Genomic DNA, 43,247 nt, shown 5'->3' on the forward strand with positions numbered 1-43,247 from the left:
GGCGGCTCAGGCGAAATCAGCGACTCCACGGCGGCGTTTTCGGCCACCATGGCCGCCAGGGTTCGGGTCTGCAGCAGCTGGGCTGTGCGGGTGTTTTCCCCCGCCAGATTCAGGAGTGCGAGCACCACCAGGCTGAAGACCGCCAGGGCGACCAGCAGCTCGATCAGGGTGAAGCCCTGTTCAGCCGGCCGGGGCATCGAGCCGCACCTCTCCGGTCACATCGACAGAGACCGTCATCTGTTGATTAGCGCGCGACAGGATCACCTTGGCGGGCTCAGCCGATCCCGTGGGGTCAAACCGCACCGCATCCCGGCCTGGCGCAGCGCTCAGCTGGACCCGAACGCCCTCGGGCCAGACATGCCTTTCAAAAGGCCCAGCCTCTAGCGGCTCCCACCGCCCCCGCCGCAGCACTCTGAAGCCGTAGCCTTGGGCGTCCAGCGAGACCTCCACGGCCCGGTTGGTCAGCAGGGATTCCTCCCGGGCGCGGACGAACCGGCCAGCCAGCGCCTCAGCCTCCTGGCGCACTTCGCCGCGACCGTCCGGCGCGGTCATCACCACCGCCGCGCCCATCAGGCCCAGGATCACAAGCACCACCATCAGCTCCACCAGGGTGAAGCCGGCCTCAGCACGGCGGCGCGTCCTGGGGACGGCCTCAGTTCCAGTTGCCGATGTCCGCATCGTCGCCTTCGCCGCCCTTGGCCCCGTCGGCGCCGAAGGAATAGACATCAAACCGGCCCCGCTCGCCGGGATAGGCGTACTGATAGGGATTGCCCCAGGGATCTTCAGGCAGGCGGCGGATATAGCCGCCATCCCGATAGCGGTCGGCCCGGGGCGCGCCGGCCGGAAGCTGGGTCAGGGCCGCCAGGCCCTGATCGGTGGTCGGATAGGCCAGCATCTCCAGCCGGTAGGTGTCCAGGGCCTGCTCCAGGGTGGAGATGTCGGCCTTGGCCTTCTCGCGCATGGCGCGGTCCTGGCTCGGCAACACATTGATCATCACCACGGTGGCCAGCAGGCCGAGGATGACGACCACCACCATGAGCTCCACCAGGGTGAAGCCCGCTTCCGAGGCTGGCCGGGAACGCAGCTTGCGTCGGGTCATGAGGGCTCCTTCGAACACGACAATCCCTAGCCCATGGCCAGGGTGTTGATCTGCAGAATGGGCAGCAGGATGGACAGGACGATCACCGCCACCAGACCGCCCATGAGGATGATGATCGCCGGCTCCAGCAGGCTGAGCGCCACGGCGGTGAAGGTCGCGAACTCGCGCTCCATATACTCCGCCGCCCGACCGAGCATCAGCTCGACCCGACCGCTGTTCTCGCCGCTGGCGGTCATATAGACGAGCAGCGGCGGAAAGACCGCCACCTTGCGCATGGCGACGGACAATGCGCCGCCTTCGCGGATCATCTCGGCCATGTCCACCGTCGCCTGGCGCAGGACGTGGTTGTGGATGGTCGGCGCGGTGATCTGCAGCCCCTCCAGGATCGGCAGGCCGCTGGCGATCATGGTGGAAAGGGTTCGGGCCAGGCGCGCCGCATGCAGGTCGCGGATCAGGCGGCCCAGGATCGGCAGGCGCAGCATGAGCGCGTCGGCCTTCATTCGGATGTCTGGCCGCCGAAGCGCACGCGCCGCCACGAAGCCGGCGACCACCAGGACCAGCAGCATGACCAGGCCATAGCTGCGGATCGCCTCGGAGGTTCCGATCACCAGCCGGGTCAGCAGAGGCAGGGTCTGGCCCATGGACTCAAACTGGTCGACCACCTTGGGCACCACGAAGGTCATCAGGGCCAGGACCACCAGCAGAGCGGTGGCGGCCAGGACGGCGGGATAGACCAGGGCCGCGGTCACCTTGCTCTGGGCCTGCTGGTCGCGCTCCAGCAGATCGGCCAGGCGCTCCAGGATCGACGGCAGGGCGCCGGAGCCTTCGCCGGCGGCGACCATGGCCCGGTAGAGGGGTGGAAAGGCCCGGCCCTGGCGCGCCATGGCGTCCGACAGGCGGTAACCCTCCAGCACGCCCCCATGGACCCCCATCAGGGCGTTGCGCACGGCAGGCTTCTCGGCCTGGACGGCGATGGTGCGCAGGGCTTCTTCGAGGGGCGCGACGGCCACCAGGGTGGCGAGCTGGCGCGTGACCAGCGCCAGCGAGCGCGCGTCCAGACGTCCGCCGAACAGGCCTGCCGAACCGGCCTTGGCCTTGCCCGGAGACAGGCGGATGCCGGCCAGACGACGACGCTCCAGCACCTCCCGGGCCGCGGCCTCGTCGGCTGCGGTCAGGTGGCCGGTGCGGGTGCGGCCGGCCAGATCCAGGGCGACATAGTCAAAGCTGGCCATGACCGCCTTCCTGGCGGGTGACCCGCAGGGCTTCCTCCACTGTAGTCAGGCCTTCGAGCACACAGGCCCGCGCCTGCGCTGACAGGCTGCCGCCGCCAGAGGCGACCCCGGCCGCAGCGATGGCCGCCTCATCGGCGTTGTCGCCGATCAGCCGGCGCACATGGTCGTCGATCCACAGGGCCTCATAGATGCCGACCCGGCCCGCATAGCCGGTCTGACCGCAATCGGGACAGCCCTGGGCGCGATAGAGGACCTGGCCCTCGGCCACGCCGGCCTGTCGGGCGGTGACGGCATCGGCCGGCTCGGCCCGCCTGCAGCTGGGGCACAGGCGGCGCAGCAGACGCTGGGCCAGGATCAGCCGCACCGTCGAGGCCAGCAGGAAGGGCTCGACCCCCATGTCGCGCAGGCGGGTGACCGCGCCGGCCGCATCATTGGTGTGGACGGTAGAGAGCACCAGGTGGCCGGTGAGGCTGGCCTGCACGGCGATCTGGGCGGTCTCCACATCGCGGATCTCGCCGACCATGACCACGTCCGGGTCCTGGCGCAGGATCGCCCGCAGGCCGGCGGCGAAGGTCATGCCGACCTTGGCGTTGACCTGGGTCTGGCCGACGCCCGGCACGGCGTACTCCACCGGATCCTCGATGGTCAGGATGTTGCGGCTGGCGTCATTGAGCAGGCTCAGGCCCGCATAGAGGGTGGTGGTCTTGCCCGAGCCGGTCGGGCCGGTGACCAGGATCACGCCGTTCGGTTCAGCCAGGGCCCGCTGAAAGGCGGCCAACACGGCGGGGCCCATGCCCAGTTCTGGCAGCGGAATGCCCGCCTGCTCCTGGTCGAGGATCCGCATCACCACCCGCTCGCCGGCCCGGGACGGCAAGGTGGAGACCCGCACGTCCAGACTGCGGCCGCCGAGCGCCAGGGAGATCCGGCCATCCTGCGGCACACGCCGCTCGGCGATATCCAGCCGGGCCATGACCTTGATGCGGCTGACGATCAGCGGGCTCAGCCGCGGCGACAGGCTGAGCACCTCGCGCAGGACGCCATCAATGCGCAGACGGATGACCAGGTTGGTCTCGAAGGATTCGATGTGGACGTCCGAAGCGCCCCGTCGGATGGCCTCGGCGATGACCCCGTTGATCAGGCGGATGATCGGGGCGTCGTCCTGGCTGTCCAGGAGGTCGGCGGCGGCGGGAATGTCGTCGGCCAGGCTGTCCAGCCCGCCAGGCATGTCCAGGTCATCAGCGCCGCCAGCCGGCAGGCCGTCGTCGGCATAGGTCTCCGACAGCCGCCGCTCGAACTCCGCCCGCGGCAGGGACTGGACGCTGAGCGCGCGGCCAAGCGTCCTCCGGGCCTCCACCAGGGCCAGAGGATCGGCGCCTTCGCGCAGGCCCACATGGGCGACCTCGTCGACGGCGAGCAGCACCACGCCATGTCGCTTGGCGAAGCCGTAGGGTAGCAGGGGATGGGCGGCGCGCTCCATCTTTAGCCCACCGGCGGCGGGGGCGGAGGGGGCGGCGGGGCGGTGATCGGCGCGGCCTGCATGTAGTCGCGCACTATGGCGTCGAGACTGCTCAGCCCATCGGCGCTGCGGGCGGCCTCCAGGTCGCGGATATAGCCGTAGCGGGGCGCGGTGAGGGCCTGGGCGTCGGCGGCGCTGCCGATGATGGTCGGGCGGATGAAGACCATCAGATTGCGCTGCACGTTCTGGCTCGAGGTGGCCTTGAACAGATTGCCGAGGCCCGGAATGTCCCCGAGGAACGGCGTGCGCTCCACCGTGGTCCGCTCATTGCGATCGAGCAGGCCGCCCAGGACGACGATGGCGCCGTCGTCCACCGCCACAGTGGTCTCGATGGCCCGCTTGTCCAGGATCAGCTCGCCGGAGCTTTCGCTGAGCGGGCCTGAGATGGAGGACACCTCCTGGCGCAGGAAGAGGGTGATGGCTCCGCCGGCGTTGATCTGCGGTTTCACGTCCAGCTGTATGCCGACGTTCTGGCGCTGGATGGTGCGGAAGGGATTGCTGTTGGAGTCGCCCAGCACCTCGCCGGTGGTGATGGGGATCTCCTGGCCCACCAGGATGCTGGCCTCCTGGTTGTCCAGGGTCATGACCGACGGGGTCGAGAGCAGGTTCGAGGCCGTGTCGTTCTTCACCGCATTGATGATGAAGCCGAACAGGGCGTCGCCGCTCTGGCCGTAGCCGCCGGTGAGGATGCCCCGGGCGCCCAGGACGGAGTCCAGGGCGGTCTGGCGCAGGGCGGCCAGGGCGGAGGAATCCTCTGGCAGGTTCCGCTCCCCGGCCGCAGCCGCGGCGAGGCCCAGGATGTTGGGAGCGGCGTTGGAATAGTTGGTGGCCGAGAAGGGGATGCTGGAGCCATTAATCCCGGCCAGGGCGAACTGCACGCCAAGCTGCTGGGCGGCGTTGTCCGACAGCTCCACCACCACGGCCTCCACCAGGACCTGCCGGCGGCGGGTGTCGAGCTGACGGATCACCTCGCCCAGGACCCGCTGGGTGTCGGGATCTGCGGCGATGACGATGGCGTTGGCGCCGGGATAGCGGGCGATATTGGCGCGTCGCCCCGCCCCGCCGGCCGTGGCGGTCTGGCCGTTTCCGGAGGTCGAGGCGGCTGCGGTGGCGGCGTCTCCCTCAGATGTGGCGGGCGACTGGCCCACCAGCTGCTGCAGGACCGGGAGCAGTTGCTCGGCGCTGGCGTGCTGGAGGTTGATCACCCGGACATCGCCGCTGGTCTCGGCCCGGCCGTCGAGGTCAGCGATCAGGGCCAGCATGGCGCGGACCGCGTCAGGCTCACCGCGCAGGACCAGAGAATTGCTGCTCTCCACCACCACAAGGGAGACCAGCGCATTGCGAGCGCCGGGCTCGGCGCCGGGAGAATTGAGCACCTGGTTGACGACGCCCGCGATCTCGCGGGCCGAGCTGGAGCGCAGGGTGACCGTCTCGGTCAGGGTGCGGTCCTGGTCCACCTGGGCCAGAAGACTGCGGATGCGAGCGAGATTGTCCGCATAGTCAGCGACCACGATCAGATTGCCCCGGGGACTGGGCATGACCACCCCCTGGCGCCCGATAAGCGGCTTGAGGGTCTCTGCGGCCGAGGCCGCGTCGATGTTCCGGAGGCGGAAGACCTGGGTGGAGAAGCCGTAGCCGCCTGAACCGCTGAGGCTCGAGGGCTGGGCCGCTGCGCCCTCCTCCGGGGTGATCCGATAGACTCCGGACCCGGCTGGCACCGCCACTAGGCCATTGGCCCGTAGGGTGGACAGCATCACCTCGAACAGTTCGGTCCGCGACAGGGGCTCGCGGCTGCTGATGCTCACCTTGCCCTGCACGCGGGGGTCGATGATGAAGGTCTGGCCCGTGGCCTGGGCCACGTCCTGGATGAAGACCCGGATGTCGGCGTCCTGCAGGTTCAGCACCTGGGACTGGGCGTGGGCGGCCGGCGCCGGCGCGAGGCCGGCCCCCAGGCTGAGCATCAGGCAGAGGGCGATGAGTCTCTTCACGGGGCAGACATCCGCAGTCGGGTGGTCAGGGTCTGGCCGCCGCGCTCATAGGTGAGCTCGACTTGGGTGGCGGCCGAAAGGATCTGTGGCAGCTCGCTCATCCGCTCGCGGCTGAGCTCCGAGCCATCCAGCGTCAGGAGCACGTCTCCCGGCTGCAGGCCCGCGCGGGCCAGGGCCGCGGCGCCGTCGGCGCCCCGGGGCATGACCGTGTAGCCGGCCGGGCGGCCGTCCCGCAGTCGCGGGGTCAGGGCCAGCGCCGCCATCAGCTGGGCGCCGGTAAGGTCAGACGTCGTTTTGGCCCCGCCCATCGCCGCTGCGGCCTGTGGGGCGGCGAAGACGCCAGCGGATGACGGGGCCGGGAAGCCCAGGCGACGTCGCGCCGCGCCCTGGCGGATGACCACATGGTCCTGGGAGACCTCCACCAGGGTGACCCCGCCTGGCCCCTGCTCGCCGATGACATAGAGGGTCTGGGCGCCGCCGGGGGGTCCCAGGATGGCCGAGGCCGAGGCCCCGCCACTGCGGATGCCATAGAGCTGCAAGTCGGCGCCCTGGTCGCCGGCCACGGTCACGTCGGGTCCGGCCAGACGAAAGAAGGGGTCGAAGCGGGCGAGGATTTCAGTCTGCGCCGTCGGGCCTCGCCCAGCGGCTGGAGGCGCGCCCACCGGGCCTGCGGCTGGCGCCGCCACGATCCAGACCAGGCGCGCGGCCTGCCAGGCCAGCAGGGCCACCAGGGCGATCTCGCCGGCCCCCAGCAGGGTGCGGGGGTTCAGGGAGACGCCGTGGCGAACGGCGGCAAGATTCACGAGGAAGTCTCCGAAGTCCCAGGGCGCTGCGGGGTGGGCATGGCGGCCGCATCCCCGTCGGGGGTCTTCATGTAAACTTTCGATGACAGGTCCGTGACAGCGCCCGGATTTGATGACGCTTTATGTGACAGGCCCGAAGGTCAGGCGGGGACGGCGCTGCCGCCATCCCCGCCCGTCTGTCAGAAGCTGGCCGAGAGGCTGACCGAATAGCTGCGGCCCAGCTCGTAGTTGTTAAGGATGATCTTGTCGCCGCCCTGGGTCTGGAATTCGTCGAACTCCTCGCCCAGCAGGTTGCGCGCTTCAAAGCCCAGGGTGAACTGAGGACCCCAGAGCTGGAACTTCTGGCGGACCGTCAGGTCGAGCTGCACGCCCGGCTCCTGCAGGAAGTCCGCCGCGCCAGACCCGCCGCGGGCGGTGGTCCGCTCGCTGGCATAGTTGGCCAGAAGGGTCGCCTGGGTGGCCCCATCGAGGCTCTCGAACCCGAACTGCAGGTTGGCGATGTGCTCGGAGGTGCCCTGCAGGCGGCTGCCATCGATGACGAAGTTGGCGGCCGGCGCCGGCTGGCCAAGACCGGTCAGCGGGAAGACCTGGTCGCCGCCGCTCACCTTCACCTGGGCCTGGGTCCAGGTGTAGTTGGCGCCGATCAGCCAGCGCTGATTGTCGACGAAGGCCATGCCCAGCTGGGGCTCGAAGGTCTTCTTGAACTCGGCCTCGAGCCCGTAGAGCACGGCGCGGGGGGCGTTCAGGAAGGTCTGCTGCAGGCCGCCGCCGGTCTCGTTGACCACCGACTCGATCGGCTTGTCGATGTCCTTGTAGAAGGCGCCGAGCGTGGCGAACTGGCCGCGGTCGAAGTAGCGCTCATAGCGCAAATCCACGTTCAGCAGCTCGCTGTCCACCAGGTACGGATTGCCGATGAAGGTGCGGTCGGATTCCGGGTCGAGGTAGATCTGCGGGGCCTGCTCGCGGAACTGCGGGCGGGCGATGGTCTTGGACACGCCGAAGCGCAGCTGCTGGTCGTCGGCGAAATTCCAGGTGACCGTGCCGGCGGGCAGCACATAGTCGTTCTTCAGCTCCACCGCCGCCGGATCGTTGGCCGAGAAAAGATCCAGGGCCTGTACGGTCTGGTCAGCCTCCTCGTAGCGAACCCCGAGGCTGGCGCGGACCGCCGGCAGGATTTCACCTTCGCCCTGCAGATAGAAGGCGTTGGAGGTGAGCGCCGCCTCATAGGCCGCCGCGCCTTCCGACCCAGTCACTTCCCGCAGGAAGAGGCCATCGGTGCGGATGTTGAAGTTCGAATAGAGATAGTCGACCCGCTGACGCTGGAAGGCCAGGGACGGCGTCTGGTCCATGGTGAAGCGGAAGACGCGACCGTCGGAATACCGCTCGTTCTCATAGAAGGCGTAGCCGGCCGAGACCGTGAAGTCGACGATCAGCGGGTTGTCCCAGCGATAGCGAACGTCAACGCCGGCGCCGTAGGTGGTGTCCTCCAGGCTGCTGAACCGCAGGAAGTTCGCGTCAGACTGGGGGTTATGATAGAATTCGCCATCGGCGAGGCGGCGATAGCGGGTTTGCGTCTCATAAGGCGCTTCCCGGGTCGTGTTGGCGTAGGACCCGCGCCAGTCGATCTCCAGATCCCCGAACTCGTGGGCCCCGGTGAGCTGGGTGTTGAACAGTTCGCGCTCGTACCAGGCGGTGTAGTCGTCGCGGATGAAGTTGCTCGACAGCGTGCTTTCGCCTTCGACCGAGCGGGCTTCCTTGGTGACGTTGCGGACGTAGAAGTTGGTCCACTGGAACTTGTGGGCGTCCAGGTCCAGCGCGACGCTGGCCAGACCGTGCCACTCCACGTCCATCTCGGTGGAGTTGGAGATCAGGTCCTCGGTGACCGCCAGGCCGCCCAGGCTGACCACACCGGCCTGCTGGACAGCGCGCTTGGTTTCCCAGCCGCGATCATAGCCGCCGACGAAGACGACGCCGAGCGAACCCCAGTCCTGGTTCCAGCGGGCGCCGGCCGAAATGCCGCCGCTGCCATTGATCGGAATGTCATTGGTGGACTGCAGCAGACGCACATTGGCGTTCTGGAAGCTGCGGCCCATCTGCACCAGGGTCTCGGCGTCGAAGTTCGACTGGTCGATGCGCTTGCCCGTGGCGATGCCCTGGCGGATCAGGCCGGGCAGGTCGCGGGTGTTGTCGTCGAAGCCGGTCAGGTCGTAGTCGCCGCCGTAATAGGTCAGGCCCTGCTTCAGCGAGGTCTCGTCATTGGCGCTGAGGCCGAAGCTCAGGGACACGAACGGTTCGTCAGGCACGCCCACGGTGCGCAGGTCGATCACGCCGCCGCCGAACTCGCCGGGATAGTTCACCGAATAGGACTTCTGGACGTTGACGCTGGACAGGATTCCGCTTGGGAACAGGTCCAGCGGCACGACCCGCTGCAGGGGCTCGGGGCTCGGCAGGGGCGAGCCGTTCAGAAGGGCTGAGGAGTAACGTTCCCCAAGACCGCGGACATAGACGAAGCGACCGCTGACCACGCTGAGGCCGGTCAGGCGGGTCAGGGCCTCGGCGGCCGTGCCGTCGCCCTGGCGGACCAGGTCCTCGGCGGTGACGATGGAGGCCACCTCGGCGGTCTCGCGCATCACTTCGGGGATATATCGACCCCGGACGACCAGTTCCTGAACCTCCGGCCCATCAGCGGCCTGAGCGAAGACCACCGCCGGCGCCATCAGGGCCGTGGTGCAGAGAAGGAGGCCCGAGAGCGGGCGGAGCAGGGAGTTCATTGAGGTTCGCCTCGATTGTCGACGGACGCGGAGAAATCGGGGCGGCCCTGTTCAGGACCACCCCGCCTTGGCTCGGATCAGCAGCTGCTTCCGCTGGCCAGACCGCAGGTCCAGCCCTGCCACCAGGTGTCGGCCGCATTGCGGACGGCGCCGATGTAGTTGGTGGTGTCGAAGAAGGCGTAGATCGTCTTGGGATCGGTCGCCGGATGCGCCGTTTCGTTGGCCCCGTTGACGAAGGTGCTGGTCAGCGTCGAGGTGAAGTTGGCGTTGTTGTTCACACCAGCGTTGAACAGGGCCTGGGCGGCCGCGCCGTCCACGTCGCTGTCATTGCGGAAGGCGATGGCGCAGGCGAAGACCACCGAGTCCCAGCGCGGCGCGGCGGCCACGGTTGAGGCGGTGTCCACATCCAGACAGGCCGTAGCCGCATTAGTGGAGCGATGGATGCCGTTGATGAAGCGACCACCAGTGCCGGTGTTCAGGATCTGGATGTCGCCAGCGCCCGAACGGGGCGTGCCGATGGCGGTGTAGTTGGCGATCTTCGGCTGCGAGTTCAGGGAGGCCTGAACGCCCACCGAGCTCATCTCGAACACCCGGTCGCCACCATTGGCCCGCTGAACCGCGATCAGATACTGGATGCCGCCGCGCCAGCCCTCATCGGTGTCGATGCTGTCGTCGTCAGCGCCGGTGATGACGATGTGCTTGGCGTTGACCGTGCCGCCGAAGAACTCGATGCCGTCGTCGGAACTGTTGTGGACCTGAACATACTCGATGGTCGTGCCGGAGCCGACCCCATTGAGGGTGATGCCGTTCAGCTCACGGTTCGGCTGGATTTCAAAGCCGGGATAGCGGACCTGCACGTAGCGCAAACGCCCCGAATTGTCGTTGGGGCTGTTGCCGCCATAGAGCGCGACGCCGCCTTCAAAGGTGGCCACGCAGTTGACGTTCGGCGGGGTGGTGCCGGCCGGGCAGGACGCGATGGGCGCGCGGCCCGAGATCACCAGGCCGCCCCACTGACCGATGGAGTCGGCGCCGGTGGTGCCTTCGATGTTCTGGCGGCTGGTGAAGATGATCGGATTGGTCGAGGTGCCCTCGGCGAAGATCTGCGAGCCCCGCTGGACGTTGATGTAGTCCAGGCCGGCCGAACCGAAGATCCGGACGCCCGGCTCGATGGTCAGGATGCCCTGCTGGGCGCCGGCGATCGGCGCGTTCGGATCGGCGCCGCGGTCGTCGCCCACATCGGTGCGGCCGCTGATCGAATAGATGGTGCCGGCGCGGGCCGGAACGACGACATTGCCGACGATCTTCGAGGGCAGCTGGCAGTTGCGCAGGGTGCCGTTCAGGATCACGCCCACATTGGTGAAGCCGGTGGGGCAGTCCGCCGCCGCCGTGCCGGTCCCAGGCGTGGTCGGCGTGGTCGGGGTCGTCGGCGTGGTGGGGGTGGTCGGCGGGAAGGCGCCAACGCCGGGCGAGGCCACATTGTCCGCGCCGCCGCCGCAGGCGGCCAGGGCCATGGCGCTGATCGAGGTGATCAGCAGGTTTCTCAGGGTGGTGGTGCCGGTCATCTTGCTCTCCGCCGTCGCGTTGAATTGCGCAGCCGCCGGCTGTCCCCAAATCCCACCGTGAGATCTGAACGCCCGCTTGCCCGACCGCCCTTCTAGGTAGGCTGCGTGACAGCTCCCCAACGGAAACATGACAGTTCTGTGCAGGCGCGGGGGTGTGGCCCGGGGGAGACTCCCGGAGTCTACCCTTTGTCTTTGCAGGACAATCTACTGGCGAAGAGCCGGGGGTCTGCCGACCCATGTTCGCTGTCGGAACCGAAATTTCCCGCGCCAGGCCGCAATTTGTCGGCCGCGAGGGCCGGGGCTCAGTCCTCGTTGGGAATGTTGATCAAGGCGCCGCAGGCCTTGCAGTGGACCGCATCCGGCTCGTGCCGCATCAGGCCGCAGACCTGGCAGGTGAAGCGCACCTTGTAGGGCCGGAACAGGGCCTGGGCGAACCGCACGAACAGGGTGATCCCGGAGATCATGATGACGATGGAGACCAGCCGGCCGGTGATGCCAGGCAGGATAATATCGCCGTAGCCGGTGGTCGTGAGCGAGGTCACCGTGAAGTACAGCGCATCCACGTAGCCGCTGACCCCGCCCTCTTCGCCCACATACATGGTGTAGACGAAGCCGGTGGCCACGAAGACGAAGGTGACCAGGGTGGCCGCCGCCCGGATCACGTCTTCCCAGCGGGTGTCGTCGAACCGGTGGCCCACCGTCTCCCAGAAGAAGTCGCTGTGAAACAGGGTCCAGATGCGCAGCACGCGCAGGAAGGCCAGGTTGATGAAGATGGTGGGAAACAGCAGGGTCAGCAGGACGAACAGGTCGATCATCACGATCGGCCGTCGGATCCAGGACTTCAGACTCCGCCAGGCGAGCGCCCGGGCGGTCATGTCGGCGGCGAGGATCGCCGCCACGGTCAGGTCCAGAGGCAGAAAGGCCCGGGTGTCCCTCAGGAAGGGCGCGGCGATGAAGAAGGCGATCAGCGCCAGATCCACGCCGATCACCGCCAGACGGAACCTCACCGCGCCCGGCGACTCCCCGTGATACAGCGCCCGCAGTTGCGCGCGCAGGCGCCACAGGGCCCGCTGTCGCGGCGACGGCTTTGAGTCCACGGGGGTCAAGGCTTCGACGAACCTGGGCCGGGGGTGATCATCTGAGGTGCTCCGCCGCAACCATCACAGGTCCGTGAGACAGACCCCATCAAGGTCCGCCCCGTGTTAGCTCTAACCGACCCACCGGGCTGGGGTGAACCCAAAACCCTCTGACGCCTTTCTGCAAGGGCGGGTTCAGCGCGGCCGTCGCGGCGACCGCAGCGCCAGATCAATGCCCCGGCGAGATCAACATACAGGGAGGCCCCGGTTTGGAGGTCAGCACAGCAAGCGAACAGGTCATCCTCGGGTTCCAGGACAGCTGGAACGCCCTTTTGCGCCTGGGTCCTGCGGCCCTGGCCCTGAATGTCGCCCTCTCGGCCCTGGTCCTGGGCGCCGCGTTCGGCGTGGGTCTCCTGGTTCGGCGGCTGTTGAAGCGCGGCGTGCGCGCTGTCCCTGGCCCCGCCGACGCGGAGAAGACCATTCGCACCCGCCGGGTGACTCAGGTCACTTGGGCGGTCTTCGAGACTGGCCTGGTGCTAGCCGCCTTCTTCGCCCTGGCCTCCATCTGGGGTTTTGACCTGCTGGGCTGGCTGACCGCAGGCCTTGGTCAGCGGGTGGTGCAGAGTGTGGTGCGCATCGCCGTCCTGGCGGTCATCACCTTTGCGGCGGCCGAACTAGCCACCCTGCTGGTCAATCGCGTGCTGGCCAAGATGGCCCATCACAAGTCTGGCGGTATCCGCCGCGAGGCCCAGCTCAACACCATCGGCCCGCTGCTGCACGGGGTGGCGCGCGGCGTGGTCATCATCATGGGCGCCATGATGATCCTGGCCGAGATCGGCCTGGAGATCGGCCCGCTGCTGGCCGGCGCCGGGGTGATCGGTCTGGCCATCGGCTTTGGCGCCCAGACCCTGGTGAAGGACTTTCTCACCGGCATCTTCCTGATTTCCGAAGACATCGTCGCGGTGGGGGATGTGGTGGAGATCGCCGGGTCCAGCGGCGTCGTCGAGCAGATGACCATCCGCACCCTGCGCCTGCGCGCCCTGGACGGCACCCTGCACGTCCTGCCCTATGGCGAGGCGCAGATCATCCACAACATGACCAAGGTGTTCTCCTATCATGTGGTGGAGCTCGGCGTGTCCTACGAGTCCGACATCGACAAGGCGTTTGAGGTGATGGCCGAGGTGGTCGAGGAGATGCGCGCCGACCCCGACCTCGGCCCGAAGATTCTCGAACCCCTGGAGGTCATGGACGTGAGCGCCCTGGCCGACAGCGGCGTCGTGCTGCGCGGCCGGATCAAGACGCCGCCTGGCGCCCAGTGGGGCGTGGGCCGGGCCTTCAATCGCCGGATCAAGCAGGCCTGGGACGCCGCGGGCGTCGAGATTCCCTATCCGCACATGCACCTGGTGATGCCGCAGCCGACCCAGGCCCCGCCGGCTGGCGGAAGCGCCTGATGGCACGCCTCATCGTCATCTCCAACCGGGTCAGCCCGCCGAGCGACGCGGGCGGCGGCACCCAGGGGGGCCTGGCCATGGCGCTCGCCGCAGCCCTGCGGGAGCACTCCGGCGTCTGGTTCGGCTGGAGCGGTCAGACCACCGAGACCTATACGGGTCAGGTGGGCGTCCAGCGGGCCGGCGGCGTGACCGTCGCGACCATGGATCTCGAGGACCAGGACGTTCAGGAATATTACAACGGCTACGCCAACAAGACCCTTTGGCCGCTCTTCCACCACCGGGTCGATCTGACCGCCTATGAGCGGTCGTTCGGCGAGGGCTATGCCCGGGTGAACGCCCGCTTCGCCGAGACGGTCCTTCCCCTGATCGAGGAGGACGACTTCGTCTGGGTCCACGACTACCACCTGATTCCGCTGGCCCAGGAGCTGCGCAGGCGCGGCGTGAAGAACCGCATCGGCTTCTTCCTGCACATCCCCTGGCCGGCCCGCCACCTGATCACCACCCTGCCGCGGCACCCCCAGCTGGTGGAGGCCCTGTTCGACTATGATCTTGTGGGCTTCCAGACCCAGGACTCCCTGGAGGCCTTCAAGGACTATGTGGTCCACGAGGCCGGCGGGTCCCTGGGCGAAGGCCGGCGGCTCAGCGCCTTTGGCCGGACCGCCGAGTTCGACGCCTTTCCCATCGGCATGGACGTCACCGAGTTCACCGCCGCCCTGGATGGAGAGACGGCCAAGGCCGAATACGCCCGCATGCAGACCAGCATGCTCGACCGCCAGATGATCATCGGCGTCGACCGGCTCGACTACTCTAAGGGGCTGGAGGAGCGCTTTCTGGCCTATGAGCAGTTCCTGCACGACAATCCCGACCTGCACGAAAAGGTCTTCCTGCTGCAGATCGCCACCCCAAGCCGGGAGGACGTCGAGGCCTATCAGGAGATCCGCGGCCGGCTCGACGGGGTTTCGGGCCGGATCAACGGCGCCTTCTCCACCGTCGACTGGGTGCCGATCCGCTATGTGAATAGGGGCTATCGCCGAGACCAGCTGGCAGGGATCTACCGCGCCGCCAAGCTCGGTCTGGTCACCCCCTTGCGGGACGGCATGAATCTGGTGGCCAAGGAATATGTGGCGTCCCAGGACCCGGAGGATCCCGGCGTGCTGATCCTCTCGCGGTTCGCCGGCGCCGCCGAACAGATGGGCGAGGCGCTCATCGTCAATCCCTTCAGTCGCGAGGATGTCTCCGACGCCATTCTGCGGGGCCTGGCCATGCCCCTGGCCGAGCGCCGTCGCCGGTGGGACCGGCTCATGGCCGACCTGCGAACCTCTGACGTCTCAGCCTGGCGGGACGACTTCGTCAGCGCCCTGATGTCGGATTGAGCTGGCGAGGCGGTCCGAGAGTATTTTCCGAAGTGTGACGCGGTTATCGGATCAAAAGGGCTCTAGAACGGGAACATCCGGGGGATCACCCAGACGGCGACGATCGCCGAGATGATGTTGAGGGGCAGGCCGACCCGGACGAAGTCCATATAGGTGTAGCCCCCGACCTGATGGACGATCGTGTTGGTCTGATAGCCGACCGGGGTGGCGAAGGACGCGCTGGCGGCCATCATCACCGCGACGACGAAGGGCCGGGCATCGACCCCAAGGTTTTCGGCCAGGCCGATCGCCAGCGGGGTAATCAGCACCGCCACCGCGGCGTTGGACATGATCTCGGTCAGGATCGAGGTGGCCACATAGATGATGGCCAGCGCCGCAACGGGACCCAGCGGCTGGGTCCAGGCGGCCACCGTGTTCGTCGCCTGAAAGGCCAGACCGGTCTTGCCCAGGGCCTCGCCCACCACCAACATGCCGCCGATCATCAGCAACACCTGCGGCCGCAGGCCGGAATAGGCCTCTTCCGGCTTCATGACCTGAAAGGCCAACAACGCCATGGCGCCGACAAAGGCGACCACGGCGATGGGCAATCCGCCAGCCGCCGCGCCCAGGACAAAGGCGAAGACGGTGACGCTGACCAGGGCCGGGACGAGCCGCAGGGGCGGCGGAGCCTCCGGCAGAATGCCCGAATGGTCCAAGCCGTCGTCATCGGCGGGCAGCAGCCGGGGGGCGACAAACGCCAGGTAGAGCGCCCCAACCACAGCGATCGCCAGGCCGACGCCAGTGATCTCGAACAGGCTGAACGGAGCCAGGTGCTGTCGCTGGGCCATGTCGTCCACCAGCAGATTGGTGGAGGTCCCGATCAGAGTGCAGGCGCCCCCCATGATCGAGGCATAGGACAGAGGAATCAGCAGCCGCTTGGGGGAAATGCCCAGGCGCCGGGCCGAATCCTGAATGATCGGCGCGGCAAGAATCACCAGGGGTGTGTTGTTCAGAAAGGCCGACAGCGAGCCGCACAGGGTGATGATCACGGGCGCCGAGGCTGCGCCCATACGATCAGTCATCCGCGCCGCAGAGCGAATGATGACGCCCATGCCGCCGGTCACGTCCAGGGCCCGGGCGATGATGAAGAGCGAGGCCAGCGCCACCAGGGCCGGGCTGGCCAGGCCGCGGCCCAGGTCCTGCAGGCTGATGACATCCAGAGCCAGCAGGGTCGCAGCCGCGACCATGGCCGCGACATCGGCCCTCACCCGGTCGCTGAGCAGGGCGACGACGACCGCGGCCAGGACAGCCAGGGTGGCGAGTTGTTCGAAGCTCAAACAGGACCCTTCCCAGGCGTACGGGTCGGTGAAGCGCCTGCAGGCGGCGCAGTCGACCGCCGCTGATCCTAGAGGCGCCCCACCCTTGGCGGAAGTCCTGGCGCTATTTCGGCTTCACGGCGGCCTGAACCTCGATCTCCACCATCATGCCCGGCGCCACCAGGGCCGAGACTTGCGAGGTGATCCGGGCGGGCTTGTTGGGCTGCTCGGCATTGGCGAAGTACATGCGATAGCCCTCCATCATCCCGGCGAAGTCCATCTTGCCGTCCAGGGCCGGATCGCCCACCAGCAAGACCCGCATCATCACCACATCCCCAAGGCCTGCGCCCTGGGATTCCAGGATGGCCTTGATGCGCTCGATGACGCCGATGGTCTGGGTCTTGGTGTCGCCGAACTCCCGGGGGGTCCCTTCCGGGGCGCCGGCATTGGTCACCGGCGGGGTGATGCCGCTCACATAGATGATGTCATAGCCGGCCGGCACGACCACGGCGCTGGCGATGGGCGAGGTCTCGGGCCCCACGCGGGTGATCTCCGCAGCGGCGGGCGCGGCGGCGAGGGACGCCAGGAGGGTGGCCAGGGCGAGGGCGCGCATGGGCGTTTCCTTGTTCTTGAGAAGCTTGAAGAGGTAGGGCGCGGGTTCGACTAGGAGGCCGCGACACGCGGCTGCGCAAGAGCCGTGGCCTGGACCTGGGCGGCCAGGGCCTTGATCGTGCGGTGCGCCGACAGCACCGCCCCCTCCTGCCAGCCCGGCATCTGGCTCAGATGAGCGCCGGTGAAGTGGAAGGGTCCGTCAGGCTGGTTCAGAAGCCGGTAGGCGGGCATGTCCATGTGACCTTCCTGGGCGCTGTCGCCCTGCCAGTTGGGCCAGGGGCCGTGGCTGAAGGGGATCTTGCTCCAGTTGACCACCACAGGCTTGGTGAGTTCGCCCTCATGTCCCGGATGGACTCGACCCACTGCGGCGCGGGCTGCGGCGATCTGGGCCTCCAGCGGCAGGGCCGCAAAGCCCTCGGCGCGGGGGCCGGAGCCGTAGCAGGCCAGCAACATGCCGCGTTCGGTGTGCAGGCCGTTGCTGGGATACCAGATCAGGGAGGTGTCCCCGCCGACCCAGGAAATGCCTCCATAGATCTGCGATTTCTCCCAGAAACGGGGGGATTCGAAGCCGATCTTGTTGGAAAACGCATTGGGCACGCTGCCCACGGCGGTCTTTACCGCCGGGGAGAAGTCGTTCTCGATCCCCGTCAGGATGGCAAGCGGGATGGTGATGATCGCGTGGTCAGCCAAGACTGTGCGCCGGGCGCCGCCCTGGTCATAGGCCACCTGAACCCCCTCACCGGCCCGGGCGATGGCGGTCACCTTGGCGTTGCGGATCACCGGGCTTTTGATGGCGCGCTCGAAGCCGGCGACGATCTGGTCCATGCCGCCCGTCGGCTGGAACATGGTCGCCTGCATGTTGATGTTGTCTTCGAACACCGTGGCGCGGATCTGCGGATTGGCCAGCAGGTCCCGCAGCGGCACCGGAGGCCGACGCTGGCTGAACTGGTCGGCGGCGCCTGGCGCCTGGGCGAAACCCGACCGCTCGGTGCCCTGGAAGCTCAAATCCTCCGACAGATCCCCGTAGGCCCGCAGGAAGGGCAGCAGCTTCTCCTTGTCCTCAAGGGTCAGCTCCCCGTCCAGAGCGCCCTTGTTGATCGCCTTGGCCAGCAGTTCCGACACATGGCCGCGGGTGTCGTTGATCCCCTGGCGCATCTGGATCGGCTTGCCCCCGTGGGCGCCCTCCCCCCAGATCAGCGCGCTGCGGCTGACATTGATCTCAACCTCCAGGGGCACGCCCAGGCGGCGGCAATAGCCGAGCAGCCCCTCGTGGTGGCTGGGGATGCGGGCCGGCCCGGCATTGAGATAGACGTCTTTCTCGAAGGTCACGGTCTGATCGGCCTCGCCGACCATCTCCACCTTGTCGCCCCCGCGCAGGGTCCAGTTGCGGCCGCCCAGCCGATCGCGCCCCTCCAGAACCGTGACGTCGAACCCGGCGCGCTCCAGCTCATAGGCGCAGACCAGGCCCGCGATCCCGGCGCCCAGGATCACCACCTTGCGTCCCCGGCCAAGCTGCGGCGACAGGGTGGGCGGGATCGCTGCGACGGCGGCGTTCAGGCCGAGCGCCGTCATGGCGCTATAGGCCGCGCCCAGCCCTCCGACCGCCCCCAGACGATGCAGAAAGAGACGCCGACTGACACCCATGAGACTCAAGACCCCCAGCAACCTGCTGGGCCTAGAGCGGCGACCGGGCGCCCCGCTGACAAGGCGCAAGCGTGGCCAGCCCTGCAACGCCCTGAGGAGCGCGCGGATTACAGGCGACGATCACGCGCCTGCGCCCGGATTTTCCGCAGCGCTAGAGATTCAGGAGCGCCGGGTCGCCCCCCTGGGCGGCGATGTTGACGCTCACCGCCCGCTCCACGGCGTAGCGTAACAGGGCGTTGGGACCGCCCGCCTTTGGACCCGTCCCCGACAACCCCTCGCCGCCGAAGGGCTGGACCCCCACGACGGCCCCGGTCATGCCGCGGTTCACATAGGCGTTGCCGGCCGGGACCAGCTCGCGCACCCGCCGGGCGAACCCGTCCAGCCGCGAATGCACGCCGAGCGTCAGCCCATAGCCCAGGCAGGCCAGCTCCCTGGCCATGGCCTCCAGTTCGCCGGCCTCATACCGGACCACATGCAGGATTGGGCCGAAGACCTCCTTCTGCAGGAAACCCGGCCTGGGGATCTCCGCCAGGACCGGCCCGAAGAAGCTCCCGCCCGCCGGCGTCGGCAGCCGGTGCAGGAGCTTCGCCTCCCGACCCAGCCGCTCGACATGGGCCTCCAGGGCCGCGCGCGCCTCGGCATCGATAACGGGCCCCACATCAGTGGCGGGTTCGGCCGGATCGCCGAGCGCCAGGGCGTCCATGGCCCCGACCAGCCCCTCGATCAGGCCATCCGCCGTCTCGGCCGGCAGGAACAGTATCCGCAGGGCCGAGCACCGCTGGCCCGCCGAACCGAAGGCCGAGAGGATCACATCGTCGATCACCTGCTCGCGCAGGGCTGTGGTGTCGACAAACATGCCGTTCAGGCCCCCCGTCTCGGCGATGAAGGGGATGATCGGACCCGGCCGCTCGGCGAGCGCCCGGTTGATCGCCCGGGCGGTGTCGGTCCCCCCGGTGAAAGCGACGCCGTCGCACTGGGGATGGGCGACCAGGGCCGCCCCCACCTCGCCGCCTGGTCCCGGCAGCAGGGCGAGCAACTCCGGCGGCAGGCCGGCGGCGTAGAACAGCGCCACCGCCTCGGCGGCGATCAGCGGACTCTGCTCGGCGGGCTTGGCCAGCACCGCATTGCCAGCCGCGAGCGCCGCGCAGACCTGGCCGGTGAAAATGGCCAAGGGGAAGTTCCAGGGGCTGATGGCCACGAAGACGCCGCGGCCCTGCAGGGCGAGGCTGTTCGCCTCACCCACGGGGCCGGTCAGCACCTCGGGCGCGCCAAACTGGCTCTGCGCCAGATGGGCGTAGTAGCGGCAGAAGTCGGCCGCCTCGCGCACCTCGGCGATCCCATCGGCCAAAGTCTTGCCCGCCTCGACCGCACAAAGGGCGATCAGCCTGTCGCGGTTGGCCTCGAGCGCCTCAGCCATGGCCCGCAGCACCTTGGCCCGCCCCGCCCCGCCCAGGGCGTCCCAGGCCGGCTGGGCCGTCCGGGCGGCGGCGAAGGCTGCGTCGATGTCGGACGAGGTGGCCGAGATCACATGTCCGGCCAGTCGGCCAGGGTCGGCCGGACTGTGGAGGGGTTGCGGCGCGCCCGCGGTCCTCAGCCGCCCGGCGATGACCGGCCCGGCAGCGACCGGCTCCAGTCCGCGGGCGGCGGCGGTCAGGCCCGCGGCGGTCTGGGCGATGCTGAGGTCGGGGCCTTGGGAATTGACCCTCGCCGCGCCATAGATCTTGGCCGGCGGCGGAATCTTCGGATGCCGGCCCGGTCCGGCCTGCGCGACCTGGGCCAGGGGATCGGCCACCACCTGCTCCACCGGCACACGCTCATCGAGCAGGGCGTGGACGAAGGAGGTGTTGGCCCCGTTCTCCAGCAGCCGGCGCACTAGATAGGGCAACAGGTCCTCATGCCCGCCCACCGGCGCATAGGCCCGCAGGCGCAGGGGCGCCTCGGCCTGAGCCGCAGCATAAAGCGCCTCGCCCATGCCGTGCAGTCGCTGAAATTCGATGGCCACGCCAGCCTCGGCCGCCATCTGCCGCACGGCGGCCAGGGAATGGGCGTTGTGGGTGGCGAACTGGGCGTAGAGATGTGGCGCGGCCGCGATCAGGGCCTTGGCGCAGACCAGATAGGACAGGTCCGTGGCCGGCTTGGTGGAATAGACCGGATAGTCCGGCCGCCCGTTCACCTGGGCGCGCTTGATCTCGGTGTCCCAGTAGGCGCCCTTGACCAGCCGGACCATCAGTCGCCGGCCACTGGCCTGGGCCAGCGCCGCAAGGGCGGTGATCACCTGAGGACTGCGCTTCTGATAGGCCTGCACAGCCAGGCCCAGGCCCCGCCAGTCTCCGAGCTCCGGCTCGCGGGCCAGCCGGTCAAGCAGCTTGAGCGACAGAACCAGACGGTCGGCCTCCTCGGCGTCCAGGGTCAGATTCACATCATAGCCCGCCGCCAGGACCGCCAGGCGCTTCAGTCGCGGATAGAGCTCGTCCCAGACCCGCGCAGCCTGCGTCGCCTCATAACGGGGCGACAGAGCCGAGAGCTTCACCGAAACCCCGTGCCCGTCCTCCGGGCCGCGCCCCCCATGGGCCTGGCCGACCACGGCGATGGCCTGGGCGTAGGCGGCCTCATAGCGGGCGGCGTCGGCGCTCGTGCGGGCGCCCTCCCCCAGCATGTCGAACGAACAGAGATAGCCCTCGGCCTTCGCCCGCTTCAGGGCCGCGTCGATGTCGCGCCCCAGGACGAACTGCTCGCCCATGATGCGCACCGCCTGGGCGACCGCCGCCCGGATCACCGGCTCGCCCAGCCGTCCGGTCAGGCGCCGCAGGAAGCCGCCCAGGTCCCGCTGCGCCTCCTCGTCCACCTCCACCAGCCGCCCGGTGAGCATCAGGCCCCAGGTCGAGGCGTTCACGAACAGACTGTCGGACTTGCCGAGGTGCGCGGCCCAGTCGGCGCTGCTGATGCGCTCGGCGATCAATCGGTCGCGGCTCTCGTCGTCGGGGGTGCGCAGCAGGGCCTCGGCCAGGCACATCAGGGCGAGGCCTTCCCGGGTGCCCAGGCTGAATTCCTGCAGGAAGCTCTCCACCACCCCCTGCCGGTCGGCCCGTCCCCGGGCGCCCCGCACCAGGGCCTCGGCCCGCGCCCGTATCGCCGTTTGGGCGTCGGCACCGAACGGCGGCCGGGCCAGCAGGGCGGCCACCGCCTCGGTCTCGTCCTGATACTTGGCGGCGTCCAACAGGTCCCAGTCCATCGCAACCTCCCAAGGGCTTCAGTTCGATGTAGCGGTCGAGACGCCGAATGTGTTTCGTATGTCAGACCCTATCACCGAATAATTCACAGAATGACCCGCGAAACGACGAAGCTTGACGAGACAGATCTGCGCCTGCTGCGCCTGTTGCAGGCCGATGGGCGGATCACCAACCAGGCCCTGGCCGCCCGCTGCAATCTGTCGCCGGCCGCCTGCCATGAGCGCGTGCGACGGCTGAGGGCGACCGGCGTCATCCAGGGCTATGCCGCCCTGCTGGACCCCCAGGCCATCGACCGGGGTCTGCTGATCTTTGTGGAGGTTCAGCTGGATCGCACCACCGGCGACCTGTTCGCCGAGTTCGCCGCCGCGGCCCTGGCCACTCCCGAGATCCTGGAGTGCCACATGGTGGCTGGCGGCTTCGACTATCTGATCAAGGCGCGGCTGGCCGACATGGCCGCCTATCGCGCCTTCCTGGGGGAGATCCTGGTGCAGATGCCTGGCGTGCGGGAGACGCGGACCTACGCCGTGCTTGAGGAGGTCAAGAACACGGTGCGACTGCCGCTTTGAGCAGCCCTAATTCGAGGACTGGATGGCGTGGCGTTCGCGGACCTTGCGCAGCCCATCAAGCACCGGCTCGGCCACGGCGTCGGCGCCGGCCGGCAGATTGCGCAGCAGCCGCAGAGCCTGGATGTGAACCTGCACCCCGTCACGGTCCCAGCGGCCGGTGGTCGAGAGCCGGTCCAGCAGATCGCACAGGCTGTGGGCGGCGTTCTCCAGGGCGTCGAGACCGCAGAGACTGGGCAGGCCGATCAGCCTGACCGCCAGGCCGTAGTGCTCGGCCACCAGATCACCGTCGAAGCGGTCTCCGTAGCGGGCGAAGACCTTGTCCATCGCCGCCAGCCCTTCGTCGAGCTGGACCCAGCCGGCCTCCTGCAGACTCTCCAGATTGGTCTCGGCCCGCTCGACCGCCTCGGCGACCGTGGTCCCCCCAGGCTTTCGCAGCATGGTGGCCAGGGCGTACTTGGGGCGATGGATACGAACCGAGCTCACAGGGACACCTTTCGAGTGGAAAACAGACCATCGACCTGGTCCTGGCTCAGATTAGGCTCCTGGGCGTCGCCGACCTCGGGGGGGAGGTCGTCGCGACGCCGGGGCACGCCATTGGGCGGTCCCTCGTTCTTGTGCCGTCGGTCTGGTCCGACATAGGCGTCGCATTCGATGAAGGGCCGGCTCTCCCGGGCGATCCACAGAATGCGCTCCAGCATGACCACCGGGGTCAGGGGCTTCTTGACGATGTAATGGGCGCCGCAATCGCGGGCCTTCTGCACCATCGACACCGGCGTATGGGCCGCGGTCACCACCACCGGCACGAAGGCGTTGGGCTCGCCGCCATCGGTTCGTAGCCAGGAGACAAACTCATAGCCCTCGCCGGCCGGCGAGAGCGCGTCGGCGATGATCAGATCGATGGTGTTGCGCTTCACCACGTCCTTGGCCTCTTCCACCGTCAGGCAGCGATGCAGGGACTTGGCGCCCAGGCCGGTCACGATCTGGACCAGGATGTCCATGCCCATGCCGTTGCCGTCCAGCATGAGGATGGTGGCCTTCTCCAGATTGAAGCGGCCCCGGGATGTGGGTTCGAGTGCCATGCGGCGCTCCAGTGGGGAAACCGGTCGGCTACGACTGTGGCCGCTAGGCGGGACCGACGCTCCGCCCCAAGCTTCAGCAAAGACTGGCAGCCCTTAAGAAAGACTTGCGCCTTGAAATACCCATTCCGGGTAAAGGCCTTTGAAGTCATGTGTCAGGCCGACGCGCGCTAGAATGTCGCACCTGACCGCTTTCCCAGGAATAGAAGGCCCTGCGCCGCCCGACGTGGCTGTGACGGACAAGGAAGTAACGCTTTCTTCAACGGTAAAGCCTGATCACCGACCAGAGTTAATGGACGTGCTCCGGGTAGCGGCCCGCAAACGTCTCTCCGAGGCCGGCGTCTCTGGCCGAAACCTCTCGCCCTGCCGCTGGCGGCGCGACCGAAGACTGGGATGGCTGACGTGTCGTTCAACGACTGGAAAATTTCACGCAAACTGGCGGCGGGCTTCGCCCTGATGGTGCTGGTGATCATGGCGACCGGCGCCATCACCTTCTACAATCTGGGGCAGCTTACCGTGGCTCGTGGGGAATTGACCCAAAGCAAGGTCGCCCTGGACAGCATCGGCCGCGCCGAGTTTTTCCTCGCCCGTCAGGAAAACAGCTTCCGCGGCTTCCTGATCTCCCTCGACCCCTACTATTTGGAGCGGGCCAAATCTCACCAGACCAACTTCAAGAAGGTGATGGCGGAGGTCCGCGTCCTGGTGGAGAGCCATCCTGAGTCGGTCACGCAAATCGACGCCGCCGTGAAGGCCGCCGATGACTGGTACGCCCAGGTGGTCGACGCCGGGGCCGCCCTGGCCATGAATCCTCTCACCTATTCCGACGCCGCCGCCATGGTCGGGCAGTCGGGACTGGCCGACGATCTGATGGACAAAGTCGAAGGCCCGATGGCGGCGGTGCTCGAAGCTGAAACGGCAGACGTCGCCGCCGCAACAGAGCGGCTCGCCACCATCAACAGCAACACCACCACGATGATCGCCGTGGCCCTGGCGATCGCCGCCGCGGTCGCGGGCCTTCTGGGCTGGGTGCTCACCAAGATGATCGCCACGCCGATCAACAACATGACCTCAGCCATGCGCCGCCTGGCCGAGGGTGACTCGTCGGTCGAAGTTCCGGCCCGCGGCCGCAAGGACGAGGTCGGCGAAATGGCCGAGGCCGTCCAGGTTTTCAAGGACGCCGCCATCGAAAAGGCCCGCCTGGAAAGCCAGACCGACGAACAGCGCCGTCAGACCGAGGCCGAGCGCGCCCGCAACGAGGCCGAACGCGCCGCCATCGCCCAGGAGCAGGCCAAGGTCGTGGCCGGCCTGGCCTCTGGCCTGGATCACCTCGCCCGCGGCGACCTGACCTTCCGCATCTCCGAGCCCTTCCCGGGCGACTATGTGAAGCTGCGCGACGACTTCAATGCGGCCATCAGCCAGTTGCAGGAAGCCATGTCGATCGTGGCCACCAACGTCCGGGCCATGCGCTCGGGCGCCGGCGAAATCAGCCAGGCGGCCGACGACCTGTCGCGCCGCACCGAACAGCAGGCCGCCAGCCTGGAAGAAACCGCCGCGGCGCTGGATGAGATCACCGCCACGGTGCGCAAGTCCGCCGAAGGGGCCAAGCAGGCTTCGGCCGTGGTCGCCACCTCCCGCGGAGACGCCGAGAAGACCGGCCATGTGGTCGGCGACGCCGTCCAGGCCATGAGCGAGATCGAGAAGTCGTCCGAACAGATCACCCAGATCATCGGCGTCATCGACTAGATCGCCTTCCAGACCAATCTGCTGGCCCTCACCGCCGGCTTTGAGGCCGCCCGAGCCGGGGACGCCGGCCGCGGCTTCGCCGTCGTCGCCTCTGAAGTTCGCGCGCTCGCCCAGCGTTCGGCCGACGCCGCCAAGGAGATCAAGTCTCTGATCAGCGCCTCCTCGCAGCAGGTGGCGCAAGGGGTCGGCCTGGTCGGCGAGACCGGCAAGGCCCTGGAGCGGATTGTCTCCCAGGTGGCCGAGATCGACGGCCTGGTGTCTGAGATCGCCGCCAGCGCCCAGGAACAGGCCACTGGCCTGCATCAGGTCAACACCGCGGTTAACGAGATGGACCGCGTCACCCAGCAGAACGCGGCCATGGTCGAAGAGACCACCGCGGCCAGCCACTCGCTCGCCACCGAGGCCGAAAGCCTGTCGCAGAGCGTCGGACGCTTCAACATCGGCGCAGGCGAGGCCCCGGCCACGTCCAGCCGCAGCGCGCCGGCCCGCGCGAGCCGTGGCGAGAGCTTCGCCAACCGGCACGTGCCGCAGATGAAGACCTCCTCCCGCGATGGGGGTGCGGCCCGCCGTCCCGAGCCCGTCGCCGAGAGCGAAGGTTGGGAAGAGTTTTAAGGATTTCGCTCTTAACTAAACCAACAAGTCTGGGGGGGAGCGCCGGATGACGGACGCAGACGCCAATATCGCTGAGGTCAGCCTTTGTCAGGTGCTCGACCTGCAGGCCGCCGAGCCCTTGCGGGCGGAGCTCCTGGCCCTGAGGGGCCGGCCACTGCAGATCGACGCCTCTCAGGTCAGCCGGCTGGGCGGACTCTGCCTGCAGGTTCTCCTGTCGGCGCGGATCAGCTGGGCGGAGGACGGGCTGCCATTGCGCATCGAGCAGGCCTCCGAAGGTTTTCTTGAACAACTGGCCGCCTTCGGCGCGCCGCAGATCAACTTTGAACCCGAGGGGGCACACCTGTGAACAAAACCGTTCTGACCATCGACGACTCCCGCACCATGCGTGAGATGCTGAATATGGCCCTGGTCCAGGCCGGCTACCGGGTCATCCAGGCCGTCGACGGCGTGGAGGGCCTGGAGGTCCTGCGCGCTGAAGGCGCCGACGTGGTCATCACCGACATCAACATGCCCCGCATGGATGGTTTCGGCGTGATCGAAGGCGTGCGCGCCGATCCGGCCCACCGGGCGACCCCAATCCTCGTCCTCACCACCGAGAGCGACGCGACCAAGAAGGAACGCGCCCGCGCCGCCGGCGCCACCGGCTGGATCGTGAAGCCCTTCAACCCGACCAAGCTGGTGGACGCTATCCGCCGCGTCGCCGCCTGAGGGCGACGAAGGCCTGCGACCTAAGCTGACCTGAGTCCGGAGCACCCCGTGGATCCATTCGAGAGTATCAAGGCGACCTTCTTCCAGGAGTGCGAGGAGCTGCTGACCGACATGGAGTCGGGGCTTCTGGCCATGGAGCAGGGCGACGACGATTCCGAGACCATCAACGCGGTCTTCCGCGCGGTGCACTCCGTCAAGGGCGGCGCCGGGGCCTTCGGTCTCGAAGAGCTGATCCGCTTCGCCCACGTCTTTGAGACGGTCCTGGACGAGATGCGCTCGGGCAAGCTGCACCTCACCGACGAGGTCGCCAAGGTTCTGCTGCGGGCCTCTGACGTGCTGGCCGACCATGTGGCCGCCGCCCGCAGCGGCGGACAGGTGGATGAGGGTCGCACCGTCGGCATGATCGCCGACCTGCAGGGCCTGATCGACCAGGACCGCGCCGCTGAGCTCGGCCTGAACGAGGACGGCGACTCCGGCGCCGTCGAAGAGGATTTCGGGTTCGTGCCCGTGGTCCTCAGCCTTGATGAACCGGCCGCTGACGCTCCCGAGGTCGACGTCGCCGCCCTGATGGCTGCGGCCGCCCCACCGCCGGAGGCCCCTGCCGCCGCGCCCGCCTGGCGCGTGACCTTCCGGCCCAAGGCCGAGATGTACGCCAAGGCAAACGAGGCGGCCCTGGTCCTGCGCGAACTGGCGCGGCTGGGAGATGTCGAGGTCGCGCTGGACGCCGGCGCCGTGCCGCCGCTGGATCAGCTGTCGGCTGAACAGGCCTATCTGACCTGGACCGTTCGCCTGTCGGGCGACAAGAGCGAAGCCGAGGTCCGCGAGGTCTTCGAATTCGTCGAGGACGACTGTGATCTGGAGGTGACCCGCGAAGGCGAAGCCGCCACCGAGGCCTCCGAGCCAGACATCGCCGCCGATGACGACGCCTCGGCCAGCGCCGTCGAGGCCGCGGCCGGCGCGCCGCTTGATCTTGACGCCCTGCTCGCCAGGGTCGCCGCCCCCACCGAGGAGCCTGCCCCTGCGGCTGCTCCGGCGCCCGCGCCCGTGGCGGCCGCGCCGCCTGCGGCGCCGGCCCAGGACCCGGCCAGCCTGGATGTGGCCGGCCTGATCGCCCTGGCCGAAAAGGCCTCGCAGGATCACGCCCAGACCCAGGCCGCGCCGCCCAAGGCCGATCCGAAGGCTGACCAGAAGGCCGAGGCCCGCGCCGCCGCCGGGCCCGCCACCGCCGCGACCCCGACGATCCGGGTCGATCTCGACCGGGTCGACCGGCTGATCAACGCCGTGGGCGAGCTGGTCATCCAGCAGGCCATGCTGTCCCAGCGGGTCTTCGAAAGCGGTCTGGCCCGGTCCTCGGACGTAGCGCTCGGTCTTGAGGACCTGGAGCTGCTGACCCGGGAGATCCAGGACAGCGTCATGGCCATCCGCGCCCAGCCGGTGAAGTCGGTGTTCCAGCGCATGCCGCGTCTGGTCCGCGAAGTCGCCGACATGGTGGGCAAGAAGGTCCGTCTGGTCATGGACGGCGAGAACACCGAGGTCGACAAGACGGTCATCGAGCGGCTGTCCGACCCGATCACCCACATGCTGCGCAACGCCATCGACCACGGGCTGGAGACGCCCGAGGAGCGTGAGGCCGGCGGCAAGGGCGCCGAGGGAACCGTGCGCCTGGCCGCCCTGCACCGGGGCGGGCGCATCGTCATCGAGGTCCAGGACGACGGCCGCGGGATCAACCGCCCCCGGGTCCGCGGCATCGCCATGGCCAAGGGCCTGATCGCCGAGGACGCCGTCCTGTCGGACGACGAGATCGACAACCTGATCTTCCTGCCCGGCTTCTCCACCGCCGACGTGGTCTCCGACATCTCCGGCCGCGGCGTGGGCATGGACGTGGTCAAGCGGTCCATCCAGGCGCTGGGCGGACGGATCTCCATCACCTCGGAGCCCGGCAAGGGCTCGAAATTCTCCATGAGCCTGCCGCTGACCCTGGCCGTCCTGGACGGCATGGTGGTCTCGGCCGCCGACCAGACCCTGGTGGCGCCGCTCTCCAACATCGTCGAAAGCCTGACCCCGCGGGCTGAAGACGTTCACCTGATCGGCGGGCGCGACGCGGTGATCTGCATCCGCGACACCTTCGTGCCCCTGATCGATGTCGGCGTGGCCCTGGGCTTCCGGGACACGCCCCTGCCGCCGGCCTCGGGCGTGGCCGTGCTGGTGGAAAGCGAAGGGGGCGGTAAGGCCGCCCTGCTGGTCGAGGCCATCCAGGGCCAGCGCCAGGTAGTCATCAAGAGCCTGGAAGCCAACTACCAGCACATCCACGGGGTCGCCGCGGCGACCATCCTGGGCGACGGCCGGGTGGCGCTGATCCTGGATGTCGACGCCCTGGTGACGACCTCGCGCCGAAAGGCGCCCCGTATCGAGAAGCGAATGGCGGTTTGACCATGACTGACACCGTGACCCAAGGCGTCGCCCAGCGGCGCGAACTGATCGCGTTCCGCATCGGCGACCAGGAGTTCTGCGTCGACATCATGTCGGTGCGAGAGATCCGTGGCTGGGCGCCGGCCACCCCGCTGCCACGCACCCCCTCCTTCGTGAAGGGCGTCATCAACCTGCGCGGCGCGGTCCTGCCGATCATCGACCTGGGCGCACGGCTTGGCCTGAACACCTCCGAGCCCACCGCCCGTCACGTCATCATGGTCGTCCACATCGGCGAGCGGACCATCGGCCTGCTGGTCGATGCGGTGTCCGACATCATCAATATGAGCGACGACCTGGTCCAGCCGACCCCGGACGTGGCCAGCGACCAGGTGAAGACCTTCGTCAAGGGCCTGTTCGCCCTCGACGGCCGCATGGTCAGCCTGATCGCCCTGGACCGCGTCCTGCCTGAGACAGAAGCCGAGGCGGCATGACGCAGACCCCGGACTCCCGGCGCGGCGCGAAAAACGAAGGTCTGGTCGACGGCGAATTCCTGCTGACGGCCGAGGACTTCCGCAAGATCGCCCAGATCCTGCACTCCTATGCCGGCATCGCCCTGAACGAGGGCAAGGCTGCGCTCGTCTATTCGCGCCTGGCCAAGCGTCTGCGCACGCTCGGCCTGCGCAACTTCCGGGAATATTGCGCCCTGGTGGAGGACGTCGACGCCCTGGACGAGCGCCAGGCCATGATGGCCGCGCTCACCACCAATGTGACGCGCTTCTTTCGTGAGCCGCACCATTTCGACCACCTGCGCGACCAGGTGATGCCCGAGCTCGCCGCCCGCGCCAGGGCTGGCGGTCGGGTGCGCATGTGGTCGGCCGCCTGCTCCAACGGCCAGGAGCCCTACTCCATGGCCATCACCCTGCTGTCGGTTCTGCCTGAGGCCGCCAAGCTGGACGTGAAGATCCTGGCCACCGACATCGACCCCAACATGGTCGCCGAGGGCAAGGCCGGCTGCTACCGCGAGGACTCCGTCTCGCCGGTCCCGCTGGAGCTGCGCCGGCGCTGGTTCGAGAAGGTGCAGGCCGCCGATGGCCGCATCTGGTCGGTCTCGCCCGAGCTGCGGGACCTGGTGTCGTTCCGTGAGCTGAACCTCATCGGCGACTGGCCCATGCGCGGCCGGTTCGACGTGATCTTCTGCCGCAATGTGGTGATCTATTTCGACGAGCCCACCCAGGAGCGCATCTGGAGCCGCTTCGTCCCGGCCATGAATCCGGGGGGCACCCTCTATATCGGCCATTCTGAGCGGGTTAGCGGCCCGGCTGTCTCCACCCTCGAGACCGCCGGCCTGACCACCTATCGCTTGAGGACCAAGCCATGACCGTCCGCGTACTCATCGTCGACGACTCGGCGACCATGCGCAGCCTCATCGCCGCCACCCTGCGGCAGGACCCCGAGATCGAGGTCCTCGGCTTCGCCAACGATCCCCTGGAGGCCCGGGACGCGATCAAGCGCCTGAACCCCGACGTCATCACCCTGGACGTCGAGATGCCGCATATGAGCGGCCTCGACTTCCTCGAGAAGATCATGCGCCTGCGGCCCATGCCCGTGGTCATGGTCTCCACCCTGACCCAGGCCGGGGCCGACGCCACCCTGTCGGCCATGGAGCTCGGCGCCGTCGATTGCGTCGGCAAGCCCGGCGCCGGCAATACGGCCTCGGAGGCCTTCGCCGACCTCGCCGAAAAGGTGAAGGCCGCCGCCCGCGCCCGGGTTCGCCCCTTCTCCGGCCCGGTGGTCCGCGCCGAGGAGAACCGCACCTATCGGGCCGAGGACATCATCGTGGCCATCGGCTCCTCCACGGGCGGGGTCGAGGCGCTGATGACCATCCTTTCGGCCTTCCCGGCCACCTGCCCGCCGACCGTCATCACCCAGCACATGCCCGCGACTTTCACCAAGAGCTTCGCCGAGCGCCTCGACCGTGTGTCCGGCGCCAAGGTGGCCGAGGCCTGGGACGGGGCGCGCCTGGCGCCCGGTCACGTCTATCTGGCTCCCGGCGGCGCCGCCCATCTGGAGGTCACCGGAACCACCCATCCCACCTGCCGCCTGCGGGTCGATGAGCCGGTCAACGGCCACCGACCCTCCGTGGACGTTCTGTTCGAGTCGGTCGCCCGGCTGAACCGTCCGTCCCTCGGCGTGATCCTGACCGGCATGGGCCGCGATGGCGCACAGGGTCTGCTGACCATGCGCAAGGCCGGCGCCCACACCCTGGGGCAGGATGAGGCCAGTTGCGTGGTCTATGGGATGCCCCGCGCCGCCCACGAAATCGGGGCGGTGGAAAAACAGTCGCCGCTTGCTCGCATGAGCGCGGCAATCCTTGGTCTATGCGCGGCGACCGAGCCGCAAAGGAGCGCCTGATGCCCGCCCCCGGAGCCATCAAGACCTTGATCGCTGACGATCAGCAGTCCATGCGCTCGCTGATCCGCACCAGCCTGAACGCCCTGGGTATCAACCAGACCCGGGAAGCCGCCGACGGGGAGGACGCCCTGCGCGCCCTGCTGGCCCAGCCCGCCAATCTGGTGATCACCGACTTCAACATGCCCAAGCTGGACGGGCTGGGACTGCTGCGCGCCATCCGCGCCCACGGCCCCATCTCCAAGACCGCCGTCATCATGCTGACTGGCCGCGCCGACCGCGAGCTGGTGCAGCGGGCGGTGCAGTTCGGGGTCAACAATTATCTGGTCAAACCCTTCACGACCCAGACGCTGAAGGAAAAGATCGAAGCCGTTTTCGGGCCGCTTGAATGATCGTTGAAAACATCTCCCAGCGTGCCGGCAAGCGGGTCCATGTGGTCCAGGGCGAGCACTATGTCACCGGCGATCCGGAGATCACCCTGACCACCATCCTGGGAAGCTGCGTGGCCGTGTGCCTGTGGGATCCCGAGCGCGGCGTCGGGGGGATGAATCACTTCCTGCTGCCGGAGGGCAAGGCCGAGGGCGCCAATGAAGGCCGCCGCTACGGCGCCTTCGCCATGGAGCTCTTGATCAACGAACTGCTGCGTCTGGGCGCCCGTCGCGAGCGCCTGCAGGCCAAGCTGTTCGGTGGGGCCCGGATGTTCAGCGGCCTGTCGGATGTGGGCGCCTCGAACATCGCCTTCGCCGAACGCTTCATGCGCGACGAAGGCATTCCGGTCATGGGCACCAGCCTCGGGGGCTTCGGCGCCCGTCGCATTCAGTTCTGGCCGACCACCGGTCGGGCCCAGCAGAAGACCGTGACCGACACCCAGGAGCTGACCACCCTCAAGGAGGTCCCGAAGCCGGCCCCGGTGGTCGTCGACGACGGCGCCGTGGAGCTGTTCTGATGCGGCCCGGCCAGGTCGCCGTCCTTGCGCCGCCGCTCCTGGCCGCCCTGGCCGCGGAAATGGACCATGCCGGCGACCTGTGCGCCCGGCTGGAGGAGCTGGTGACTCGGCTCGCTGCGGCCGTGGAGGGCGAACCTCGGGAGCTGGCGCTGAGCGAGGCCCAGACTCTGGATGTCCTGACTCAGCACCTGTCCGCCGTGGCGATCTTCATGCGCGGCATGTCTGAGCAGTTGACCACCGCCCGCAACGTCGATCCCGACGCGGTGCTGGCCCTGGTGCCGCTCAGTGACGTCGCGGGCCGGCTCCGCAGCGTGCTCTACAACGCCAGCCAGATTCCGCCGGCGCCAGATGGCGCGTCCGGCGATCTTGATCTGTTCTGAGGCGGTGCGGTGAGCCTTCACCCAGATGTCCGGCTCAACCTGGCGCGCTCCAACGTCCTGCTGATCGACGACAACGAGCAGGCGCTGGAGGTGCTGGCCTCCATCTTCCGGGGCTTTGGCGTCCACCGGCAGGTGAAGTGTGGCTCGGCCGCCGACGCCCAGGCCGTGCTGCGAAGCCGTGAGATCGATCTGATCGTCTGCGACACCGTCATGCCCGACATGGATGGCTACGCCTTCGTGCGCTGGCTGCGCCGGGAAGGTCCCGAGGAGGCGCGGTTTGCGCCGGTGATCATGCTGACCGGCCACGCCGCCCGCTCGACCATCGAAAGCAGCCGCGATTGCGGCGCCAACTTTATCGTCTCCAAGCCCTTCACCCCGGAAGTCCTGCTGCAGCGGATCTACTGGGTGGCCAAGGACGAACGCTCCATGGTCCGCAGCGATTCCTATGTGGGTCCTGACCGCCGCTTCCGGAACGTCGGGCCCCCGCTCGGCGTCAAGGGCCGGCGTAAGGACGATCTGTCGGCCCACGTCGGGATAGCCAAGGATCCGAACATGGACCAGGACGAGATCGATAACCTGCTGAAGCCGCAAAGGGCCGCCCTATGAGCGACGCCGAAATCTTCAAGGTTCGCAACCGTCTGGCCAATCATGTGAGCGAACCCGGCGGCATGACGGCTGGCATGGCCGGAACCCGCGCGGCCCGGGAGCTGGCGGCCCAGCAGGGCAAGTCCTATGAGGCGATCGGCGAGGCCCTGGAGACCCTGGAATGGCTCTGCCAGGACAAGGCCGCGCCGATGGATTCGGTCTATGACCTGTCCACCACCGTGCTCGATATCGCCGGCCTGTTCGATGACAAGCAGCTGTGCCGCGCCGCCTATAGCCTTTGCGAACTGGCCGATAAGCTCCGCACCCGGGGCGCTGCGGACTGGGCGCCGATCAAGATCCATGTGAACGGCATGCGGCTGATCTGGAACACCGCAGAGGCGGACCGCGAGGGTCTGAACGCCATGGTCGAAGGCCTCTGGAGCTTGACCGAACATCTGAGCATCGGTGACGGCGAGGCCGAAGCGCCGGCTGCCTGAGCGCGAGTTGTCGCCGGAAGCCCTCAGGCCCCCGGCGACAAACCTGCGGCCGATCAGGCCTCGTTGGTGAAGATCACCGTACCCGAGGCGGCGAACATGCCGCCCACCCCGTGACAGACGCTGATCTTGGCGCCGTCCACCTGGGCCGGCGCAATGCCGCGCATCTGACGCACGCTCTCCTGCAGGGCGTACATGCCGTACATCCCTGAGTGCATGTAGGAGAGCCCGCCGCCATTGGTGTTCAGCGGCAGCTTGCCGCCGATGGCGGTGTTGCGGCCATTGATGAAGTCCTTGGCCTCGCCCGGCTTGCAGAAGCCGAGGTCTTCCAGGCCATAGAGCGGCAGGTGGGCGAAGGCGTCGTAGATCATCAGGTGATCGACGTCGGCATGGCTGATGCCGGCCTCGTCAAAGGCCTTCTTGCCCGAGACGCGGAAGGCCTTGGAGGTGGTGAAGTCCTCCATCTGGCTGACCAGCGGGGTTTCCACGCTCTCGCCCGTGCCCAGCACATAGACCGGCTTCTGAGGGAAGTCCTTGGCCCGCTCGGCGCTGGTCAGGATCAGCGCCCCGCCGCCGTCGGTGACGAGGCAGCACATCAGCTTGCGGAACGGCCAGGCGATCATGTCGGAGTTGAGGACATCATCGATGGTGATCGGGTCGCGATAGGAGGCGCGCGGATTCTTCGCCGCCCATTCCCGCTGGATCACCGCCACATTGGCCAGGTCTTCCTCGGTCACCCCATAGGTCTTCATGTAGCGAAGCACCGGAATGGTGAACATGGTCGGCGGGGCCGTGACCCCATAGGGCATCTCGAACTGACCCATCAGGCTGGACGGCGCCCGGCCAAAGCCCCCGGCGCCGACCCGCGAACGGCCCGATTCGCCATGCGTGATCAGGACGGTGGTGCACAGGCCGGCATTGATGGCCGCGGCCGCATGGCGGACATGCAGCATGAAGGAGCAGCCGCCGACGCTGGTGCCGTCGGCATAGGTCGGCGTGATCCCGAGGTACTGGGCGAGCTCCACCGGCGAGATGCCGGCGCAGGCCACGCCGTCGATGTCGGTGGGCTTGAGGCCGGCGTCGGCCATGGCGTTGAGCGCCGCGTCAGCGTGCAGGCCGATCACGGACACGTCCGGAATCTTGCCCATCTTGGTGGTCTCGGCCGCGCCGACGACCGCAACGGATTTCTGCATCATGGTCGCCTTACCCCTTGGCCGGCTGGAAGAACGGCAGCGTGATGGTGTCGCTCATCTTCTCGAAGACGACCTCGAGGGGCATGTCGAGCACCAGGGCTTCCGGAGTCTGGGGGCAGCCGACGATGTTGGTCATCATCCGCGGGCCTTCCTCGAGCTGCACCACGGCGATGGCGTAGGGCTCGGTCCCCATGTCCGGGCGGGGACGATGGTTGATTACGTAGGAATAGAGGGTGGCGCGGCCGCTGGCCTTGAAGACCTCGACATTGCGCGAGCCGGTCTTGGGTGCGAACGGGCGCGGCGGGAAATAGGCTTCACCGGTCTCCTTGCAACGCTGGAGCAGAAGCTCCCCGTTGCGGGTCCCGTCCCAGAAATGCTGGGTCTCCGGAGTCGGCTCCGGCAAAATGCGAGGCGGCATAAGTCTCCATCCCTCAAACAATGTTTTCAAAAATCCCGGCCTCTTCCGGCCGAGCGGGCGCCAGAAAAGACGAGAGCGGCGCGCTTGTCGACCGGCTTAGAGTCTTGAGCTCGTTTCGTCCGACAACCGGCTCCCCTTATCGGAACGCACCCTAGACCGGAGAGCCCGAGAGTCGTCGCCGGTCGCTGGCCGCCACCAGGGCGCGCCAGACCTGGGACTCCAGGGCTTTGGCGGCCGGATCGTCCCGCCGCTCCAGCTCTGCATGCAGGGCGATCAGGGCCACCTTCAGCTCGCCATTGGCGCTCTGCAGGGCGCTGAGCCTCAGGCTCTCGTCGCGGCCCTGGGCCAGGGCCTCCAGCCAGCGACGGCGGGACTCCTCGCCCCAGACCTTCGCCCCGGCCGCCAGCAGGGCGCGGAGGTCGGTGTTTTCCTGGACCAGGATCTCGGCCGCCCCGTCCCACATTTCCGCGGCGAGACCGAGCAGCAGGGCTGAGAGGCCGAGTTCGCCGGCCCGGTCGGCGGCCGGGACGTTGGGCGCGGCGTTGCGGGCCACGCGGCCGGCCAGATCGGCCAGCACCTGGGAGACGGCGGGGGTCATAGATGTCCCATCACTTTCAGGGCGGCGCGGTCCTGGGCGTCGATCAGGGCCCAGGCCGGATAGACCAGGATCGGGTCGCGGTTGGCGCCGTCCAGCCAGGTCCTGGCGCTGGAGACCCAGATGGCCTGGCCCTTCACACAGGCGAACAGCTCCCACCATTTCAGCGCGTCCGGCGCGGCTGTGAGGCCGCTGGCGGCCTCCCAGGCGGCGACCGCCTCGTCCCGGGGGAGAAGACCGCCGGGCTTGCCCTGGCCGAAATACCAGACCGGATTGAAGCTCCAGCCCAGGTCCTCCAGCGGGTCGCCCAGATGGCACATCTCCCAGTCGAGGACGCCGTGAATGCCGCCCTGGGTGTCGTAGAGAAAGTTGCCCGTGCGGTAGTCGCCATGCACCACTGCCACCTTCTGGGCCGGCGGCGGCGGATTGGCCCGCAGCCATCGGATGGCCGCCCGGATCACCGGCAGCGGTTCGGTCTCGTCGGCGTCCAGCACCCCTTCCCAATGGTCGAGTTCGCGGAGCCAGACATCCTCGGCCCGGGTGGCCGGCAGTACAGCGACGAGCCCCAGCGCCGTGGGGTCGGCCCGGGCGATCTGGCCCAGGATCGTCCACTTGCGCCGCCCCAGAGCCGGCAGGCTTTCCTGATAGGGCGCCGTCCACAGGGGGCCGGTCCCGGCCTGGAAGCCGGCGATCTCGGCGGCCACGAAGAAGGGACTGCCCAGCGCCTCCTCCCCCTCCTCCAGCCAGAGCATCTCCGGCACCGGCACCTCGCCGCCGTGGAAGGCCCGATAGGCCTCGAACTCCACCCGCCGCTCGGTGTCGATCAGGCTGTCGGCCGGATCTCGGCGCAGGATCAGGCCCCGGCGGCGGGCCTCCCCGCCCTCGGTCCAGACCAGGGTGAAGCGATAGGTCTGGCGCGAGGCGCCGCCGGTGATGCGGGCGATCTCGGTGACCGCCACGTCCTGCGCCTGCGGCATCCTCGCCGCGGCATAGGCGCCCAGGCGCTGGACGAGCTCAGCCTCCTCCATGCTCAGCTCATCTTGAAGCGGATGGGCAGGGTCTTGGGCCCGTTGACGAACACCGCCTGGGACATCTGCGGTTCGCCGGCCAGCTCGAGGGATTCCAGGCGCGGGATCAGCTCCTCCCAGAGGATGCGCATCTCCATCTTGGCCAGGTGCTGGCCCAGGCACAGGTGGGCGCCATAGCCAAAGGCCAGGTGCTTGTTAGGCTTGCGGTCGACCCGGAAGGCCTGGGGATCGTCGAACACCGCCTCGTCGCGGTTGCCCGAGGCGTAGCAGAGCATCAGCCAGTCCTGGGCCGCCAGGGCCCGGCCGCCGATCTCGGTCGGCCCGGCCACGGTGCGCATGAAGGTCTTCACCGGAGTGGTCCAGCGGATGGATTCATCCACCAGGCCCGCGATCAGCGACGGATCGGCCTTCAGCTTGGCCAGCTCGGCGGGGTTCTCGGCCAGGCCCCAGATGGCCCCGCCGGTGGAGGACGAGGTGGTGTCGTGGCCCGCCGTGGCGACGATGATGTAGTAGCTCATCGCCTCGAACTCGGAGATCGGCTGGCCGTCGATCATGCTGTTGGCGATGACGCTGGACAGGTCATCGGTGGGATTGGCCCGCCGGTCGGCCGACAGCTTGCGGAAATATTCGAAGAAGTCGGTGATGACCCCAGGGGTCAGCTTGGCGCCGGGATCGACCTCCTCCTTGCGGGCCAGTTCCGGATCGGCGGCGCCGAATAGCTCCTGGGTCAGCATTAGCATCCGCGGCTCATCTTCCCGCGGCACGCCCATGATCTCCATCACCACCCGCAGGGGATAGTGCAGGGCCACTTCGCGGACGAAGTCGCTTTGGCCCCCGGTGGCGCCCCTCTGGTCCACCGCGGCCTTGGCCACCCCGCGGATACGGTCCTCCATGGACCGCAGGTTCTGCGGCATGAACCAGGCCTGGGTGAGCGCCCGGTACTTGTGGTGATCGGGCTCGTCCATGTGGATCAGGGTCCGCAGCAGGTGGGGGCTGCCGCCGGTCATCTCCCGGATCTTGGCGTCGGTCTCCTGATTGACGATGGTCGGCGACTTGGCGCCGTTCAGGAAGAGCGCATTCTGCCGGCTGATCTCCAGGATGTCGGCGTGGCGCGTGGCCACCCAGAAGGGCTCATAGCCGGCCGGTTCGGCCCGCCCGAAGGCGTTGTTGGCCCGCAGCCAGGCATAGGTTTCGTGGATGCGCCCGTCGGCATAGGCCTTGGGGTCCACCAGAGTCTGCGCATGTTCATCGGGTATGCGCACATTTGATTCAGTCATGATCGCCCTTGCGGACGGCCTTACGTTGCGGAATGCTTACCCAAGGGCAGCAATTTCGTTCCGTAACGTTAGGACGCCGACGCCTCCCTTGCCTTGTTCTACTTGAACAATTGATACTGCCAGCACAGGCGACGTCGCAATACCGACAATCAAACCGCTGTAGAAATTGCGTCCGGAGGAACCGCCCATGCTGACCAAGGCCGACGACTTTCCCATCCACCAGACGCCGGAGCCGGTGGCCCATGCGGGGACCGACCGGAACTTCTACGACCGCTATTTTTTCAACGGCTACAGCCCTGACGGGGCGACCTATTTCGCCGTGGCCTTCGGGGTCTATCCGCACCTGAACATCGCCGACGCCCATTTCAGCGTCATCCGCGACGGGGTGCAGCACTGTGTGCACGCCTCGAAGGTCCTGCATTCCGAACGGCTGGATCTTCAGGTCGGGCCCATCGCCATCACCGTGGTGGAGCCGCTGCAGACCCTGAAGGTGACGGTGAGGGACGGCGAAGGCCTGGCCGCCGAGATCACCTTCAGCGGTCGCGCCTTCCCCATCGAGGAGCCGCGCTTCACCCGCCGCATCGGCCCGCGGGCCTTCATGGACTATACCCGCCTGACCCAGAACGTCCGCTGCACCGGCTGGATCGAGGTGGACGGCGATCGTCAGGACCTGCCGGCGGGAACCGTGGGCTCCCGCGACCGCTCCTGGGGCATCCGCCCGGTGGGGGCGCCCGATCCCCAGCCGCCGGTCCCAATGACCATGAGCGGCTTCTTCTGGCAGTGGACCCCGTTGAACTTCGCCGACCGCAGCGTCTTCTTCCACGTCAACGCCGATCCGGACGGGAGCGCCTGGAACACCCGGGCGGTGATCCTGCCCGACGGGGCGCCGCAAGGCGGCGGGTTTCACACCGCCGCGGCGCGCATGACGGGGGTGGAGCTGGCCCCTGGCACGCGGCACGCCCAGGGCGGGGTGCTGGAAATCCCCTCTGAAGGGGGTCTCATAAGGGTCAATTTCGAGCCATTTCTGACCTTTTTGATGCGCGGAATCGGCTATTCCGGCGCCTGGCGACACGGCGCCTACAAGGGTGAGCTGGTGGTCGAGCGCGAGGACATCGACCTGGCCGCCGCCAACATGGGCGCGCCGGAGCATGTCCATATCCAGGCCCTGTCCCGGGTGACCCTGACCACGCCCGGTGAGGCGCCCCAGACCGGGATGGGGGTCTTCGAACAGCTGATCGCCGGCCCCTATCAGCCCTACGGCCTGAGCTGAGGGTCTTGCCAAGCGGGCCGGCGCCTGATCGGGTCAGGGTCCATCAATGACGGAGGCGACCATGCGGCGGTTTCTGGCACAGATGTTCGGCGCGTCGCAGGCGCCGGCGGCGCCCGCAACAGCCCCGCCCCAGCGCGAAGCCGTCGGTTATGCCGAGCGGACCTGGACCTCCGGCGACGGCCTGAGCCTGTGGGCCAGGGACTATGGCGGCGCGGATGGGCCGGCGCGGCTGCCGGTGATCTGCATCCACGGCCTGACCCGTAACTCCCGGGATTTCGAGGATGTGGCGCCGGCCATCGCGGCCACAGGCCGCCGGGTCCTGGCCCTGGACGTGCGGGGCCGCGGCCGCTCGGCCTATGACCCCAACCCCACCAACTACAACCCGGCCGTCTATGCAGGCGACGTGGCGAGCCTGATGGGCGAGGCCGGGATCGCCCGGGCGATCTTCCTGGGCACGTCCATGGGCGGGTTGATCACCATGACGCTCTCAACCCTGCGGCCGGACCTGATCGCCGGCGCCATCCTGAACGACATCGGTCCGGAGATCGCCACCGAAGGGCTGACCCGGATCGGCAGCTATGTGGGCTCAGGCGCCCCCGCGGCCAGCTGGGCCGAGGCCGTCGAGCGGACCCGGGCGATCAACGGCTCGGCCCAGCCGCACCTGACCGACGCCGACTGGGACCGGTTCGCGAGGCGCACCTGGCGGGAGGCTGAGCCCGGCAAGCTGGTGCTCGACTACGATCCGGCCATCGCCCAGGCCTTCGCCGCCGCCCCGGCCGGCACGCCGAGCCCCGACCTCTGGCCGCTGTACATGGCGCTGGCCATCAACCGGCCCATGCTGCTGGTGCGCGGCGGCGCCTCGGACCTGCTGGCCGAGGGCACGGCCGCCCGGATGCAGGCCCTGGCCCCGCAGCTTCGCCGGGTGGATATCGACGGCGTCGGCCATGCGCCGACCCTGGAGGAGCCCGCCGCCCGCCAGGCGATCGCCGACTTCCTGGCCGACGCGCCCTGAGCGAAGGCCAGCAGCGCCGCGGCGATGCGGCTTGCCTTTGGGGGCCTGGCCTTGGCACTATCGTCAGATTGACCTTCGGCGGGCTCTCGGGGACCCGTCTCCTGTTTTTTGAGAGATTGAGACTTTGACGATTTTGGCTCAGGCGGCGAACGCCTCGCCGTCGACGGATTCCTTCGCCTCGGTCGACGCCCTCGTTCAGGGGCTGGCCGGCGTCGGCTATATCGCCTCGCGCCGCATCGCGACGGCGCTCTACATGTCGGTCCACCTGCAGAAGCCGATCCTGGTGGAAGGGGTAGCCGGCGTCGGCAAGACAGAACTGGCGCTGTCGACCGCCACCCTGCTCGGCCTGCCGCTGATCCGCATGCAGTGCTATGAGGGTCTGGACGAGTCCAAGGCCCTGTACGAGTGGAAGTACGGCAAGCAGCTCCTCTACACCCAGATCCTCAAGGACCGCATGGGCGCCGAACTGGCGGATGCGGCCGGCATGGACGAGGCCATGGAGCGCCTGCACGGCATGGGTGACATGTTCTTCTCCGAGCCCTTCCTGGAGCCCCGGCCCCTGATGAAGGCCCTGCGGGAAGACGATGGCTGCGTCCTCTTGATCGACGAGATCGACAAGTCCGACGAGGCCTTCGAGGCCTTCCTGCTGGAGGTGCTGTCGGCCTATCAGGCCTCGGTGCCTGAGCTCGGCGTCATCAAGGCCAAGACCCCGCCCATCGTCTTTCTGACCTCCAACAATGTGCGCGACCTGGGCGACGCTTTGAAGCGGCGCTGCCTGCACCTGCACATCCCCCTGCCCGAGGCCAGCCTGGAGCGCCGCATCGTCGCCAGCCGGGTGCCGAATATCGAAGAACGCCTGACCCACCAGCTGGTCGGCTTCGTCCAGGCCCTGCGGGGGATGGACCTGCGCAAGTCGCCCTCGATCTCCGAGACCGTCGACTGGGCCCGGGCGCTGATCCTGATGCACGCCGACAGCCTGGACGCGGCCATGGTGCGCGACACCCTGAACGTGATCCTGAAGTACGAGCAGGACATTCAGATGGTCGAGCCGCAGGTGAGCGAACTGCTGCGGACGGCCCAGACGACTCCGTAGGCGCCGCGCCATGCAGCACCAGATGGAGGACTTCATCCGCGCCCTTCGGGCCGCCGATGTGAAGGTCTCGCCGGCTGAGTCCATCGACGCCCACGAGGCCGTGGCCCGCATCGGCTACGCCGATCGCGAGCTGCTGAAGGACGCGCTGTGCGCGACGCTCGCCAAGAGCGAGGACGAGGTGGCCCGGTTTGACCGAGCCTTCGACAACTTCTTCGCCCGCGATCCCTTCGACTTCGCCACACCGCCCCCGCCGCCGGAAGGCGGCGAAGCCGCCCCGCCCGAGGCGAGGCTGGAGGACGTGTCCGAAGAGGCCGCCGGCTCTGAGCTGGCCCAGATCATCCTGGCCGGCGATTCCACGGCGCTCAGCCAGGCCATGGAGCGCGCGGCCCAGGCCGCCCAGGTCTCTGAAATCAGGCTCTCCACCCAGAAGAGCCGGCTGACGCGGCGCCTGCTGGACGAGATGGGGGTGGCCGAGATCGAGAAGATCATCAGCCAGGCTCGCCGCCTTGAGGGTGAGGGCGGGGCCGCCCTGGCCGACCGGCTGGAGGCCGGCCGCAAGGTCGTGGCCGCCGAGGCCCAGCGCTATGTCCAGCGCCAGCATGACCTCTATGCGTCCGAGAGCGGCCGCCAGCTGCGCGAGGAGCTGTTGGCCCGCAAGGCGCTGAACGCCGAGGGCGGCATCGATCCGGTGGATTTGCAGGTGATGCAGGCGCTGGTGCGCAAGATGGCCAAGCGCCTGGCCGACCGTTACTCGCGGCGTCGCAACCGGGCCCGCAAGGGTCACCTGGACGTGCGCCGGACCCTGCGCCAGTCGATGGCCTATGGCGGGGTGCCGTTCAACGTGGTCTGGAAGACCGAGCGGGTCGACAAGCCCAAGATCATCGCCATCTGCGACGTCTCGAAGTCGGTGGCCGCGGCCGCCCAGTTCCTGCTGACCTTCCTCTATAGCTTGAATGAGGTGGTCGACCGGATGGATGCCTACGCCTTTTCCGGCCGCATGATCCCGGTGAACCAGATCCTGGACGAGCACGGGGTGGACAAGGCGATCCTGGAGGTTTTGAAACTCATCGGCTTCCAGCAGACCGACTATGGCCGCGCCCTGCAGGACTTCGCCGAGAACCACCTCGACAAGCTCGACCGCCACACCACGGTGATCTTCCTAGGCGACGCCCGGTCCAACTATGCCGATCCGCGCCTGGACATCATGCGCACCATCCACGAGCGGTCCCGCTCGGTGATCTGGCTGAACCCGGAGCCGGAGAGCTACTGGAACCAGGGCGACAGCGTCATGAACCGCTACCTGCCCTTCTGCCACCTGGCCAAGACCTGCAACACGCTGGACCAGCTCGAACGCATCATCGAAGACGTCCTGCGCCAGTACGTCCCGCACTGAGGGGGGCGGTCAGGTGCGGCGTGGCCAGCGGTGGGCGATGTAGATCCGGCTGTCGGTGAAGCCGCCGCGCAGATAGGCGTCGGCCACGGCGATCTCCTCGCGCGCCCGAATGATCGCCCCGCCGATCCGGTCAGCGGACGGCGGGGGATAGCTGGTCGCTTCGCCCAAGCGCTTCCAGCTGAACCTCTGCCAGAACGAACGCTTGACCCGAGGCGGCCCGACACCGCCCGACAGGCCAGACGCCTCACCGTCGTTGACTTCCCGGCTCAGGAAACGGACGTTGTTGTAGGTCTCTACGCCGCTGCTGTAATCAAACCAGATCGACTGATTACGGCCATGGAGTTCGCGGGTGATGACCATGGCGTCGGCCATCACCGGCTGGGGCGGG

At 68.1% G+C, this 43,247-nt stretch carries 42 protein-coding genes; 20 read left to right on the forward strand and 22 right to left on the reverse strand.

Going from position 1 to position 43,247, the window contains the following annotated elements; translation table 11 throughout:
* The 10 genes from gspI to Q8N19_RS06140 form a co-directional block, all read right to left on the reverse strand.
* Positions 1–197, reverse strand: a 197-nt coding sequence (gene gspI, locus Q8N19_RS06095) for a type II secretion system minor pseudopilin GspI (RefSeq protein WP_305588698.1), incomplete at its 3' end; no start/stop codon positions are given.
* The gene (locus tag Q8N19_RS06100) at positions 181–678 is read right to left on the reverse strand and encodes a GspH/FimT family pseudopilin (RefSeq protein ID WP_305588699.1); all 498 of its coding nucleotides are present in this window, start codon (positions 676–678) and stop codon (positions 181–183) included. The genes Q8N19_RS06100 and gspI, both read right to left, overlap by 17 nt.
* A complete protein-coding gene (gene gspG / locus Q8N19_RS06105) occupies positions 653–1,099 on the reverse strand; it encodes a type II secretion system major pseudopilin GspG (RefSeq protein ID WP_305588700.1) in 447 nt (148 codons plus the stop codon). The genes Q8N19_RS06100 and gspG overlap by 26 nt, the downstream gene beginning before the upstream one ends.
* 26 nt (positions 1,100–1,125) lie before the next feature.
* Entirely contained in the window at positions 1,126–2,331 is a 1,206-nt protein-coding gene (gene gspF, locus Q8N19_RS06110) for a type II secretion system inner membrane protein GspF (RefSeq protein ID WP_305588701.1), read from the reverse strand.
* Complete coding sequence (gspE, locus tag Q8N19_RS06115) at positions 2,318–3,808, reverse strand: type II secretion system ATPase GspE (RefSeq protein WP_305588702.1); 1,491 nt, start codon at positions 3,806–3,808, stop codon at positions 2,318–2,320. Before gspE ends, gspF begins: the two co-directional genes overlap by 14 nt.
* A gap of 2 nt (positions 3,809–3,810) precedes the next feature.
* Positions 3,811–5,835, reverse strand: coding sequence for a type II secretion system secretin GspD (gene gspD / locus Q8N19_RS06120; protein WP_305588703.1), 2,025 nt, complete (start codon positions 5,833–5,835; stop codon positions 3,811–3,813).
* Positions 5,832–6,638 (reverse strand): type II secretion system protein N, encoded by an 807-nt coding sequence (locus Q8N19_RS06125; protein ID WP_305588704.1) that lies wholly within the window; start codon positions 6,636–6,638, stop codon positions 5,832–5,834. The genes gspD and Q8N19_RS06125 overlap by 4 nt, the downstream gene beginning before the upstream one ends.
* A 179-nt stretch (positions 6,639–6,817) precedes the next feature.
* Entirely contained in the window at positions 6,818–9,409 is a 2,592-nt protein-coding gene (locus tag Q8N19_RS06130) for a TonB-dependent receptor domain-containing protein (protein WP_305588705.1), read from the reverse strand.
* Between the two features lie 77 nt (positions 9,410–9,486).
* A complete protein-coding gene (locus Q8N19_RS06135) occupies positions 9,487–10,971 on the reverse strand; it encodes a hypothetical protein (RefSeq protein ID WP_305588706.1) in 1,485 nt (494 codons plus the stop codon).
* Positions 10,972–11,273: 302 nt separating this feature from the next.
* Positions 11,274–12,068 carry an ion channel gene (locus Q8N19_RS06140; RefSeq protein WP_305588707.1) on the reverse strand — a complete coding sequence of 265 codons (795 nt, stop codon included), beginning with the start codon at positions 12,066–12,068 and terminating at the stop codon, positions 11,274–11,276.
* 248 nt (positions 12,069–12,316) lie between these two features.
* Between Q8N19_RS06140 and Q8N19_RS06145 the strand changes: the two genes are divergently transcribed.
* Both Q8N19_RS06145 and otsA read left to right on the forward strand, forming a co-directional pair.
* On the forward strand, positions 12,317–13,498 hold the full coding sequence (locus tag Q8N19_RS06145) for a mechanosensitive ion channel family protein (protein WP_305588708.1): 1,182 nt from the start codon (positions 12,317–12,319) through the stop codon (positions 13,496–13,498).
* A complete protein-coding gene (otsA, locus tag Q8N19_RS06150) occupies positions 13,498–14,871 on the forward strand; it encodes an alpha,alpha-trehalose-phosphate synthase (UDP-forming) (RefSeq protein WP_305588709.1) in 1,374 nt (457 codons plus the stop codon). Before Q8N19_RS06145 ends, otsA begins: the two co-directional genes overlap by 1 nt.
* A gap of 62 nt (positions 14,872–14,933) precedes the next feature.
* Here the strand turns inward: otsA and Q8N19_RS06155 are convergent, their stop codons facing one another.
* From Q8N19_RS06155 to putA, 4 genes are all read right to left on the reverse strand, one after another.
* Positions 14,934–16,187, reverse strand: a complete 1,254-nt coding sequence (locus Q8N19_RS06155) for an SLC13 family permease (protein WP_305588710.1) — start codon at positions 16,185–16,187, stop codon at positions 14,934–14,936.
* Positions 16,188–16,290: 103 nt separating this feature from the next.
* The gene (locus tag Q8N19_RS06160; RefSeq protein WP_305588711.1) at positions 16,291–16,779 is read right to left on the reverse strand and encodes a RidA family protein; all 489 of its coding nucleotides are present in this window, start codon (positions 16,777–16,779) and stop codon (positions 16,291–16,293) included.
* Positions 16,780–16,829: 50 nt separating this feature from the next.
* Positions 16,830–18,422 carry an FAD-dependent oxidoreductase gene (locus tag Q8N19_RS06165; RefSeq protein ID WP_305588712.1) on the reverse strand — a complete coding sequence of 531 codons (1,593 nt, stop codon included), beginning with the start codon at positions 18,420–18,422 and terminating at the stop codon, positions 16,830–16,832.
* Between the two features lie 151 nt (positions 18,423–18,573).
* Positions 18,574–21,654, reverse strand: coding sequence for a bifunctional proline dehydrogenase/L-glutamate gamma-semialdehyde dehydrogenase PutA (gene putA, locus Q8N19_RS06170; protein ID WP_305588713.1), 3,081 nt, complete (start codon positions 21,652–21,654; stop codon positions 18,574–18,576).
* Between the two features lie 90 nt (positions 21,655–21,744).
* On the opposite strand from putA, the gene Q8N19_RS06175 reads away from it, so the two are divergent.
* Positions 21,745–22,218, forward strand: coding sequence for an Lrp/AsnC ligand binding domain-containing protein (locus Q8N19_RS06175; RefSeq protein WP_305588714.1), 474 nt, complete (start codon positions 21,745–21,747; stop codon positions 22,216–22,218).
* Positions 22,219–22,224: 6 nt separating this feature from the next.
* Here Q8N19_RS06175 and Q8N19_RS06180 read toward each other — a convergent pair whose 3' ends face one another.
* Together Q8N19_RS06180 and Q8N19_RS06185 are read right to left on the reverse strand one after the other, a co-directional pair.
* Entirely contained in the window at positions 22,225–22,701 is a 477-nt protein-coding gene (locus tag Q8N19_RS06180) for a hypothetical protein (RefSeq protein WP_305588715.1), read from the reverse strand.
* On the reverse strand, positions 22,698–23,297 hold the full coding sequence (locus Q8N19_RS06185; protein ID WP_305588716.1) for a PleD family two-component system response regulator: 600 nt from the start codon (positions 23,295–23,297) through the stop codon (positions 22,698–22,700). The genes Q8N19_RS06180 and Q8N19_RS06185 overlap by 4 nt, the downstream gene beginning before the upstream one ends.
* A 390-nt stretch (positions 23,298–23,687) precedes the next feature.
* Between Q8N19_RS06185 and Q8N19_RS06190 the strand changes: the two genes are divergently transcribed.
* From Q8N19_RS06190 to Q8N19_RS06245, 13 genes are read left to right on the forward strand one after another with little or no spacing between them, the layout of a single operon-like run.
* Positions 23,688–25,037 (forward strand): methyl-accepting chemotaxis protein, encoded by a 1,350-nt coding sequence (locus Q8N19_RS06190; RefSeq protein WP_371133798.1) that lies wholly within the window; start codon positions 23,688–23,690, stop codon positions 25,035–25,037.
* On the forward strand, positions 25,038–25,649 hold the full coding sequence (locus Q8N19_RS16935; protein ID WP_371133800.1) for a methyl-accepting chemotaxis protein: 612 nt from the start codon (positions 25,038–25,040) through the stop codon (positions 25,647–25,649).
* A 46-nt stretch (positions 25,650–25,695) separates the two neighbouring features.
* Positions 25,696–25,995 (forward strand): STAS domain-containing protein, encoded by a 300-nt coding sequence (locus Q8N19_RS06195; protein ID WP_305588717.1) that lies wholly within the window; start codon positions 25,696–25,698, stop codon positions 25,993–25,995.
* Positions 25,992–26,357 carry a response regulator gene (locus Q8N19_RS06200; protein ID WP_293316234.1) on the forward strand — a complete coding sequence of 122 codons (366 nt, stop codon included), beginning with the start codon at positions 25,992–25,994 and terminating at the stop codon, positions 26,355–26,357. Before Q8N19_RS06195 ends, Q8N19_RS06200 begins: the two co-directional genes overlap by 4 nt.
* Before the next feature lie 48 nt (positions 26,358–26,405).
* Positions 26,406–28,787 carry a chemotaxis protein CheA gene (locus tag Q8N19_RS06205; RefSeq protein WP_305588718.1) on the forward strand — a complete coding sequence of 794 codons (2,382 nt, stop codon included), beginning with the start codon at positions 26,406–26,408 and terminating at the stop codon, positions 28,785–28,787.
* A gap of 2 nt (positions 28,788–28,789) precedes the next feature.
* Positions 28,790–29,257, forward strand: coding sequence for a chemotaxis protein CheW (locus Q8N19_RS06210; RefSeq protein WP_305588719.1), 468 nt, complete (start codon positions 28,790–28,792; stop codon positions 29,255–29,257).
* On the forward strand, positions 29,254–30,144 hold the full coding sequence (locus tag Q8N19_RS06215; RefSeq protein ID WP_305588720.1) for a protein-glutamate O-methyltransferase CheR: 891 nt from the start codon (positions 29,254–29,256) through the stop codon (positions 30,142–30,144). Before Q8N19_RS06210 ends, Q8N19_RS06215 begins: the two co-directional genes overlap by 4 nt.
* A complete protein-coding gene (locus tag Q8N19_RS06220) occupies positions 30,141–31,178 on the forward strand; it encodes a chemotaxis response regulator protein-glutamate methylesterase (RefSeq protein WP_305588721.1) in 1,038 nt (345 codons plus the stop codon). Before Q8N19_RS06215 ends, Q8N19_RS06220 begins: the two co-directional genes overlap by 4 nt.
* Complete coding sequence (locus Q8N19_RS06225) at positions 31,178–31,567, forward strand: response regulator (protein ID WP_305588722.1); 390 nt, start codon at positions 31,178–31,180, stop codon at positions 31,565–31,567. Before Q8N19_RS06220 ends, Q8N19_RS06225 begins: the two co-directional genes overlap by 1 nt.
* A complete protein-coding gene (locus Q8N19_RS06230; RefSeq protein ID WP_371133799.1) occupies positions 31,564–32,121 on the forward strand; it encodes a chemotaxis protein CheD in 558 nt (185 codons plus the stop codon). Before Q8N19_RS06225 ends, Q8N19_RS06230 begins: the two co-directional genes overlap by 4 nt.
* Complete coding sequence (locus Q8N19_RS06235) at positions 32,121–32,501, forward strand: hypothetical protein (protein ID WP_305588723.1); 381 nt, start codon at positions 32,121–32,123, stop codon at positions 32,499–32,501. The genes Q8N19_RS06230 and Q8N19_RS06235 overlap by 1 nt, the downstream gene beginning before the upstream one ends.
* A 9-nt stretch (positions 32,502–32,510) precedes the next feature.
* Positions 32,511–33,107, forward strand: a complete 597-nt coding sequence (locus tag Q8N19_RS06240; RefSeq protein ID WP_305588724.1) for a response regulator — start codon at positions 32,511–32,513, stop codon at positions 33,105–33,107.
* A complete protein-coding gene (locus Q8N19_RS06245) occupies positions 33,104–33,583 on the forward strand; it encodes a hypothetical protein (protein WP_305588725.1) in 480 nt (159 codons plus the stop codon). The genes Q8N19_RS06240 and Q8N19_RS06245 overlap by 4 nt, the downstream gene beginning before the upstream one ends.
* A 53-nt stretch (positions 33,584–33,636) precedes the next feature.
* Here Q8N19_RS06245 and Q8N19_RS06250 read toward each other — a convergent pair whose 3' ends face one another.
* From Q8N19_RS06250 to Q8N19_RS06270, 5 genes are all read right to left on the reverse strand, one after another.
* Positions 33,637–34,773: a hypothetical protein gene (locus Q8N19_RS06250; protein ID WP_293316213.1), complete on the reverse strand. Its 1,137-nt coding sequence runs from the start codon at positions 34,771–34,773 to the stop codon at positions 33,637–33,639.
* 10 nt (positions 34,774–34,783) lie between these two features.
* Complete coding sequence (locus Q8N19_RS06255) at positions 34,784–35,191, reverse strand: Zn-ribbon domain-containing OB-fold protein (RefSeq protein ID WP_293316211.1); 408 nt, start codon at positions 35,189–35,191, stop codon at positions 34,784–34,786.
* Between the two features lie 151 nt (positions 35,192–35,342).
* Positions 35,343–35,789 carry a hypothetical protein gene (locus tag Q8N19_RS06260; RefSeq protein ID WP_305588726.1) on the reverse strand — a complete coding sequence of 149 codons (447 nt, stop codon included), beginning with the start codon at positions 35,787–35,789 and terminating at the stop codon, positions 35,343–35,345.
* Entirely contained in the window at positions 35,786–36,814 is a 1,029-nt protein-coding gene (locus Q8N19_RS06265) for a phosphotransferase family protein (RefSeq protein ID WP_305588727.1), read from the reverse strand. Before Q8N19_RS06265 ends, Q8N19_RS06260 begins: the two co-directional genes overlap by 4 nt.
* 2 nt (positions 36,815–36,816) lie before the next feature.
* Positions 36,817–38,091 (reverse strand): cytochrome P450, encoded by a 1,275-nt coding sequence (locus tag Q8N19_RS06270; protein WP_305588728.1) that lies wholly within the window; start codon positions 38,089–38,091, stop codon positions 36,817–36,819.
* A gap of 187 nt (positions 38,092–38,278) precedes the next feature.
* Between Q8N19_RS06270 and Q8N19_RS06275 the strand changes: the two genes are divergently transcribed.
* The 4 genes from Q8N19_RS06275 (at position 38,279) to Q8N19_RS06290 (ending at position 42,859) form a co-directional block, all read left to right on the forward strand.
* A complete protein-coding gene (locus Q8N19_RS06275) occupies positions 38,279–39,361 on the forward strand; it encodes a hypothetical protein (RefSeq protein ID WP_305588729.1) in 1,083 nt (360 codons plus the stop codon).
* Between the two features lie 61 nt (positions 39,362–39,422).
* Positions 39,423–40,373, forward strand: coding sequence for an alpha/beta fold hydrolase (locus Q8N19_RS06280; RefSeq protein WP_305588730.1), 951 nt, complete (start codon positions 39,423–39,425; stop codon positions 40,371–40,373).
* A 124-nt stretch (positions 40,374–40,497) separates the two neighbouring features.
* Positions 40,498–41,466 (forward strand): MoxR family ATPase, encoded by a 969-nt coding sequence (locus Q8N19_RS06285; RefSeq protein WP_305588731.1) that lies wholly within the window; start codon positions 40,498–40,500, stop codon positions 41,464–41,466.
* Between the two features lie 10 nt (positions 41,467–41,476).
* The gene (locus tag Q8N19_RS06290) at positions 41,477–42,859 is read left to right on the forward strand and encodes a VWA domain-containing protein (protein WP_305588732.1); all 1,383 of its coding nucleotides are present in this window, start codon (positions 41,477–41,479) and stop codon (positions 42,857–42,859) included.
* A 9-nt stretch (positions 42,860–42,868) separates the two neighbouring features.
* On the opposite strand, the gene Q8N19_RS06295 is transcribed toward Q8N19_RS06290, so the two are convergent.
* A partial coding sequence (locus Q8N19_RS06295) for a hypothetical protein (RefSeq protein WP_305588733.1) occupies positions 42,869–43,247 on the reverse strand: 379 nt, incomplete at its 5' end.

This window comes from Phenylobacterium sp. (assembly GCF_030693405.1).
Lineage (GTDB): Bacteria > Pseudomonadota > Alphaproteobacteria > Caulobacterales > Caulobacteraceae > Phenylobacterium.

What these genes read in the sequence shown, in the direction of transcription:
- Q8N19_RS06260 (WP_305588726.1), bottom strand. Translation starts at nt 35,789, where the DNA reads ATGACCCCCGCCGTCTCCCAGGTGCTGGCCGATCTGGCCGGCCGCGTG.
- gspG (WP_305588700.1), bottom strand. Translation starts at nt 1,099, where the DNA reads ATGACCCGACGCAAGCTGCGTTCCCGGCCAGCCTCGGAAGCGGGCTTC.
- Q8N19_RS06265 (WP_305588727.1), bottom strand. Translation starts at nt 36,814, where the DNA reads ATGGAGGAGGCTGAGCTCGTCCAGCGCCTGGGCGCCTATGCCGCGGCG.
- gspF (WP_305588701.1), bottom strand. Translation starts at nt 2,331, where the DNA reads ATGGCCAGCTTTGACTATGTCGCCCTGGATCTGGCCGGCCGCACCCGC.
- Q8N19_RS06195 (WP_305588717.1), top strand. Translation starts at nt 25,696, where the DNA reads ATGACGGACGCAGACGCCAATATCGCTGAGGTCAGCCTTTGTCAGGTG.
- gspE (WP_305588702.1), bottom strand. Translation starts at nt 3,808, where the DNA reads ATGGAGCGCGCCGCCCATCCCCTGCTACCCTACGGCTTCGCCAAGCGA.
- Q8N19_RS06230 (WP_371133799.1), top strand. Translation starts at nt 31,564, where the DNA reads ATGATCGTTGAAAACATCTCCCAGCGTGCCGGCAAGCGGGTCCATGTG.
- otsA (WP_305588709.1), top strand. Translation starts at nt 13,498, where the DNA reads ATGGCACGCCTCATCGTCATCTCCAACCGGGTCAGCCCGCCGAGCGAC.
- Q8N19_RS06210 (WP_305588719.1), top strand. Translation starts at nt 28,790, where the DNA reads ATGACTGACACCGTGACCCAAGGCGTCGCCCAGCGGCGCGAACTGATC.
- Q8N19_RS06135 (WP_305588706.1), bottom strand. Translation starts at nt 10,971, where the DNA reads ATGACCGGCACCACCACCCTGAGAAACCTGCTGATCACCTCGATCAGC.
- Q8N19_RS06215 (WP_305588720.1), top strand. Translation starts at nt 29,254, where the DNA reads ATGACGCAGACCCCGGACTCCCGGCGCGGCGCGAAAAACGAAGGTCTG.
- Q8N19_RS06190 (WP_371133798.1), top strand. Translation starts at nt 23,688, where the DNA reads ATGGCTGACGTGTCGTTCAACGACTGGAAAATTTCACGCAAACTGGCG.
- Q8N19_RS06130 (WP_305588705.1), bottom strand. Translation starts at nt 9,409, where the DNA reads ATGAACTCCCTGCTCCGCCCGCTCTCGGGCCTCCTTCTCTGCACCACG.
- Q8N19_RS06165 (WP_305588712.1), bottom strand. Translation starts at nt 18,422, where the DNA reads ATGGGTGTCAGTCGGCGTCTCTTTCTGCATCGTCTGGGGGCGGTCGGA.
- Q8N19_RS06250 (WP_293316213.1), bottom strand. Translation starts at nt 34,773, where the DNA reads ATGCAGAAATCCGTTGCGGTCGTCGGCGCGGCCGAGACCACCAAGATG.
- Q8N19_RS06185 (WP_305588716.1), bottom strand. Translation starts at nt 23,297, where the DNA reads ATGGCACTCGAACCCACATCCCGGGGCCGCTTCAATCTGGAGAAGGCC.
- Q8N19_RS06100 (WP_305588699.1), bottom strand. Translation starts at nt 678, where the DNA reads ATGCGGACATCGGCAACTGGAACTGAGGCCGTCCCCAGGACGCGCCGC.
- Q8N19_RS06290 (WP_305588732.1), top strand. Translation starts at nt 41,477, where the DNA reads ATGCAGCACCAGATGGAGGACTTCATCCGCGCCCTTCGGGCCGCCGAT.
- Q8N19_RS06245 (WP_305588725.1), top strand. Translation starts at nt 33,104, where the DNA reads ATGAGCGACGCCGAAATCTTCAAGGTTCGCAACCGTCTGGCCAATCAT.
- Q8N19_RS06220 (WP_305588721.1), top strand. Translation starts at nt 30,141, where the DNA reads ATGACCGTCCGCGTACTCATCGTCGACGACTCGGCGACCATGCGCAGC.
- Q8N19_RS06275 (WP_305588729.1), top strand. Translation starts at nt 38,279, where the DNA reads ATGCTGACCAAGGCCGACGACTTTCCCATCCACCAGACGCCGGAGCCG.
- Q8N19_RS06280 (WP_305588730.1), top strand. Translation starts at nt 39,423, where the DNA reads ATGCGGCGGTTTCTGGCACAGATGTTCGGCGCGTCGCAGGCGCCGGCG.
- Q8N19_RS06270 (WP_305588728.1), bottom strand. Translation starts at nt 38,091, where the DNA reads ATGACTGAATCAAATGTGCGCATACCCGATGAACATGCGCAGACTCTG.
- Q8N19_RS06160 (WP_305588711.1), bottom strand. Translation starts at nt 16,779, where the DNA reads ATGCGCGCCCTCGCCCTGGCCACCCTCCTGGCGTCCCTCGCCGCCGCG.
- Q8N19_RS06175 (WP_305588714.1), top strand. Translation starts at nt 21,745, where the DNA reads ATGACCCGCGAAACGACGAAGCTTGACGAGACAGATCTGCGCCTGCTG.
- Q8N19_RS06235 (WP_305588723.1), top strand. Translation starts at nt 32,121, where the DNA reads ATGCGGCCCGGCCAGGTCGCCGTCCTTGCGCCGCCGCTCCTGGCCGCC.
- Q8N19_RS06255 (WP_293316211.1), bottom strand. Translation starts at nt 35,191, where the DNA reads ATGCCGCCTCGCATTTTGCCGGAGCCGACTCCGGAGACCCAGCATTTC.
- Q8N19_RS06225 (WP_305588722.1), top strand. Translation starts at nt 31,178, where the DNA reads ATGCCCGCCCCCGGAGCCATCAAGACCTTGATCGCTGACGATCAGCAG.
- putA (WP_305588713.1), bottom strand. Translation starts at nt 21,654, where the DNA reads ATGGACTGGGACCTGTTGGACGCCGCCAAGTATCAGGACGAGACCGAG.